38 protein-coding genes and 1 rRNA gene (2 of these 39 running past the window's edge) are annotated in these 57671 nt (G+C 28.2%); 15 read left to right on the forward strand and 24 right to left on the reverse strand.

Translation table 4 applies throughout. The features are described 5' to 3' along the window. Window positions 1-286 carry the final stretch of a hypothetical protein gene (locus ACPYPZ_RS00550; protein WP_426461389.1) on the forward strand. The gene continues 575 nt to the left of window position 1, outside the view, so the window shows 286 of its 861 coding nt (coding positions 576-861); the start codon falls outside the window, past its left edge; the stop codon is at window positions 284-286. Further along, window positions 273-695, forward strand: coding sequence for a hypothetical protein (locus tag ACPYPZ_RS00555; protein ID WP_426461390.1), 423 nt, complete (start codon window positions 273-275; stop codon window positions 693-695). The genes ACPYPZ_RS00550 and ACPYPZ_RS00555 overlap by 14 nt, the downstream gene beginning before the upstream one ends. A gap of 93 nt (window positions 696-788) precedes the next feature. Here ACPYPZ_RS00555 and proS read toward each other — a convergent pair whose 3' ends face one another. Continuing rightward, a complete protein-coding gene (gene proS / locus ACPYPZ_RS00560; RefSeq protein WP_426461391.1) occupies window positions 789-2231 on the reverse strand; it encodes a proline--tRNA ligase in 1443 nt (480 codons plus the stop codon). A 131-nt stretch (window positions 2232-2362) separates the two neighbouring features. Here proS and ACPYPZ_RS00565 point away from each other — a divergent pair, with 131 nt between their 5' ends. The 4 genes from ACPYPZ_RS00565 (at window position 2363) to pfkA (ending at window position 7919) form a co-directional block, all read left to right on the forward strand. After that, a complete protein-coding gene (locus tag ACPYPZ_RS00565; RefSeq protein WP_426461392.1) occupies window positions 2363-3484 on the forward strand; it encodes a hypothetical protein in 1122 nt (373 codons plus the stop codon). 115 nt (window positions 3485-3599) lie between these two features. After that, window positions 3600-6089 (forward strand): valine--tRNA ligase, encoded by a 2490-nt coding sequence (locus ACPYPZ_RS00570; RefSeq protein ID WP_426461393.1) that lies wholly within the window; start codon window positions 3600-3602, stop codon window positions 6087-6089. Beyond that, window positions 6077-6907, forward strand: a complete 831-nt coding sequence (locus tag ACPYPZ_RS00575) for a bifunctional 5,10-methylenetetrahydrofolate dehydrogenase/5,10-methenyltetrahydrofolate cyclohydrolase (protein ID WP_426461394.1) — start codon at window positions 6077-6079, stop codon at window positions 6905-6907. The genes ACPYPZ_RS00570 and ACPYPZ_RS00575 overlap by 13 nt, the downstream gene beginning before the upstream one ends. Before the next feature lie 34 nt (window positions 6908-6941). Beyond that, a complete protein-coding gene (gene pfkA, locus ACPYPZ_RS00580; protein ID WP_426461395.1) occupies window positions 6942-7919 on the forward strand; it encodes a 6-phosphofructokinase in 978 nt (325 codons plus the stop codon). 150 nt (window positions 7920-8069) lie between these two features. On the opposite strand, the gene rplS is transcribed toward pfkA, so the two are convergent. The 8 genes from rplS to mnmG form a co-directional block, all read right to left on the reverse strand. Continuing rightward, complete coding sequence (rplS, locus tag ACPYPZ_RS00585; RefSeq protein WP_036452329.1) at window positions 8070-8426, reverse strand: 50S ribosomal protein L19; 357 nt, start codon at window positions 8424-8426, stop codon at window positions 8070-8072. Further along, entirely contained in the window at window positions 8416-9207 is a 792-nt protein-coding gene (gene trmD / locus ACPYPZ_RS00590; RefSeq protein WP_426461396.1) for a tRNA (guanosine(37)-N1)-methyltransferase TrmD, read from the reverse strand. The genes rplS and trmD overlap by 11 nt, the downstream gene beginning before the upstream one ends. Continuing rightward, entirely contained in the window at window positions 9207-9455 is a 249-nt protein-coding gene (rpsP, locus tag ACPYPZ_RS00595) for a 30S ribosomal protein S16 (RefSeq protein WP_036452327.1), read from the reverse strand. The genes trmD and rpsP overlap by 1 nt, the downstream gene beginning before the upstream one ends. Before the next feature lie 179 nt (window positions 9456-9634). Then, window positions 9635-10345 carry a hypothetical protein gene (locus ACPYPZ_RS00600; protein ID WP_426461397.1) on the reverse strand — a complete coding sequence of 237 codons (711 nt, stop codon included), beginning with the start codon at window positions 10343-10345 and terminating at the stop codon, window positions 9635-9637. A 15-nt stretch (window positions 10346-10360) separates the two neighbouring features. Then, window positions 10361-11179 carry a hypothetical protein gene (locus ACPYPZ_RS00605; protein WP_426461398.1) on the reverse strand — a complete coding sequence of 273 codons (819 nt, stop codon included), beginning with the start codon at window positions 11177-11179 and terminating at the stop codon, window positions 10361-10363. 122 nt (window positions 11180-11301) lie between these two features. Then, window positions 11302-11814, reverse strand: coding sequence for a PTS sugar transporter subunit IIA (locus ACPYPZ_RS00610; protein ID WP_426461399.1), 513 nt, complete (start codon window positions 11812-11814; stop codon window positions 11302-11304). A 95-nt stretch (window positions 11815-11909) separates the two neighbouring features. After that, the gene (locus tag ACPYPZ_RS00615; protein ID WP_426461400.1) at window positions 11910-12344 is read right to left on the reverse strand and encodes a 23S rRNA (pseudouridine(1915)-N(3))-methyltransferase RlmH; all 435 of its coding nucleotides are present in this window, start codon (window positions 12342-12344) and stop codon (window positions 11910-11912) included. Continuing rightward, entirely contained in the window at window positions 12344-14224 is a 1881-nt protein-coding gene (gene mnmG, locus ACPYPZ_RS00620; protein ID WP_426461401.1) for a tRNA uridine-5-carboxymethylaminomethyl(34) synthesis enzyme MnmG, read from the reverse strand. The genes ACPYPZ_RS00615 and mnmG overlap by 1 nt, the downstream gene beginning before the upstream one ends. Window positions 14225-14415: 191 nt before the next feature. Here mnmG and ACPYPZ_RS00625 point away from each other — a divergent pair, with 191 nt between their 5' ends. Continuing rightward, window positions 14416-14991 (forward strand): hypothetical protein, encoded by a 576-nt coding sequence (locus tag ACPYPZ_RS00625; protein ID WP_426461402.1) that lies wholly within the window; start codon window positions 14416-14418, stop codon window positions 14989-14991. Between the two features lie 146 nt (window positions 14992-15137). Then, window positions 15138-15428, forward strand: a complete 291-nt coding sequence (locus tag ACPYPZ_RS00630; protein ID WP_426461403.1) for a hypothetical protein — start codon at window positions 15138-15140, stop codon at window positions 15426-15428. Between the two features lie 27 nt (window positions 15429-15455). Here the strand turns inward: ACPYPZ_RS00630 and ACPYPZ_RS00635 are convergent, their stop codons facing one another. The 14 genes from ACPYPZ_RS00635 to asnA all read right to left on the reverse strand — a co-directional run bounded on the left by ACPYPZ_RS00635 (window position 15456) and on the right by asnA (window position 42632). Then, a complete protein-coding gene (locus tag ACPYPZ_RS00635) occupies window positions 15456-17462 on the reverse strand; it encodes a hypothetical protein (RefSeq protein WP_426461404.1) in 2007 nt (668 codons plus the stop codon). A gap of 2 nt (window positions 17463-17464) precedes the next feature. Beyond that, window positions 17465-18259, reverse strand: coding sequence for an ABC transporter permease (locus tag ACPYPZ_RS00640; protein WP_426461405.1), 795 nt, complete (start codon window positions 18257-18259; stop codon window positions 17465-17467). Further along, entirely contained in the window at window positions 18252-19091 is an 840-nt protein-coding gene (locus ACPYPZ_RS00645; RefSeq protein WP_426461406.1) for an ABC transporter permease, read from the reverse strand. Before ACPYPZ_RS00645 ends, ACPYPZ_RS00640 begins: the two co-directional genes overlap by 8 nt. Next, window positions 19075-20457 carry an ABC transporter ATP-binding protein gene (locus ACPYPZ_RS00650; protein ID WP_426461407.1) on the reverse strand — a complete coding sequence of 461 codons (1383 nt, stop codon included), beginning with the start codon at window positions 20455-20457 and terminating at the stop codon, window positions 19075-19077. Before ACPYPZ_RS00650 ends, ACPYPZ_RS00645 begins: the two co-directional genes overlap by 17 nt. A gap of 21 nt (window positions 20458-20478) precedes the next feature. Continuing rightward, a complete protein-coding gene (locus tag ACPYPZ_RS00655; RefSeq protein WP_426461408.1) occupies window positions 20479-20625 on the reverse strand; it encodes a hypothetical protein in 147 nt (48 codons plus the stop codon). A gap of 186 nt (window positions 20626-20811) precedes the next feature. Next, a complete protein-coding gene (locus tag ACPYPZ_RS00660; protein ID WP_426461409.1) occupies window positions 20812-29070 on the reverse strand; it encodes a hypothetical protein in 8259 nt (2752 codons plus the stop codon). 95 nt (window positions 29071-29165) lie between these two features. Beyond that, window positions 29166-32171, reverse strand: a complete 3006-nt coding sequence (locus ACPYPZ_RS00665) for a hypothetical protein (RefSeq protein WP_426461410.1) — start codon at window positions 32169-32171, stop codon at window positions 29166-29168. Between the two features lie 11 nt (window positions 32172-32182). Continuing rightward, window positions 32183-35488, reverse strand: a complete 3306-nt coding sequence (locus ACPYPZ_RS00670; RefSeq protein WP_426461411.1) for a hypothetical protein — start codon at window positions 35486-35488, stop codon at window positions 32183-32185. A 341-nt stretch (window positions 35489-35829) separates the two neighbouring features. Beyond that, window positions 35830-36144, reverse strand: a complete 315-nt coding sequence (gene hinT, locus ACPYPZ_RS00675) for a histidine triad protein HinT (RefSeq protein WP_426461412.1) — start codon at window positions 36142-36144, stop codon at window positions 35830-35832. Window positions 36145-36146: 2 nt separating this feature from the next. After that, window positions 36147-37442 carry a HinT-interacting membrane complex lipoprotein P60 gene (locus ACPYPZ_RS00680; RefSeq protein WP_426461413.1) on the reverse strand — a complete coding sequence of 432 codons (1296 nt, stop codon included), beginning with the start codon at window positions 37440-37442 and terminating at the stop codon, window positions 36147-36149. Further along, a complete protein-coding gene (locus tag ACPYPZ_RS00685) occupies window positions 37442-39592 on the reverse strand; it encodes a HinT-interacting membrane complex protein P80 (protein WP_426461414.1) in 2151 nt (716 codons plus the stop codon). The genes ACPYPZ_RS00680 and ACPYPZ_RS00685 overlap by 1 nt, the downstream gene beginning before the upstream one ends. Window positions 39593-39720: 128 nt before the next feature. Further along, window positions 39721-39826 (reverse strand): 5S ribosomal RNA (gene rrf, locus ACPYPZ_RS00690). Between the two features lie 127 nt (window positions 39827-39953). Next, complete coding sequence (locus ACPYPZ_RS00695; RefSeq protein ID WP_426461415.1) at window positions 39954-41498, reverse strand: hypothetical protein; 1545 nt, start codon at window positions 41496-41498, stop codon at window positions 39954-39956. Between the two features lie 153 nt (window positions 41499-41651). After that, complete coding sequence (asnA, locus tag ACPYPZ_RS00700) at window positions 41652-42632, reverse strand: aspartate--ammonia ligase (RefSeq protein ID WP_426461416.1); 981 nt, start codon at window positions 42630-42632, stop codon at window positions 41652-41654. A gap of 81 nt (window positions 42633-42713) precedes the next feature. Here asnA and ACPYPZ_RS00705 point away from each other — a divergent pair, with 81 nt between their 5' ends. From ACPYPZ_RS00705 to ACPYPZ_RS00715, 3 genes are all read left to right on the forward strand, one after another. Beyond that, a complete protein-coding gene (locus ACPYPZ_RS00705) occupies window positions 42714-43859 on the forward strand; it encodes a YitT family protein (RefSeq protein ID WP_426461417.1) in 1146 nt (381 codons plus the stop codon). A gap of 334 nt (window positions 43860-44193) precedes the next feature. Continuing rightward, window positions 44194-45999, forward strand: coding sequence for a translation elongation factor 4 (gene lepA, locus ACPYPZ_RS00710; protein ID WP_426461418.1), 1806 nt, complete (start codon window positions 44194-44196; stop codon window positions 45997-45999). A 1-nt stretch (window position 46000) separates the two neighbouring features. Beyond that, a complete protein-coding gene (locus ACPYPZ_RS00715) occupies window positions 46001-46726 on the forward strand; it encodes a class I SAM-dependent methyltransferase (RefSeq protein ID WP_426461419.1) in 726 nt (241 codons plus the stop codon). Between the two features lie 94 nt (window positions 46727-46820). Here ACPYPZ_RS00715 and ACPYPZ_RS00720 read toward each other — a convergent pair whose 3' ends face one another. Beyond that, window positions 46821-47849: an IS30 family transposase gene (locus ACPYPZ_RS00720; RefSeq protein WP_426461420.1), complete on the reverse strand. Its 1029-nt coding sequence runs from the start codon at window positions 47847-47849 to the stop codon at window positions 46821-46823. A 353-nt stretch (window positions 47850-48202) separates the two neighbouring features. On the opposite strand from ACPYPZ_RS00720, the gene ACPYPZ_RS00725 reads away from it, so the two are divergent. From ACPYPZ_RS00725 to ACPYPZ_RS00740, 4 genes are all read left to right on the forward strand, one after another. Continuing rightward, the gene (locus ACPYPZ_RS00725) at window positions 48203-53599 is read left to right on the forward strand and encodes a hypothetical protein (RefSeq protein ID WP_426461421.1); all 5397 of its coding nucleotides are present in this window, start codon (window positions 48203-48205) and stop codon (window positions 53597-53599) included. A gap of 236 nt (window positions 53600-53835) precedes the next feature. Next, window positions 53836-54843, forward strand: a complete 1008-nt coding sequence (locus ACPYPZ_RS00730; RefSeq protein ID WP_426461422.1) for a hypothetical protein — start codon at window positions 53836-53838, stop codon at window positions 54841-54843. A 351-nt stretch (window positions 54844-55194) separates the two neighbouring features. Then, on the forward strand, window positions 55195-57450 hold the full coding sequence (locus tag ACPYPZ_RS00735; protein ID WP_426461423.1) for a hypothetical protein: 2256 nt from the start codon (window positions 55195-55197) through the stop codon (window positions 57448-57450). 121 nt (window positions 57451-57571) lie between these two features. Then, window positions 57572-57671 carry the 5' portion of a hypothetical protein gene (locus tag ACPYPZ_RS00740; protein ID WP_426461424.1) on the forward strand. The gene runs 617 nt beyond the window's last position, so the window shows 100 of its 717 coding nt (coding positions 1-100); it begins with the start codon at window positions 57572-57574; its stop codon lies beyond the right edge, outside the window.

The raw sequence follows: 57671 nt of genomic DNA on the forward strand, positions 1-57671 counted from the left end.
TGAGTCTAATTTCATTTTGAGCAAGCTATTTACACTTATGACACGTAATACAAAAAATGATTTAATGTATGAAAATAAGTTGTTATTACAGCTATTAAGTAAACTTGACGAGTTTATATTGATAACAAAAAGAAACGGTTTAAATTCCTATAAAAATGTATTATCAGCAATCAAGACTGTTATCACTAATCAAATACGTGTAAATAAAAACAAGCTAAACAATTTCGATGACAATTCAAATAGCAACTATAATACAAGGTTAGAAAAACACTATGGTGGATACTAAAGAAATAAAGCCAAGAATCATTGACGTAGCACAAAGTTATTTTGTAAGAAAAAATTCTTTTGTGTGAGGTTGAACTATGTTGATGATGCTAATCGAAATGCCGAGTTTAGCGTTTAGTTTTATATACAAATACAATATTTTAGGTATTGTATTAGCAGTAATATTATCTTTGATTTTTATAGTAGGATTAATTTATATCTTTATAGTTAACCGAAAAAAATATAAAAAACTAACAGATGTATATACTGAAGAAGAATGGGTTGATTCTTTTATATATGTAAAAGGAATGTATCCACAAAATTTATATTTAACTCATTTAACTACGGAAGTTAGAGGGATTTCAAAGCATAGAGAGTGAAAAGCAAAAGCGCTAGTTAAGATACTTTCTTGCGAAGCTAAAAAGGATTAAATAACTTACATTAAAAAAAGTGAATGCAATTAATGCATTCACTTTTTTTCTTTACAATAAAAAATAATTTTTATTGACAATTTTTTGTTGATTTTAGTAAGCTTTCGCAAAAATAACGTAACGATTTGTTGTTTTTTTACATTGGTCAAAGATACATTTAACATCTTTAGCTGGTTTATCTAATGTTTTAGGAATACATCTTGTTGTAGCGCCTGTTTCTGCTTTAATTTGTTCTTCAGCAGAATCTAAACAACAAAATGGAGCTATAACAAATTTGTTTTCAGAAATGTATTTTTTGAATTCATCGTAGTTTGTAGCAAACACTGTGTTAGCTTTTAAACGTTCTTCAGCTTTTTCATATAAATTATTATGAATATCATCTAATAATTTACCTACTGTCTTTTTAACATCAGCAACTGGTACAGTAATTTTATTTTCAATATCATCTCTACGTACGATTGTAACTAATCCGTTTTCTAAATCCCTTGGCCCAACTTCAATTCTAAGTGGAACACCTTGAATTTCACTATTTGCAGCCTTATACCCAGGGTTTTTATCACTAGCATCTAAACGTACACGATATTTACGTCCTAATTCTGTGTAAAGTTTTTTAGCAGTTTTTGAAACGCTTGGATTTTTCTTAGCAAACAATTCTAAAATGTCTACTTGTACAGGAGCTACTCTAGGTGGAATGATAATTCCACGGTTATCACCGTGAGTCATAATTAATGCACCAATTAATCTAGTAGTAACACCTCAAGATGTTTGGTAAACATATTCTTCTTGGTTATCTTTATTTCTAAATGTAATGTTGTAAGGTTTTGAGAAGTTTTGAGCAAGATAGTGACTTGTTCCAGCTTGTAAAGCTTTACCATCTTTCATCATAGCTTCAATTGTGTAAGTTGAACATGCTCCAGCGAATTTTTCGTGTGGAGTTTTTTTACCAACGATTGTAGGAATTGCTAAATAGTTTTTTAAGAATTTAGCATATACACTAATCATAGTACGAGTTAATTTTCTAGCTTCAATAGGGTCAGCATGTGATGTGTGACCTTCTTGTCATAAAAATTCTCTAGTTCTTAAAAATGGGTTTGTTGTTTTTTCTCAACGTACAACGTTTGCTCATTGGTTGTAAATTAATGGTAAATCATTGTATGATGTGATTGAATTTTTAAAGAAGTCAGCAAAAAGAACTTCTGATGTTGGTCTAATAACTAATTTTTCATTAAGTGCACGATTTCCAACGTGTGTCACTGTAGCTAATTCAGGATTAAACCCTTCTACGTGTTCTTTTTCAACTTCAAATAATGATTGTGGGATAAGTAAAGGTAAATATACGTTTTGTACACCCTTTTCTTTAAAAATCGCATTAAGATTTTTTTGAATTAATTCTCAAATTCCATATGCGTTTGGTTTAAAAATTAATGTACCTTTTGCAGGTCCATAAGCAATTAAATCTCCGTTCTTGACAACGTCTGTATATCACTTGGCAAAATCTACTTCAAGTGGAGTAATTTTCTCTAATTCTTTCTTCATACCTTACATTTTACATATTTATAATAAAAAACAAGCAAAAACGCACTTTTTACATTTTTTTATTATTTTGCTGAAAAAATTAATTTTTATTTTGAGATAAATAAATTTATAGTATTAAAATTTTTTGTACTATGAATTTGAATAAAGAAAAATGAAATGATGTTCCGTTAGGGATTAATTCAGTTGCTTTAGGGACTATGGGGATTGCAACAGCTGGTACTTTTTTAAGCACTGAGCTTTACCATAGAATTACTGATAATCCGATGGTTTTAACTAGATTAAATTACTTTTTATGTGCACTAGAAATTTTCTGTATTGTCGTATGTTGCTTTTATTTATTTTTTGTTTTAACAAAATATTTTATCCTTAAATTTAAGCATCTTCCTTCAGAATTTCAGCGTCCATCAATGGTAGGTTCGGTTGGTGTTACAATGCTTTGTTTCTGTGTTATTAGCAACTCATTAGGATGAGTTATGACTAATATGATTTCAGATCAACAAACTAGATATTATGCTTTAATTTTTCCAAATATTTTAGCCTTTTGTGCTGTGTCGATGCAGCTATTTTATATGTTTTTCTTTTTTAAAAAATACATTTTTAAAAAAGGTGTAATTTACCAAAAAGCATACGCTTCTTGATTTGTTCCATTAGTAGGGGTTGGGATTTCAGCAGCTTATGCAGATAACCTTGGTGATTTATTACCAATTTGATATTGACAAGCAATTTGATTTTTAGCATTTGGCGTTTTTGTTATTACTTATCCAGTCTTTTTATACCGCTTTTTATTTAAACCACACACCGATGAAAAACATATTCCATCAATGGCAATTTATGCTTCACCTGCAAATATGTTAGGATTAGGTTTTTTAGTAGCTTTTAATCCAGATAGAAATCTTGCTGGTTTTACAGTTAATGCGTTAAATAATGTTTACTTTTATGAAGTTGTCTCAATTATCTTATTTAGTTGAGGAGTTGTTAGTGTAGTTATTTATGGAGCTGTATATATTAAGTCATTAAAATTGAAAGAACACTGATTAGCATATGGAGCTTTAACATTCCCTGCAGCGGTTTCTGCTAGTGGTACTGCTTTCTATGCACGTTATTTCTTCTTGCAAGATTTTGTTGCTGCCTACTGAACTTTATTTGTGGTTGCTGTTTTATTATTTTTAATGAGTTTTTATATTGTTGCATTATTAAATGTAAAATATTCGAAATTATTGTTTGAAATTTTCAAAAAAAGAGGAATGAACTAGTAAATAGTTCATTTTTTTCGCAATATTATACCCTAATTTCCTTATTTGCTATTTAAAAAAAGATAATAATTTATAATATAGAAAATATATAGTTGTTGTAATTAAGAGGAGTTTTATGAATAAAAGCTACAATCACAAAGAAGTTGAAGCTAATTTAGAACAAAAGTGACGTGATAAGAAATATTTTATGACCCACGATGTTTCTAAAAAACCATTTTCAATTTTATTACCACCACCAAATGTTACAGGTAAATTACACCTAGGACATGCCTTAGATGTTTATATTCCTGATACAATCATTCGTTATAAAAAACTACAAGGGTACGATGTACTTTGATTACCAGGAATGGATCATGCTGGAATAGCAACTCAAAGTAAGGTTGAGGATGTTTTATTTCAAACTACTGGTTTAAACCGTCATGATTTAGGTCGTGAAAAGTTCCTTGACAAAATTTGAGAGTGAAAAGATGAATATGCTGCCATGTTTAGAAAACAATGAGCAACATTAGGACTTGCACTTGATTATAATTTTGAACGTTTTACCTTAGATGAAAAAGCAAATGAAGCGGTTTTAAAGGTCTTTGTTGATTTATACAATAAAGGATTTATTTACCGTGGAGTTAGAGCGATTAATTGAGATATTAAATTACAAACTGCATTATCAAACATCGAAGTAAATAATGAACCTACTGAACAAAAAATGTATTACATTAAATATCCACTTAAGGATTCAAATGAATATTTAGTAATTGCTACAGTTCGTACAGAAACATTACTTAGTGACGTTGCGGTAGTATTTTCTCCAGGTGATGAACGTTATACAAAATATTTAAACAAAACAGTTATTCACCCAGTAACTAAGAAAGAATTACCAATTATTGCCGATTCATATGTTGAACCAGAATTTGGAACAGGTTTAATGAAACTTAGTGCTCACGCTGAAGCTGATATTAACATTATGCAAAAGTTAGGTTTTGAAATCATCGAAACCATTGATAAAAACGGATGCATTAATGCTCCAGGCAGTGAATTTGACAAAATGGAGCGTTTTGAAGCTCGTGAAGCAATTGGAAAATATCTTGAAGCAAATGGATACTTAGAAAAAGTCGAAATGACTACATCAAATGTAGGAATTAGTGATCGTTCAAAAACAGTTGTTGAGACATTAGTTTTACCACAATGATTTGTTAAAATGGATCATTTCAGAGATTTAATCCTAAATAACTTAAACTCAGATAAAAGTGTTGAATTTTATCCAAAACGTTTCCGTGCTACTCTTGAAAGATGAATGGAAAATGTTTATGACTGAACAATTTCTCGTCAACTTTGATGAGGACACAGAATTCCAGCTTGATACGATGCTCAAGGAAACATTAAAGTGCAAATTGATTCACCAGGTGAAGGATGAGTACAAGATCCTGATGTGCTTGATACTTGATTTAGTTCAGGGATCGCACCATTTACTTTCTTAAATTGACCTGAAGAAAATGCTGAATTAAAAAGATATTACCCATATTCATTACTTGTTACTGGTTATGATTTAATCTTCTTCTGAGTTGCTCGTATGTATTTCTTTGGTTTAGAATTTATGGACGAAATTCCATTTAATGATTTATTATTACACGGATTAATTCGTGATGCACAAGGACGTAAAATGTCTAAATCATTAAATAATGGAGTTGATCCAATGGATATGGTAGAACAATATGGTTCTGACTCACTTAGATGATTTTTACTAACAAATACATCTCCAGGAATGGATATTCGTTTTTCAACTGAAAAAGTTGAAGCGGCTTGAAGAGTAAATAATAAGTTATGAAATATTGCTAAATATATTTCAGATATGCCTAGTGATAATACAACTGAAACTACAGTAGCAGATCACTGAATTTTAAATAAATTAGAAAAATTAGCAGCACAAATTGATGCGAATATGAAAAACTATGAATTTGCGGTTATTGGTAGTGAAATTTACAAATATATTTTTAATGATTTAAGTGGGTGATACATTGAATTATTAAAAACAAACCCATCAAAAAATGGAGCATTAGATGTACTTAAAAAGTCATTAATTGTTTTACATCCATTTTTACCATTTATTACAGATCGAATTTACAATGAAATTTTTAATGCTGAATTACTTGAACAAGAATGACCAAAATTTGACAATAAAGTAAATACTGAGTATATTGATGATGTGATTGAAATCGTTACAGCAATTAGAAAATATCGTGAAGATAATCAAATTTCGAAAAAAGAAATTATTGAGTACGCAACAACAACCGAGCTTGATGAAAGAACTATTCAAACAATTAATAAATTAGGTTTTGCTGAATATCTTGATAACCAAGACTATTTAGTTAGATTAGAAAACAATGATTTATATATCAAACTTTCTGCTGAATTAAAAGAACAAAATAAAGCTATGTTACTTGAAAAAATTGCTTTTGTTAAAGCAGAAATCGAACGTGCTTCAAAAATGTTAAGCAACCAAAACTTCGTTGCTAAAGCACCAAAAGATAAGGTAGAAGCAGAACAAAATAAATTAAATAAATATCAAGCTGACCTCGAACAATATGAGGAGGAGTTAAAATGCAAATACTAAGTGGAAAAGAACTTGCTAAAGAAGAATTAGCAAAATTAAAACAAGATTTAATTGATTTAGATTTAATTAGACAGCCTCGTTTGGCTATCGTGCAAGTAGGTGATAATCCAGCTTCAACAAAATACGTTGAACAAAAACGTAAAAAATGTGAAGAAGTAGGAATTGAAGCTAAAGTTTATCATTTTAGAGAAAACATTTCTCAAGATAGATTACTTAAAAAATTAGATGATATTAATGAATACTCAGATGGTGTTATTATTCAACTTCCATTACCAAGACATATTCCAAAACAAGTTATTTTAGACGCTGTACCATACGATAAAGATGTTGATGGTTTAAGTACTAAAAACGAATTTAAGTTATATAACGATAATGATGAAAAACACTTTGTTCCAGCAACGGCTAGAGCTGTTTTAGAATTAATGGAACACTATAATATTGATGTAAAAGATAAAAAAGTATGCGTTGTAGGTCGTAGTCACCTTGTTGGAAAACCTTTAGCTCACATTATTAAAAGAATGGGTGCTAACGTTGCTACATACGACGAAAACACAGGAATTAAGGGTATTGAAAACGCTGATATTGTTATCGTTGCTATTGGTGTAGCAAAATACATTAAAGCTGAAAACGTAAAAGAAGGTGCAATTATTATTGATGTTGGAACTAACCTTGATGATAAAGTAACACAAGAACTTTGCGGTGATGTAGACTTTGAAGGTGTTAAAGATAAAGTTGCTGCTATCACACCAGTTCCTGGTGGAGTTGGTCCAATGACAGTAGTTTGTTTATTAAAAAACTTAATTGATATTTTTAGATAGAAAATAGTACAATTACACATTATAAGGAGAACAAATGAGAAAAATTGCTATTTTAACTTCTGGTGGTGATGCTCCAGGAATGAACAATGCTGTGCGTGCTGTTGTAAAAGAAGCACAAGCAAACAGATTAGAAGCTTTTGTTGTTTATGAAGGATACAAAGGTTTATACAACGATAACCTTGTTAATGCTAAAGATTTAGATGTTGATGCATATTTAAATCAAGGTGGTACTTTTATTTATTCAGCTCGTTTCCCAGAATTCAAACAAGCTGAAGTACGTGAAAAAGCAGCTCAAAACTTAAAAAATAGAGATATCGATGCTTTAGTAGTTATTGGTGGAGACGGTAGCTATCAAGGTGCACAATTATTACACGAATTAGGTGTTAAAACAATTGGATTACCTGGAACAATTGATAATGATATTGCTTCAAGTGATTACACAATTGGATACGATACAGCTTTAAACACAATTACAGATGCAATCGACAAAATTCGTGATACAGCAAAAAGTCACCAAAGAATTATGATTGTTGAAGTTATGGGAAACATGTGTGGTGATTTAGCACTTTACTCAGGACTTGCAACAGGTGCTGAAATTATTGCAACAAGTCAATATCGTTTAGATGAAGCTGAAATCGTTGCTAAAGCAGTAGAATTAACAAAACAACCAGGACGTAGAAGTGTGATTGTTGTTGTATCAGAAAAATGCTACAACGTGGTTGAACTTGCTAAACAAATTCAAGATGCTACAAAATGAGATACACGTAGTAACTCATTAAACCACATTCAACGTGGTGGAGTTCCAACAGCTCAAGAAAGAATTCTTGCTACATTAATGGGTATGAAAGCTGTTCAATACTTATTAGCAGGAAAAAGTGGACTTGCAATTGGAATTATTAACAACGATATTGTTGGAGTTCCAATCTTAGAAGCTTTAAGCATGGAAAACAAAGCAAAAGAAAAAGCTGTTGCTCGTGCAATTAAATTCAATAAATTAAACCAAGCTAAATAATTAATTCAATACATCAATGTTTAAGTACATTGATGTTTTTTATTGCCACTTTATTAAAGCAAGTGCAAGGCAAAATAAAAAGCAAGTTTTCACTTGCTTTAAATTCATAAACAATTATCTTGTTTATTAAGAAAAATGGGATAAATGGAATTATTTATTTCTTTTGATTTCTTTAAGACGAGCACTTTTACCTTTACGGTCTCTCATGTAGAATAATCTTTTTCTACGAACTTTGTTTGAACGAACAACATCGATGTGTGCGATTAATGGTGAGTGAAGTGCGAATGTTCTTTCAACACCAATACCGTATGAAATTTTTCTAACTGTAAATGATTCTCTTGTTCCTGATTCTTTTTTAGAAATTACTAAACCTTCGAAAATTTGGATACGTTCTTTTTCACCTTCACGAATACGTACGTGAACTCTAACGTTATCACCTGTTTGGAATTCAGGTAAATCTGAACGTAATTGTGATTTTTCAACTAACTCTAATAAATTATTTCTCATATTTAACTCCTTTTAATAATGTTAAGCTTGCTTTATCAAAACCTAACTTGTCAAGTTCTGCATCATCAATTAATTTTAAGTATGACTTTAATGAATTTAAATCATTCTTAATAATGTCTTCAATGATATCAGGACGTTTGTTTCAAGTTGTAATAAATTTAGCTTTATCCTTTCAATTTTGAATATCCTTATGATTACCACCAAAAAGAACTTCAGGAACTTGCATTCCTTGATAATCTCTTGGACGTGTATATTGTGGATAATCTAATAAACCTATTCCTTGGAATGAATCAAATTGATGTGATTCTTCTTTGATTACACCTGGGATTAATCTGATAATACTATCGGCCATTACCATAGAAGGTAATTCGCCACCAGTTAATACGTAATCTCCAATAGAAAGTTCTAAATCAACTAATTGACTTACTCTTTCATCAAATCCTTCGTAACGACCAGCGATAAAAGTTATTTCCTTTTCAGTAGATAACTTATTAGCTATGTCTTGTGTAAAAGGTTTTCCTTGTGGAGATACTAGAATTTTTAAACCACCTTTATTTGCAAGAGAATTAATTGCTTTATCAATTGGTTCAACTTGTAATAAAAGTCCATGTCCACCACCATAGATTTCATCATCTACTTTGTGATGTTTATCAGTACTAAATTTACGAAAATCTACTACTTCAAAACTGATTAAACCTTTGCTTTTAGCTTTATCGACAATACTTTCGTTAATAAAAGCATCGTAATAATTAGGGAATAAGGTTAGAAAGTTAATTTTCATTATTTTTTAAGTTCTTCTGTTAATTTGTTAGCTCTGAAAAGGTTAGCAACAGTAACTGTAGGTTGTGCACCTTCTTTTAATCATTTAGCTGTTTGTTCTTTGTTTAATACAAGTTCTTTTGTAGCAGGATTGTAGTGTCCTAATGCTTCGATGAATTTTCCGTCACGAGGTGCTCTAGCGTCAGCAGCAACAATTTTGTATACTGGTCTGAACTTGCTACCCATTCTTTTAAGTCTAATTTTAACCATTTGTCCTCCTTCTGCTGTCAAGCTAAAGTGCTTGACACCTTTTAGTGATAACATTATACATTAAATAAATTTTTTTGACAAAAAAATGTAGCTTAAGCTACAAATTTTTTTATGAATTATTATTTATTTTGTCCACCTGTTTTATTAAAAAAATAATATCATATTAATGCTAGATATTTCTAGCATAATTTAATTTGGTTTTCTATGTTATCAAGAGAACTAGAGAACCTTTCAAGAACACTTTGAATTTTAAAGAGAATTTCGTCAGGGAGTTCTCTTTTCTTTTGCAACAGTTCTTTAACTTTATGTAAAAATTTATGGAACTCTCTCGTTTTCTTAATTTCATTTGAAAGAACATGAACTAAAGGAATATTAATATCTAAATTTTTAGCTAGTGATCATAATTCTTGTTCACTTAATTGTTTTCCGTTTGGTATTCTTGCATCAAACTTTTGACCTTTTATTAAAAATCAAATTTTTTTATTTATATCAGTAACCAATGTTGCTTCGACACTACTTCTGATATAAATTCTTTTCCCTTCTTTATCAAAAGGTGCGTAATAATTACCGTTCATTTTAAAAACACCAGATGTAATTTTTCTTTTAATTTCTATTAAAAAATCAGGATTATCATCAAATAACTTTCCTTTTTCAAAAACATTTGATTTTGATATGTTGTTTTTATTGAATTTATTATTGTAAAAATCTACAATAAATTCTCAATTATCATTTAATGACTTAATAGAATTTATTTGATTTTCGTAAAAAAATAAAGGATAGTTCATTTGTGCTGTTAAAAAAGAACGCTCAACATTAGGTTTGAACGTTGGATTGCTTGAAGTTAATAACTTAATACCTCTTTTATTTAAAGCTTTTTCAAAATTTGTCATTGTTTCACCATTGATTTAAAAATTTCTTCTTCTATCTGTTGAAATATTTTGTGGAAAACCATATTTTTTAAAAACTTTATCTAGTAGTCTTTGATATCCTATTGCAGTTTCGGTTTTTTCACAATGAATAGCTAATAATTTACCAGTTGCAGAATCTACTGCGTGAAATAAAGACACAGTTTCGTTATTTCAAAACACTTCGATACAAGCATCTAATTCAATAAATTCTCCAAATTTTCTATTTTCCTTAATATTTAAATATTGTCTCTTTTCTATTTTTTCATCTGTTTGATTTATGTGCTCGATAATTTTGGTTAATCTGTTGATTTCTGTTTTTGTTAGTTTTGACACTTCTTGTTTTAATTTGTTTTGAAGTAATTTCTTTGCATATCTTTTAGTTTTCTTATGAGAAAAAGAATTAGCAAACCCATTTTTACGTAAAAGCTTTTTAAAATGAGATTTTGAATAGAACTGTCTTTCGCTTAAATTTAATCTGTCTACGAAATCACTTACTGTAATATCTGAAAAAGTAGAATTTTGATGCGGAAAAATAGCAGTCTTGATTTGGTTATATTTGTCGACTGCGTTGTTATAAATTTCTTGGGTTATTCCGCAATTTTCTTTTGTCTTAAATCTATTTCCGTGAACAAAAGAATAAAAGATTTCTTTAGTTTCTTTCTTGATTAAAATATCCTTTTTAATTCTTTGTATTGTTTTAGTTGAAACATTAAGCATTGTTGCAAGTTTTTGATTTGATAATTCAAAGTATCTACCTATCATTTCGTATTTATGCATTCTTTGTACTTCATACGCTGTTCTAGTTTCTATTTTCATAAGAAAACCACCTTTCAAGACACTAATACAATTATAATTTTAGTATCTATCCAGGTGGACAAATTAATTAATAATTAACATTTTTGACAAAAAAATGTAGCTTAAGCTACAAATTTTTTAAATTAATTTAATTCGATTTCAAATACTGGATTTTCTAATTCTAATTTATCGCCAGTTTTAATTTCATTTAAGTTTTTAAGTTTGTAATTTCCTGTTTCAGGTAATACTAATGTAATACATTCTGTACGGTAACCAGCGTTTTTTACTTTTTCTAAATCGATACGACCGATTTTATCTCCGTGTAGAACTTTTTGCCCTTCTTTTACAAAGATTTCAAATCCGTCACCTTGTAAATTAACTGTATCAATTCCAACGTGAAGTAAAATATTTGCACCTTTTTTAGTTGTGATACCTACAGCGTGTTTTGTAGGGAAAATTAAATTAATTTCACCATCAACTGGAGAATAGAATGTTCCGTCGTCAGCAACATCAAATTTAACTGCTAATCCGTCTCCAAGTGCTAAGTTTGAAAAAACTCCATCGTTTAAATCACTAAGTAAGATGTATTCACCTTTAGCAGCTGGATAAATAACATCGTTAGCTGATTTTTTAAATAATTTACTAAAAAAACCCATTTCACCACCTTTTTGATATTTAATATTATTTTTTAATATATAAATTGTATTCTTTTTTCTGGAGTTTAACAATAATTCGAAAAAATATGTGGAAATTATTTATGGTATGTTATGTTATTTTTAATTGTGAAGCCACGATAAATTTGTTCAACAAGCATTACTCTAAAAAGTTGGTGTGGAAAAGTCATTTTTGAGAAGTTAATTTTATTATTAAAATAGCTTTCATCAACTCCATTTGAACCACCAATTATAAAAGTAACATTGTCTGTATCAACAAATAAATCTTTAAAACTTTCAGAGTCATATTGTTTACCACGGAGTGATAAGTAATAAACAGCAGAGTTTTTTGGAATTTTTTCTAATATAAGTTCTGTTTCTTTTTTGATTTTTTGTTCAATATTGCTGATTTTTTGTTCTTTAATTTCGATTAAGTTTACTTTTGAAAAATAGTTTATTTTCTTAACATAATCATCATAAATGACTTGGTATTCTTTTGAAAGACTACCTACTGCAATAATATTTAATTTCATTATTTATTGTGTTTTGTTTCAATGTGAAACATTAGCATTTGGATGTCAGCTGGGTTAATACCGCTAATTCTTGATGCTTGCCCGATAGTTTTTGGATTTACAGCAATAAATTTTTGTTTAGCTTCTGTAGCAATGTTTGCAACTTGGTTGTAATCAATATCTTCAGGAATTTTAAAGTGGTCTAGACGAGACATTTTGTTTGCTTGTGTTTCTTGTTTTTTAATATATCCATCAAGTCTTACAGCTGTTACTAATTCGTTTTTGTATGGGAAATCACCAACAACATCAACAGCTTTTACTTCTGGACGTGCGATTACTTTAAGTAAAGAAACACCGTTTTCAATACCGTATTTTTTAGCTAAATCACTTTTACTTGATAAGTATTGCTCACTTAATTCTTTGATTTTATCTTCAATCATTTTATATTTTGTGACAACTTTTTGGTATTGTTCTTCACTTAGAAGTCCAACTTCATATCCAAAACGACTAAGACGTAAATCTGGATTATCATTTCTTAATAATAAACGATACTCTGCACGTGAAGTAAGCATACGATATGGTTCTTTTGTTCCTTTAGTAACTAAATCATCAACTAATACTCCAATGTAAGCATCTGAACGGTTTAGAATTAATGGCTCTTTATTTTCTAATTTTTGACCTGCGTTAATTCCTGCGATCAATCCTTGAGCAGCAGCTTCTTCGTAACCACTAGTTCCGTTAATTTGACCTGCTGTAAAGACATTCTTAATTACTTTTGATTCTAAACTTGGTGAAATTTGTAATGGATTTAGTGCATCGTATTCAATTGCATATCCTCATTTTTGAACTACACAGTTTTCTAAACCAGGAATTGTTCTAAGCATTTTATCTTGAACTTCAACAGGCATTGATGTAGACATTCCATTAACATAAATAATTGTTCCATCAGCTGTTTCAGGTTCGAAAAATACTTGATGACGTTTTTTGTCTCTAAAACGCATTACTTTATCCTCAACACTAGGACAGTATCTTGGTCCAACGCCTTCGATTAACCCTGAATACATTGCACTTTTATGAATGTTTTCCTCAATAATTCTGTGTGTTTCTTCGTTAGTGTATGTTAAATAACAAGAAATTTGCTCATTCAATTTAATTCCTGAACGTTCTGAGAAAGTTAAAGCACAATCTTCAAGATTTTCTTTTTCAACTTTTGAAAAATCAATCGAATCAGCAAAAACTCTAGCTGGTGTACCAGTTTTCAGTCTTTGCAATTCAAAACCTAATTCTTTTAGTGATAATGATAATTTTGGTGTAGTTTTTTGATTGTCTGGTCCACTGATTGTAATTTCATCACCACGTAAAATACGAGAGTTCATATATGTACCAGTTGTAATTACAAGCATTTCAGCGTTTAACACTAAGTTATCTTCTAGCTTTACAGCTCTAAAAGTTTTATTATCATCGACTAAAATGTCAGTTACAACACCTTGAATTAATGTAATGTTAGGATGCTTTTTGATTGATTCAAGAATTAATTTTGAATATTTTTCTTTATCAATTTGAGCACGTAAAGCTCTAACTGCTGGTCCTTTAGATTCGTTTAGCATTTTGATTTGAATCATAGCTAAATCACTAAAATATCCCTGTACACCACCGAGTGCATCAATTTCACGTGTAATAATTCCTTTTGCAGGTCCACCGATTGAAGGGTTACATGGCATCATAGCTACTTTTGTAGAATCAAAAGTAATTAATGCAACTTTGTGACCTTTGTTTGCTAAAGCAAAAGTTGCTTCAACTCCAGCGTGTCCACCACCAATTACAATTGCCTCTCATTGTTCTAATTTATTTCCACTAATAAATAGTGTTTCATTGGTTGTTTTTTCGTTATTATTGTTCATAGTATTTATATTTTAACCGATTAGAAAAATAATAAAAATAAATAAATTTGTATGTTTTTACCTAAAAAATCGATAAAAAAGAAGTTTTTATTTTTCTTGTTGTTATTAGCATTTAATTGCTTTTCTAAATATTTTGGTGTAATAAGAATATAATTTTTATATTAATTTTTAAAACAAAATAAGGATAAAAAATGACTAAGAATATTCTGAAACAATGGTTTTTAAAACATAATCCAAATTTAAGTGTTGATAAAAAAGATGATGTAACTAAACTCAACTTAATGATTTATATTGCTAATTTAATGTATTATTCAATTTATCATCAAGATTTAATGTCTGAAGCTTTATATAAAGATTTAAAAGACAGCAAACTAAATAATGAAAGCAAAAGTCTTGCTTTGAAGTTAAATGATCAACAATACGTAATTTTAAATATTGTTAATTGATTCTACGGAAATTTAAGTGCAAGTGAATTAAGTTCTTTAGTAGAAAAACACAGTGTATGAAACGAAACAAAAATAAATGGAGAACTAAAGTTTAATAATATCGATCAATATTTAAACACTATATTTAAAACGTTATTTGAGCTCTATAAAGATGCACCTTTTGAATATTGAAAAAGAATTATAGTCAACGATAATATTTTCTTATACGATCAAAGAAATCTTAAAATTAGTGATGAAGTTTTAAATGAATTAAAAACAATACCCAAACAAAAACATAGTGTATGAGTCGAATTAATTAATGGTGATTTGGTATATTCATAATGTTAAATAATATTTGAACTTGTATTATTCAATACCCTAATGATCCGACTCATAAGCGTATTCCACACCAGCATTATGTTGCGATTTATGACCACTATAGTTTGTATTTATTTTCGATTTCATCTTTATCAGGTAAGGTTCACATAATGCACGAACTAAATAAGCCAGATACTGAGATTTATCTTTTTTCAGATGAAGAAAATAAAGAATGTGAATTTTCGAAGCCATCTTTTATTAATTGTTCTGAGTGCTATAAAATCACAATTCCAGAAGATGTGGATGTTTTGGAAATTCAGAAATTACTTGATACCAGAAAAATGGATGACAAAGTAGTTAAATCGGTAAATTCAAAAATAAAAGCAATGGATGAACAAAATAGACTAGAAATATTTGAAGTTTCATTTTTAGACTTTATTAAATGAAATGATAAATTATAAAAAGAGAGCCATAATAGCTCTCTATTTTTATGATTTGGTTTTGTTAAAATAGTAAGTTGTTATTAAACTTTGTAATTGATCATCAATTGGTGCAATTCCTTTATGAATCACATCTTTTGAGTTTTCGATCCGATAGATTTTAACTGCTGTTTCATCAATTCCATAACCAGCAGTTGCAAAATAATTACGTAATACTAATTCATAATCAACATTTTGAGTTGGAACATAATTAATGTAATTAAAGTTATCTAGATCTAAGAATTTACTTAATGTATCTTCGTTTTCTAAATCTAAATATCCAACTAATTGAGAAACTAAATTAGCTCAACTTTCAAGATTATCTTCATTTTCTTCAAAATATTCAGGGTTTTCTTCAAGAAAATTATCAACTAAGGTTTTTAAAATAAGATATTCACTAGATGAGTCTAAATCATTAGTTTTGTTTCTAATGTGTTCGATTAGTTCTTTTCCTTGATTATTAAAATATTCAAATAATAATTCTTGGTTTGGGTTAATTATTTTAATTCTATTTTGATAATAATAATTTTTAAATTCTTGGTTTTGTGGATTATTTAAATTAAGAATATTTGCATATTTATTGATGAAATTTGTAATTTCGTTTTTAAAACTAGGTTCTTTTTGAATTTTGGTATCAAAAGCGCTAACCAGTTCGTTTTCTTTAAATTCTTTTCAATGATTTGTGATTTGTTCTTCGATTAAATTTTGTGAAACTTGAGTTAAAAATTCATCAGTTGTTTCACTAAATAAACTATCTTTAATAATTTGATATTCATTTTTGATGTTTGAATAAATAGATTCAGCAATGACCTGTAAATATTTATTATTTTTTTCATCTGTATTATTCGCACTAAAAACTAATCCATCAACTAATAGAACGTTGTGTTTTGGTTTAATAGAAGCAATTGAACCATCGATAGCTCAACCTGGTAAATTATCAGCACCATAGTATCCATCGATTGCATCACCGTTATACATAATTGCAGCAGTGACATCTGGACGAGTAAGGTTTACTAAATTGTTTAATAATTCTAGTCCATCACCTTTAAAAGAAATGTGGTTGCTATTTGTGACTGCGTAACCTGTTCCATCTTTAACTAAATCAACAAATGCATCGATTAATTCTTTATAAGTTTTAACTTCTACCTCACCAGTAAAATCGCTTGCAGTTCTAGTTCCGTCTGCTTTTTTTCAATAGCTTGAACCAAATAGCATATTATCACGGATTGCATCAGTGATAGTTCAATTTTGATAGTTGTGCTCTCTTAGTTTTAAAAGAATATTAACTAAATCTGTAGGTCCTTCAGTACCTGGATATAAGTCATTTTCAGTGCTAAAAAAGTCGATATTTTTAAGTGTTGCTACTTTATTTGCAATTTCAGGAAAATCTTCCAGTGAGTAATCTTCAAGAGTTTTTGAAGGTTTAGATAATGCTTTTAACACAGCGTTAGCGTTATTCATATCTTGTTTTAAAAGGTTAAATGACACAACAGAATCTTGTGAATAATAAGGAAGGAAGTATTGTCAAAATTCTACAGGTGTACCATCTTCATCTAAAATTCTTTCGTTGTTTGCATCAACAAGATATTTATTATAAGAATCTAAGTGTTCTCAAATTTCTTTTCTGATTAAAATCTGTAAGGCTTTTTTAGTGATTTGTTTTTGTTTCGAATAAGACAATTTATGTAAACTTGGATCGTTAAATAAAACTGAGTAATCGATTTTCTTAAGTAATCCCTTGCTAATTAAACTAGCTCCTAAAAAGTCTGAACCAATTCCACCAGCAGCTTTACGATTAATTAAAGCGTTGGTAAATTGATTGATTTCATCAAATGATTTATAGTTAAATTCTTTACGAAGAACTTGTTGGTTTAAATCTGACATATATGACTTATAGTTGTAAAAACTAGGTTTAAAAGGTTTTGATAATTTGACAGCAGTAATAGTAGCTGTAAGAGAAATAGATGCTGTAAGTCCTAATGCAACGTATAAAGCTGATTTAGAAATTTTTTTCAATTCTATTCACCTCTTTTACGAGCTTTAAAAATTGTGTAAATAATATTTCCAATGATTGTTGCAAATAGGACAATAGAACCAAGAACTAAACCTCAAGGCTCAAACGCACCTTCATAAAGTTTAGTTCCTAAGGTTGAAGCATTTGACACTGTACGAGCAATAATAAAGTCATCAAAACTAAGCACTGATGAAACAACTATAACCATCACAATACTTGGCAGCATGTAAACTAAATATGTTTTAAATCAAGAACGAATTTTTGAGTATCCTAGATCTTGAGATGCTTCATATAAGTTGTTATTAAACTTCTCACTACGAGGAAGCATTAACATAATTCCGTATGGTAAAGCCATAATTGTATGACCAGCAATTAATCTGAAGAATCCTTCAGTTTCGGTTGAAATTACTCCAATAAAAATACCAAAAACAAGAACTAAACCAATTGCTGTGATGTTGTCTGGGTTAATTAAAGGAATGTTTGAACTACCTTGAATAAATCTTTTAATTAATTTATTTTTTTGACGGTAAAGTGAATAAACAGTTAATAGACTAAGCACAACTACGATAGAACTTACAATAATTGCAAGTAAGATTGTGTTGACAAGTGCAAGTGAACGACCATTATCAAGTAGTGTTTGTCAGTTTTCTAAAGTTCCGTGTGTAAAGTATGGATTAAACTCACCTTTTGGAGATTTTTCATTGAAACTAAAAATAACTCCAAAAAACAAAGGAATGTACACTAAAAGTAAAATGATGTAAATATAAGATTTACGTAAGAAACCAGCGAACTTACTCATAGTGTGCTCCTTTCTTAAATTTAAAAATTATTTTAGGGATTAGAATAAATAAAGAATAAATTCCAATAAAGATAGCAGAAACTACAATAACAAGTGCACTACCAGCTTCAAGATCATATTTATTTCCAGGGTTAATTTTTGAGTTAATAATATCTCCAATTAATTGGAATTGAGATCCATCTGGTAATAATTTAGCACTAATAACAAAAGTTGTAGCACTAGCTAAGAAAATCATAGCAAGGCCACTTAAGATTGCTTTGGTTCCGTATGGAAGAATAACTTTAAAGATTGTTTGAAAGTTATTGTATCCAAGGTCATTAGAAGCTTCGACAATATTTTTAGGCATATCTTTAAAGACTGTGTAAAGTGGCATAACCATTAATGGTAAATTTAAGTATGTGAGCCCAAAGATAATGAATAATTCAGAGTTTAATGCGTTTGGATTAGTTGCAAAAATAGCTAAAAATAAACCTTTAATTGAATAAATTCTAGCAATAGTAAAAATTGCCATTGGTGAAATTATTAAACTAAGTGCATAAATTCTAAAAATCTTACTTTTAGATGTTGAAATAATATACGCATATGGAAATGCGATAATTAAGCACATTAAAGCAGAAATTAACCCTACATAAACACTTCTTCAAATAATTTTTCACGTATTTAAACTAGTTACTAATTGTCAACTTCCGAATTCCTTATCTGAAAAGCTAAAAGCACTAACGATAATTAAAATAATAGGAAGCAAAATAAGGAAAATTGCAACTAAAATGTATGGAATTGCTAAAGCAACTTTTTGATTTAGATTTAAAGCTTTTTTAATTTTGGAATGCATCGTTTGAATAATCTCACTTACTATCTTTTTTCATTAAGTGAATTGAATCGATTGTTCAAGATAAATAAACTTTTTCATCTAAATCAAATTTCTTAGCAGTTTCTACATAAATAATGTCTTCATCATCTGTTTCGACAGTTAAATAGTAGTAGCTTCCACGGTATTGAATTTCTTTAATTCAACCCTTAAGCTTACCTTTAACTGATTTTGGATCACTTAAAATATCAATATCTTCAGGTCTAATTAAGGCATCAACTTCATTTTCACCATTAAATTCTTCAAAATCGTGCACAGTTTTGAATTCTTTTCCAAGAAGTCTAACATTACCGTTTTTAAGTATTTTAGCGTTAAAAACGTTTGAATTTCCAATAAATTTAGCTACTCAAATATTAACAGGATAGTCATAAATATTTTTTGGTGTGTCATATTGTTCGATGATTCCGCCACGCATAATTGCGATACGATCTGAAAGTTCAAGTGCTTCATCTTGGTCGTGAGTAACAAAAATAAATGTAAGTCCAAGTTCTTGTTGAATTTGTCTAAGTAACACTTGCATTTTTTCACGAATTTTAGCATCAAGAGCACTTAGTGGTTCATCTAATAATAAAATTTCTGGTTCGATAACTAAACTACGTGCAAGTGCTACACGTTGTTTCATTCCGCCACTAAGTTGTGAAATGGCTTTCTTTTCATTTCCGGTAAGTCCTACTAATTCGATGATTTTAGCAATTTTTTCGTCCATTTCTTTTGCAGTCATCTTACGTTTAAAGTAATGATTTTCAAAAGCTTCGACTTTTTGATTTACGTAGTTTTCTCAATATGAGTATTGGAAGTCTGAATCATCAAGTCAGTCTTGACGCTTACGATATTGGTATGTACCTGGTTTTAATTTTTCAAGTTCAGCAGTATATTGTTCTTGAATTTTGTCAAGTTCGTCCATTTTAGCATCTGCTTTTTTAGTTCAGATTGCTTTTTTCTTTTCTAAGAGTTTAATGTGTTTTTCGTTAATCTCTTCTTTTTTAATTCTTTTTAATTTAAGTCCATAAGCAATATTTCCTTCAACATTTAAATGTGGAAATAATGCGTAGTCTTGGAAAATTGTTGAAACATTTCTTTTGTGAGGTGAAAGATCTTTAATATCAATTCCGTTAAACATAATTTCACCACGTGTAGCTCATTCGAAACCACCTAATAAACGTAAAATTGTGGTTTTACCACTTCCTGACGGTCCTAAAAGAGTCACAAACTCTCCGCGTTGAATTTTTAAATCAACGCTGTGAAGCACAACTTTGTCTTCAAATTCTTTAACAACTTCTTTAAGTTCTATGATTGGTTGATTAGTTTTTTTCTTTTTAGCAATAGCCATATTTCTCCTTTCTGTAATTTGTTAATTAAATTGCAGGGAGACCATGTCTGATTCTTTAATGACATAATTAACAAATTCAAATTCAAAAACTGGGTATTTACTTTCGTTAAATACCGCAAAAATATTTCTAACATTAATTTTTTGAATTAGAATCGCTTTATTTTTCATAATTAAATTAATTATAAGAAAAAAAGACTTTTTTAAAGAAAATTTTTACTTTTTTTCAATGTTCTTCATATCTTGAAACAATCTCGTTTATCTCTATGGTGTAGGTGTAGATTTAATTGATGCGTATTTTTTTATAAGCAAAAAATTTGCAAAGAAAAACGTGGAGGTTTTCCACGTTTCTAAATGTTATTTTTTGTCTTTTTTACGTCTAATAATCAATCCAGCAATAGCTCCATATAAAGCAGCGACAGCAGTACCAAGAGAAGGTCAAATTCATCATGGGAATTGGTCGTTAGCTTTTGGTTTGCTATTAATAAATTGATCTAAATCGACTGCAGATTTAACAACATTTGTTTCTTTAGATACATCGATATTTTGAACTTTTTGTTTATCTTCATCTGTAAGAGTATCTTTGTTTGCGATTGCAAAGAAGTCATTATTTGTTAATTCATTGTTTAAATTATCAAATTTATCAATTCCTTTTGTATGGGCATCATTAATTACTTTGTTAAATGATTCAGGATCTTTATTAATTAACGAATCAATAAGATCAACTGTTGTTCGAGCTTCATCTTTTACTTTTTGAGTATCTTTCTTAACTTTGTCATTTAATTCTTTGTGTTTTGAATTTTCTGGAAGTTCAGTAGGTTGATGTTTAATTAATTCATTAAGTTTATCTTTTTTATTATTAAAGTCATCATCTTTTACACTTGAATTATTAAAGTCTTCTAATGCTTTATCTAATTCATTTTGTTTAATGATGTTATCAATAATAGTTTGGATTTCAGATGTATCTACACCTACTTTATTAAGATCATCAATAATTTTCTTGATATCATCAAGTAATTTTTCATCTTTAGGATTATTTACTAATTCTTTAACTTTTTCTACTAAATCAGCAAGATCTTTATCTGCCTTCTTAGCTTTATCCACAATTTGTTTAACGATATCTTTATCTTTAACTGAATCGTATTTATTGATTTCATCAATGAATTTTTGTTTGTCTTTATCGCTTAAGTTAGGTAACTTGTTGATTTCATCGATAGCATCTTTTTTAGCTTTGTCTTTAGCTTTAGCATCTTTAACAATTTCGTCTACTTTTGATGGATTATCAATTGAGTTAGTGTCTTTAATTTGTTTTGTTAATTCATCTTTTTCATCTTGATTTGAGTTTGGTAATTTTTCAATTTCTTTAATTGCATCATCTTTTTTCTTATCAAGATCTTTTGCTTTTTCGACTACTTTAGCTTTATCTTCTGGTTTAGCTTGATCGTATTCATCTTTAAGCTTATCTTTTTCTTCTTGAGATAAGTTAGGTAATTGATCAATAACGTTCTTATCGTTATCGTGTTTGTTTTGTACTTCTTTTTCTAATTTATCAATTGCATCTTTTAAATCGTTAGTTGCTTTATTAATTTCTTCTGGTGTTAATTGTTCTTTTGGTTTATTAACAACAGTGTTTGCGTTATTAAGTTTGTCATCAAGATTATCTTTTGTTTCTTTAGATGCTTCTTGATATTTATCGCTATCTTTTGTTTCGTTAGCTTTCTTGATTTGTTCCTTAAGTTTGTTTAATACATCATCAACTGCTTTATTTGGATCAACGACTGGTTTTTTATCACCATCAAGGTTGCTGTATGCATCTTTAATGTCTTTAAGAAGTTTATCGACAGCATCTTTATCTTGGTTTGTTCCATTTGTTTTATCAACTAAGTCAATGCCTTCTTTAACTTTCTTATCAAATGCTGTTTGTTTATCAGAATCAGCATCATCATATTTTTGATCTGCTGTTTCGTGATTTACATTGTTTTTAATTTTATCTTTTGGAGTATCTTTACCTACTTGATATTTATCAACGTAATCTTTAACTTCTTTCATTGATTTATCAAGGTCATCGGCTTTTTTAGTAATTTCTTTTAAAGTATCTTCAAGAGATTTAGTTGGAGTTTTAGCAGCATTATCAACTTCAGTTTTTAACGCATCTTTTTGAGCGTTGTTAAGGTTTTGTTTACCTGCAATTTCATTTTTAGCTTTAGCTTTATCAACTAAATCTTTTGCTTTATTTGCAAGATCTTCTTTTGAGTCTGTGTTTGGAAGGTTGTCAATTTCTGTTTTAATCTTATCTTTTTCATCTTGAGATAAGTCTGTAAGTTTATCAACTTCTTTTTTAGCTTTTTCTTTAGTATTTTCTTTTGCGGCTGCATCTAAAATACTTGGAAGTTCATTGTCGTAAGGAACTTTCTTATTGTTTTCAACTTTAGCAAAGATTTTGTTATCTGTTCTAGATGCTTTAGTTAAGTTAGCATTATCAATTTGTGTTTCGTAAGCTGTAATTGATGTTGCTGGTAAGTCTGTAAGTTTAGCAATTTCAGCTTTAGCATTTACTTTTGTTTCGTTAAATGCAGCATTAATATCGCTATCTAAAGCTGATTTTGTTGTATCTTTAGTAACTTTAGCTTTGTGAGCTTGTTTTTGAGCTGGAGTTAAGTTATTAAAGTTATCAAATTCAGCTTGAGCATCAGCAACAGTTCCGTTTAAGTTTGTTTTAGCTGTACTTGCTTCTGTGTTAAGTTTATTAACTTTTGTAATTTCACTAGCTAAATCAGTAACTGGAGCAGTGTCAGCTTTAAAGGTTTCTAATGCTTCAATTTTGCTGTCGTATGTATTTTGGTTTGTAATAGTTGCGTAGTTATATGCAAGAGAATCTTGAATAGTTGCTTTATCTGTAATAGCTTGGTTTAAAGTACCCATTTTGCTATCAAGATCATTTCCAGTAGTTTCAAGAGTTGTAAGTTGTTCTAAGGTTGTCGCTGCAGCAATATCTGCAAGTAATTTAGCTTTTTGGTTTTCTTTAAGATTATTTCATGCGTGTTTTGCATTTTTATCTTTGTTTGCATTCTTAGTTAATTCATCTTTTTTATCATCTAATTTTGAAACACCATCAAGTTTGCTATATGCATCTTTAATGTCTTTAAGAAGTTTATCGACAGCATCTTTATCTTGGTTTGTTCCATTTGTTTTATCAACTAAGTCAATGCCTTCTTTAACTTTCTTATCAAATGCTGTTTGTTTATCAGAATCAGCATCATCATATTTTTGATTTGCTGTTTCGTGATTTACATTGTTTTTAATTTTATCTTTTGGAGTATCTTTACCTACTTGATATTTATCAACGTAATCTTTAACTTCTTTCATTGATTTATCAAGGTCATCAGCTTTTTTAGTAATTTCTTTTAAAGCATCTTCAAGAGATTTAGTTAAAGTTTTAGCAGCATTATCTATTTCAGTTTTAAGTGCATCTTTTTGAGCGTTGTTAAGGTTTTGTTTACCTGCAATTTCGTTTTTAGCTTTAGCTTTATCAACTAAATCTTTTGCTTTATTTGCAAGTTCTTCTTTTGAGTCTGTGTTTGGAAGGTTGTCAATTTCTTTTTTAATCTTAACTTTTTCATCTTTAGATAAGTCTGTAAGTTTATCAACTTCTTTTTTAGCTTTTTCTTTAGTATTTTCTTTTGCAGCTGCATCTAAAATACTTGGAAGTTCATTGTCGTAAGGAACTTTCTTACCGTTTTGAACTTTAGCAAAGATTTTGTTATCTGTTCTAGTAGTTTTAGTTAAGTTAGCGTTATCAATTTTTGTTTCGTAAGCTGTAATTGATGCTGCTGGTAAGTCTGTAAGTTTAGCAATTTCAGCTTTAGCATTTACTTTTGTTTCGTTAAATGCAGCATTAATATCATTATCTAAAGCTGATTTTGTTGTATCTTTAGTAACTTTAGCTTTGTGAGCTTGTTTTTGAGATGGAGTTAAGTTATTAAAGTTATCAAATTCATCTTGAGCATCAGCGATAGTTCCGTTTAAGTTTGCTTTAGCTGTACTTGCTTCTGTGTTAAGTTTATTAACTTTTGTAATTTCACTAGCTAAATCAGTAACTGGAGCAGTGTCAGCTTTAAAGTTTTCTAATGCTTCAACTTTGCCATTGTATGTATTTTGGTTTGTAATAGTTGCGTAGTTATATGCAAGAGAATCTTGAATAGTTGGTTTATCTGTGATAGCTTGGTTTAAAGTACCCATTTTGCTATCAAGATCATTTCCAGTAGTTTCAAGAGTTGTAAGTTGTTCTAAGGTTGTAGCTGCAGCAATATCTGCAAGTAATTTAGCTTTTTGGTTTTCTTTAAGATTATTTCATGCGTGTTTTGCATTTTTATCTTTGTTTGCATTCTTAGTTAATTCATCTTTTTTATCATCTAATTTTGAAACACCATCAAGTTTGTCGTATGCATCTTTAATGTCTTTAAGAAGTTTATCGACAGCATCTTTATCTCGGTTTGTTCCATTTGTTTTATCAACTAAGTCAATGCCTTCTTTAACTTTCTTATCAAATGCTGTTTGTTTATCAGAATCAGCATCATCATATTTTTGATCTGCTGTTTCGTGATTTACATTGTTTTTAATTTTATCTTTTGGAGTATCTTTACCTACTTGATATTTATCAACGTAATCTTTAACTTCTTTCATTGATTTATCAAGGTCATCGGCTTTTTTAGTAATTTCTTTTAAAGCATCTTCAAGAGATTTAGTTGGAGTTTTAGCAGCATTATCTACTTCAGTTTTAAGTGCATCTTTTTGAGCGTTGTTAAGGTTTTCTTTACCTGCAATTTCGTTTTTAGCTTTAGCTTTATCAACTAAATCTTTTGCTTTATTTGCAAGATCTTCTTGTGAGTCTGTATTTGGAAGGTTGTCAATTTCTGTTTTAATCTTATCTTTTTCATCTTGAGATAAGTCTGTAAGCTTGTCAACTTCTTTTTTAGCTTTTTCTTTAGTATTTTCTTTAGCGGCTGCATCTAAAATACTTGGAAGTTCATTGTCGTAAGGAACTTTCTTACCGTCTTCAACTTTAGCAAAGATTTTGTTATCTGTTCTAGAAGCTTTAGTTAAGTTAGCATTATCAATTTTTGTTTCATAAGCTGTAATTGATGTTGCTGGTAAGTCTGTGAGTTTAGCAATTTCAGCTTTAGCATTTACTTTTGTTTCGTTAAATGCAGCATTAATATCATTATCTAAAGCTGATTTTGTTGTATCTTTAGTAACTTTAGCTTTGTGAGCTTGTTTTTGAGTTGGAGTTAAGTTATTAAAGTTATCAAATTCATCTTGAGCATCAGCAATAGTTCCGTTTAAGTTTATTTTAGCTGTTGTTAATTCAACACCTAATTTATTAACTGCAGTAAGTTCGTTATTTAAATCAGTAATTACTGTTGTAGTATCTGCTTTAAATGTGTTTCCTTCTGATGTTTTATCATCATAAGCTTTTTGAGCTGTACTATCAGCGTAATTGTATTTAATACTATCTGACACAGTTGAAACTTCATTTAATGCAGTATTAATTGAACCCATTTTATCATCGAGGTTATTTCCTAATGTTTCAAGTTCATTTAATTTTTCAACTGTTTTAGCATTATTAATTTCAGTAACTAATTTAGCTTTTTGGTTAGCTTTAAGATTATTTCATGAGTGTTTTGCATCAGAATCTTTATTTACATTCTTAGTTAATTCGTCTTTTTTATCTTGAAGTTTTGAATTACCATTAAGTGCATCATAAGCGTCTTGAATTTCTTTAAGAAGTTTATCAACAGCAGCTTTATCTTTGTTTTCTCCTGCTATTTTATCTACTAAAGTAATTCCTTCTTTAGATTTATTATCAAATGCGGTTTGCTTATCAGTATCAGCTTCATCATATTTTTGATCTGCAACTGAGTGATTTACACCGTTTTTAACTTTTTCTTGTGGTGTGTTTTGTGCAACTTTATATTTATTAATATAGTTGTCAAGATTTTCCATTGATTGATCAAGATTATCAGCTTCAGCAACGATTTCATCTAATTTTTGTTGTAATGTTTTAGTTTGATCTTTTTCTGCTGAATCAACTTTTGATTTTAATGCATCTTTTTGTGAATTATTTAAATGTTGTTTTCCGCTAATTAAATCTTTAGCTTCAGCTTTTGCAACTAAATCATTAATTTTTTCTTCAATAACATCATTATTATCATCAAGGATGTTGATTTTATCTTTGAGGTCTTTTTTTTCTTTATCTGTTAAGTTAGTTAATGAATCGATAATTTTCTTAGCATTATCTTTAATTGCATTTTTAAGAATAATTGATAATTCTTTATCGTATGAAGCTACAATATTATTATTAACAAGTGCAAAGATTTTATCATCTGTACGAACTTGTTTTTGAATTTTTGCACTGGTAATTTGTTCTTTGTATTTAGTTTGTTCAGTAGCGTCTAACTTAGTAAGTGAAGCAAGTTTGTTATTTGCTCGAGTTCTTACTTGTTCAAAAGCATTAGTGATTTCTCTGTCTAATTCACTCTTGGTTGTGTTTTCTGCTATTTTATCTTTGTATGCTTTCTTATCAGCATTTGAAAGTTCATTAAAGTTATCAAATTCTGCTTGAGCTTTTGCAAGTGTTCCACTAAGTGCAGTTGCTTTTGTTTTAATATCGTTAACTTTAGTTGTTACTGTTTGTAATTCGATATTTAAATCAGTAACTGGTGTTGTTACATCATTTAAGAATGTATTAGCATTTGAAAATGCTGTATCTGCATTACTTTGCTCAGTAGAAGTTGCGTAGTTATATTTAAGTGAGTCTAATGTAGTAGCTTTAGAATTGTTTTGTTTTTTCAATTCTTTCATAGCTGCATTTAATTTATCACCTAATTCATTAAGCGTATTTAATTCTGCAACTGTATTTGCTTTTGTAATTTCTGATTTTAATTTTGCAATTTGGTTGGCTTTTAAATCAGATCAAGCATGCTCTTTAGCATCATTGTTAGGGAATTTATTATTTAGTTCATCTTTTTTGTTTTGAACTTTTGTATCACCATTTAATGCTTTATAAGCATCTTGAATGTCTTTAGTTAATTTATTTACATCTTCTGAAGATTTGTTTTCTCCAGTAAGTGTGGTTGTTAAATCAAGTCCTTCTTTAACTTTAGCATCAAAGTTATTTTTAAGTGCTGGGTCAGCTTCGTTATATTTAATATCTGTACCATCGTGTTTTACACCGTTAGTGATTTGACTAGCTGGTGTTTTTTCATCTGGACGATATTTATTAACTTCGTTTTCAAGTTGTTCCATTGCTTGATCGAGTGTATCAGCTGTTTGTTTAATTTTATTTAATTGAGCAGCAAGAGTTTCTTGATCGGTTGTATCAGCATTATTTACTTGTGTTTTTAACGCATCTTTTTGTGCTTTATTTAAGTGTGCTTTATTGTTGATATAAGCTAATGTTTCAGCTTTATTAATTAAGTCAGCGATTTTATCTGCAACAGCATCATTATCGTTGTTGTTTAAATCAGTTTTATCAATTTCTTTTTTAAGATTATCTTTTTCTTCATCTGTTAATCCAGGAATTGAATCGATTTTATTTTTAGCATCTTGTTTTGCGGCTTGATTGATAAGTTCCACAAGTTTTGAATCATATGGTGTTTTTACTGAATCAACTATTTTTGCAAAAATTCTATTTTTATCATTTTCGGCTTTTGTAATTTCAGCAGTAGTGATTTTGTTTAAGAATTCAGTTTTTTCGTTTGGTTTTAAGTTGTTTAATGATTCAACTTTTGTTTTTGCATTTTCTTTGATTTTGTTAAATGCACTTACAATATTTTGATCTAATACTGTTTTGGTTGTTTGATCTGTAACTTTTGCTTTAAATGTAGTTTGATCATTTGCTGGTAATAATTTGAAGTTAGCAAATTCATCTTTAGCTTGTTCGACAGTTCCGTTAAGTTGTGTTACAGCAGTTGTAATACCTTCGTTTAAATCAGTAACTGCTTTTGTTTCCGCATCTACATCAGAAATCACTGAAGTTTCATCATCTAAGAATGTATTAGCATTTTTAAATGCAGTATCGGCAGCTTTTGCTTTAGCTTGTTCTGAGTAATTGTATTTTAATGAGTCTTCAACAGTTGCTTTAGTTTTAGCCGCTGTTTTTAAGTTACCCATTGCTGTATTTAAAGCGTCACCTTTAGTATTTAAAGTTTCTAATGCTGAAAGGGTTGTAGCTTTAGTGATTAAATCTGTAAGTAATTTTGTTTGATTTTTCTTAAGGTTATTTCAAGTATGAGCTTTACCGTCGTTGTTAGGTAATTTATTAGTTAATTCATCTTTTTTATCTTGAAGTTTTGAATTACCATTTAAAGCATCATATGCATCTTTAATTTCTTTAAGAAGTTTATCAACAGCTTCTTTATCTTTGTTTTCTCCCGCCGTTTTATCCACTAAAGTAATTCCCTCTTTAGCTTTATTATCAAAAGCAGTTTGTTTATCAGCATCAGCATCATCGTATTTTTGATCTGCAACTGAGTGATTTACACCATTTTTAACTTTTTCTTGTGGAGTTGTTGGTGTAACTTTATATTTATTAATGTAGTCATTTAAATCTTTCATTGAATTATTAAGATCATCTGCTTCATTAATGATTTTTGTTAATTTTTGTTCTAAAGTTTCTTTTTCATCTTTAGCTGCTTGATCAACTTTAACTTTTAATGCATCTTTTGATTGTTATTTAAGTATGGTTTTCCTGCTATTTTGTCTTTTGCTTTAGCTTTAGCTAAAATATCGTTGACTTTATCTTGGACTGTTTGGTTATCTTCACCAGGTTTAATGCTATCAATTTCTTTTTTGATATTATTCTTTTCATCTTCAGTTAAGTTTGTTAAGTTGTCGATTTCAGTTTTAGCTGAATCTTTAGTTTTTTCGTTTTGAGCATCATTTAAGATTGAAGCTAATTGTGAATCGTATGGAATTTTATTATTTGATTCATCAAGTTTAGTGAAGATTTTTTGGTCTTGACGTTGTTGCTTAATGATTTCAGCAGTATTAAGTTGTTGTTTGTAACTTTCAAGAGAGTTTAGTTTTAATCCAAGACTTTCAATTTTTTCTGTTATAGCTTCTTTAACTTTATTAAATGCGTCAATAATTTTTGCATCTAAATCTGATTTAGAAGTTTGATGTGTAATTTCGTTTTGATATTTAGTTTTATCTGCATTTGCGAATTTAATAAAGTTATCAAATTCTGCTTTAGCTTGTTCAACAGTTCCGTTTAATTCAGTATTAGCTTTGCTAAATGAATTTTCTAATTTTGTAACTTTGGTTAACTCATCTGCAAGAACTGCAATTGGGTCATTATTTTCTTTAAATGTATGTGCTGATGAACTTTCTTGATCATAAGTAGTTTGTTTAGTTGTATCAGCATAGTTATATTTAAGTGATTTTTTAGTTGATGCATCATTTGTTAATAAATTGTTAATTACTAACATCTTATCATCTAGAGTTTGTCCAGTAGTTTCTAATTTATCAAGTTCAGCTAAGGTTTTTGCTTGATTAATATCAGCAATTAATTTATTTTTTTGATTTGTTTTTAAGTTATGTCATGCATGTGGTGCGTCATTTGTTGCATTTGCGTTTTTAATTAATTCAGCTTTTTTATTAGCAAGTTTTGTATCACCGTTAAGTTCGCTGTATTTAGTCTTGATTTGTTCAAGAAGTTTATCTACTTCTGTTTCGTTTTTGTTTTCACCATTTTCAAAATTGATTAAATCAAGACCTTCTTTAGCTTTATTATCAAATGCAGTTTGCTTATCAGAATCAGCATCATCATATTTTTGATCTGCAACAGAGTGATTTACACCGTTTTTAATTTTGTCTGCTGGGGTATTTTGATCAGATTTATATTTGTTTAAATATGTATTTAAACTACCCATTGAACTATTAAGTGAAATTGCATTATTTAGAATTTTATCTAAAGCTGCGTGCAATTCAATTTGTGTATCCTCATTAGTATCTTTAATTTGTTTAATAAAGTGATTTTGTTGTTTTTTGTTTAATGAAGATAATCCTTTAATTTGGTTGATGAAGTATGCTTTATCATACAATTTGTCAGCTTCATCAGATACATTAGGTACACTAGGATTGTTTTTGTCTAAATCATTAACTTTATCAGTAATTTCTTTTTTCTCATCTTTAGTTAAATTATTTAAATCATCAATTTGTTTAATTGCATTATCTTTAATAGCTTCAATAAGAAGGATCTTAACATTTTGATCGTAAGGAATTAAAGTTTTATCTGCATTTGCAAGAGCAAAGATTTGATCATCATTTCTGGTTTGTTTAATGATTTGAGTATCTTTAATTTTGTTTTTAAATTGTGTTTTTACATCATCAGTAAGAGCTGAGAGATTATCAACTTTTGCTTGAGCATCATTTTTAGTTTGTTCAAATGCTTCAGTAATAATAGGATCAAGGAATGATTTTTTGTGCTCTTCAGCTTTACTATTTATAACTTTATTAAGTAATTCTGTCTTCTTTGGATCTGATAATGTATCAAAATTATTAAATTCTGCTTTAGCATTTTCAATTGAACCATTTAAAGCATTAAAGTGAGTATCATAATCGCTTACGTATTTATTAACTTTTGCGTTTTCTTTTGCTAAGTCAGTAACTTCAGTAGTAGTATCATCTTTAAATTTAGTAATATCATTTAACACTGTGTCAAAAGTAGTTTGTTTATCAGCATCACTGTATGCATATTTATATAAATCGTGAATTGCCTTGCTATTTGTGTCTTTTGCTGATAATTTACTCATTGATTCATTGAGTGTATCACCAGTTGATACTAATGAAGTAATATTACTTATTTTAGTTGCTGAATCAATATCATTTAATAATTTAGCTTTTTGATTTGCTTTTAAATATTGTCATTCTTTATTGAATTTATCTTTAACGTCTTTTTTAGCTTTTTCGAGTTTAGCATCTCCGTTTAAGTCGTTATAAGCTTTCTTAATCTCGTTTAGTCTTTGTTCAACTTGTTCTTTATTTTCGTTAGTACTTAAGTTGATTGCTTGATCAACTAAATTATCAAATATTTTTTGGAGTTCTGAGTCGGCTTCATCATATTTACTATCAGCTTGACTGTGATTTACTTTATTTTTAATATCTTCTGGTTTAGTTTCTTTAGTTACTTTATATTTAGAAATATAGTCATCTAAATTTTTCATTGCTGTATCTAAATCGGTAGCTTTTTGTAAAATTTCAGCAACCTTATCAGCTTCAGCATTAATTAATTCATCTTTTAAAGCACCTTTTTGAGCTTTATTTAAATATTTCTTATCATAGATAGTTTTAATATTATCTACTTTAGAAATAAGTTTATTAATTTTATCTTCACGTAAATCTCTATCACCATCAATAATTTCATCAATTTGTGCATTTAAGACAGTTTTTTCTGGTTGAGTTAAATCTTTTGAGTTATTAACTTTATTTTTAGCATCTACCTTAACAGCTTTTTTTCAATAAACTTCATCTGCAAGACTGTCGTATTTAATATATTTATCAGGAGATGATTTATCAGGGTTTACAAGAGGGAAATTGTAATTTTGTTGCTTTTCATAATCCTTTTTAAGTGACATATTTTTAAGTATAGCAAGAGCTTCTGTTCTATCTTCTTCTGTTAAATTAGTTAATTGATTAATTTTTTCAGCAAGAATCACCCTTGATTGATTTAAAAAACATCTAGAACTATATCTGCAAGTGTTGGAACATCATCTTTAAAGTATGGTTCTTGTCCATCTTCCATTCCGTAATTAGAAATTTCTTTAAATTTTTCTGTTAAATCATTATGTCAGTAGAAATTTGAAATAACTTCACGTGAATCTAAATAACTACCTGTTAATGAATTTCTAGTTTGTTTGAATTTATCGGTAGTTTGTTTAACTAATGTTTTTTCAGCATTTACATCAGTAATTTCTTCTGTAGTGTTTGCTAAGAATTTTTCACTATTTTTATAAGCTTCAACATAATCTTTTTGTTGAGCATCTGTTGAGTATAAAACAGTAATTGACTTGTTGTAAAAATCATCTTTTTTAGCTTCTGCATTTAAGTCTCTTAAAAGATGCATTAAATCATTGGTTTCGTTACCTTTAATTTCTAAATCATTAAGTTCTTCCACTGTCACAGCAGCATCAATTTTGTCGCTTAAAGCATTTTTTTGATTTTCTTTTAAGTAAATTCATGCTGGAATTACATTTTCTCTTAATTCGTTTTTCTTAAGATTTTCAAGAGTAAATGGTTGCATTTTCTTAAGTAATTCATCTGCATCTGTATTTGTGACCTTAGTTTGCTCAACTGAATTAGTTTCAAAACTCATTAATGCTTTTACATCTTGAGAATCTTTTGAGTGTCAGATTTGGTAATCTCTTAAACCGTTTTTAAGTGCTTCAACAAAATCTTTTCGATCTGATTTACCACCACGATTGTATTGCTCTGAATATGTTTTGATTGCTTCATCGCTATAGTTGTCATCTAAACTTTCGTAATTATATGTTGATGAGTTTTTGTTTGTTAATTTTTCTGAGGTATCAAGTGCATATTTCATTTTTGAAATAGCATCAACATCTAATTGAATTTTTTTGATTTTAAATTCAACATGCTCACGTGGAGTCATATTTTCAAAAATTCTTATTTTTACAGGTTTAGTAACTTCGATAACTTTGTGTTCAGGGTCTTCTGGATCTGGTTCATAGAATGTCATATCTTCTATGTTATAATCACCATTTCAGACTTTACCACCTCTACTTTTTTCTAATCATTTTTCAAAAGCAGTTTCATTTTCTGATTTACTGTTACCTTTGTTTAAAGGCATAATAACTGTATCAATTTCAGCTTTTTTCTCAGCGATTCATTTATCACCATCAAGTTTGATTTCTTTATCTAATGATTTAATAAAGTTATTAACAGTTTCTAAATCATTATATGGTGAACGTCTGTTAGGGAATTGATCAAGATATAGTTGAGTTGTATCGATTCTATCGTTAAATTCATTTTTAGGTTCTTCACTAGCGAAAACAAAGTTATTAGTTTCTCTACTATAATCAGGATCTTTTTTAAGTTCTTCGTGTTTATTGTATAAAACTTCTTGTGCTTTATCTAATTTAGTAATGTCATCTCTTACTATGTTTTCTCATTGACTAACATTAAATCCTTCAGCAGTTACAATATCAGCAAAATGTTGTTTTTGAGCTAAAGTTAAGTATTTAGCATTATAAATAAATTCTAATGCAGCTTTTGGTAATAAACGTTTTTCATCGTATTTATATTCAACTTCGAATGTTAATTTTTGTGCAGCTTGATCGTATTTTTGGTTAACGATTTGAATATCTCAAAGGTAATCATGAACTCCAGAACGTGTAATTTTTAATTTAGCGTTTTGAAGTTTATTAGTTAAATCAATATCTCATGTTCCTGGTTTTGCATACATTACATTACGTGAGTAGAATGCATCTTTTTGGTCTAAATTATTAACTTGAATATTGTAATCATTAATAGGTTGATTATTTTCATCTAAAATGTCATAATGAATTGTTGGTAATAGTTCATCTGTATCGTCAGATCTTTTTCCTTTTAAATCAATTTCATAGTTAAGAATATGTGAAACGTCAGCTTGCATAATTTGACCATAGTTATATAAAGTACTAAAGTCATATGAAGAATATGAGGCTAATACGAATGCTGTGTCACCATAGTTAACTAATGTATCTGTTACGTATTTATCAACTTCATATTGATCAGGATTACGTCTGTTGTATTGAGATCCAAAAATTAAAGTGTTATTTCTTCTTGTTTTAAATTTAACTTTAAAATGGTGTTGGTTATTAATTAAGTCATCATTTGCAGAAGAACCTAATTGCTTTGTACGTTCAGATGTAAAGTATTGGAATGAAATAAAATTACCTACGTTTTTATAAATTTCTGGGTTTTCTTCAAGTTGTTTTAATCTAATTGGGTTATCAAACGAGTTGTTTCTACCTGAAATATTACTTCAATCTCAATCATAAACTTTTCACATATCTTTAAGTTTAGGATTGAAAACTGGTCCAGTCTTATATCCATCTGCTGGTACGTAAAGTCATTGTGGCATTGGCTTTGAAAAATCACCTTTTTCTCTTCAATCTGTATATTTTTTATATCATTGAGTATACGCTTTATCATATGCTTCTTGAACTCTAGTAGCTGATAGACCATATGATGAAGAATATGAAACTCCTAGGTTATAATCAGGATAGTTATATCCGAATTCATCATTACTTTCAGGTAAGTTCTTTCAGTGATTTTCAATTCACTTAGCATCTAAGTCATATCCACCACTTCACATTGGACGTTGACTTTTTGTATTGTCTGGATTGAAAATTGTTTCTCAATAAATAGACATTAATTTTTGATTGTAATCAGCTGATGTAAATAAATCTTTATAAACCGCAATTGGTTTATTATTATGGGTCTTTTGAGCTTGTAATCTACGATCATAAACTTCCAATGAGAAGCTATCTGGAACAATTTCTAATGATTTAGATAACGCGATACTAAATCTAGGGTTTCTAGTTCATTTTCCGAGTTGGTTATCGGTAGTTGTTTTTCAGTAATCAAAACCTTCTTCTTTGTTTTTCTTAATTTGATCTTCAGATAATTCACCATCAGAGAAAACGTAATCATTATTAAATGTTATTTCTCATTCTTGTTCAGCTTGTTGTCATTGTCCTTCGTCAACCATACGAAGTTGTACCGGACTACCTGTAGTTTTTCTTCTGGTGTCTCAAAACTTAGGATTGCTGAATGTGTATTGGTCTTCTTTAACCATTGAAGTGTGAATTTCTTGTGGTTCTACATAAAAACCGTTTTCTTTTCTGAATGGGTCGTTTGTGTTGTTAGTTGAATTGGAATCCCCCCCTGTTTCAACAGAAACAACCGCAGTTGCACTAAATAAAATAGTTGTGGTACTTCCTAAAATAAGTAGTGGCTTTTTGACTTTCATAACATCCTCCAAAAAAATTAATATATGTAATATATTAATTTAAATTTTATATCAATATTTTGCTTTATTTGCATTCCAAAAATACTTAAATTACAAAATATGATTAGAAATAATTTACATAAAATAAGCAAACATAGAGTTTTTAATGTAAATAAATACTAAAAACTAACTTTTTAATATATATTACTAAATAGGAATATATATTTATGTATTATCATCTTGACTATGCAAGAATTTTATTTTTTTCATTTTTTTATGTCTAAAGTTGAAAAAATTTTCGCTTCTAGAAATAAAAAATCTCACATTTTAATGTGAGATCTTATAGGTTAAATTAGTTGATATTATTTGTATGGAATAATGTGAATGTGTGTATGAAACACTACTTGTCCAGCTTCTTTTCCTGTGTTAACAACCATTTTAAAAGCAGGTGCATCTTGACGTTTCATTTCTTCAATTGCTAATTTTCTAGCAATATTAAAAGCATATGAAATTTCTTCTTCTGTATTTTCTAAAAGTGAACTTGCTTCACGTTTTGGAACAACTAAAAAGTGTCCTGGTTGTACTGGTTTAATATCATAAAAAGCAATAACTTTATCATCTTCATAAAGAATATTTGCTGGTAATTCACGATTAATTATTTGTGTAAAAATGCTCATAATTATTTTTTAATAAATCCTAAATTTTTAATTACTTCGTTTAAAACTTTAACATCTTTTAAACTTAATGTGTATCCTAATTTAACAAATGCATTTTGTGCATTTTGGTAAAGAGTTGAATCGTTAGCAAATAATAAAGTGGTTAATTCTAATAACTTACTTTCTGATGCATATGGTGTGTTATCAAATGATAAGACATTTATTGTCTCTACTTTGTCTGTTCCATCTTCATTTTTACCAGTTGTGGTTGAAATTTCTTTAGCAATAGGTGCTAATACATTAATGTAAGAAATTCCGATTGCTGTAGAATTTTTCGCTACGCTTATTGGTTCTGCTAAAACATAGTTATTATTTTGTTTTTCAACAGGAACAATTTTATTTGTAGCATAGTTATAGAAACCAACTAATGATTGATAATCTTTAATTGTACTTAAATTATCATATGTAAAAGCAAAATTAATACCTGAAGCAGCAGAATTGAATCCAAGATATCCACCCATATTTAATTGGTATGGAGCATCTTCATTAATTCAAAGAGCTTTATCGATTTTTACTGTTCCTACACTTTTATTTTGAATGAATTGATTGTATGAGTCGATTGAATCGATTGTTTTAAAAATTTCAGTAAAAATAGCATTTGAATCAGTTGCTGAATATCCTCAAGTTTGCATTAATTTCTTATTAAGTGTGTATGAAATTAAGTTGTAGTATTTTGAGTCATACTTGTTTTTTAATTTGCTGTATGTATTAACATCGATTTTTTGCAATGATGCTTCATCATTAATTAAGAAAAATTTATAGGTTAATAAAATTTTGTTTGTTTCATTAGCAACTTGAGATGCTTCATTATTATATAAAGCAATAAATTGTTCTAATGTTAATGAGTCTGTAACTGGAGAATTAATGAAACTTTCAAATAAAATAGGGCTATCTAATTTTCCTTCTGAAAGTAATTTGTTAATTCTTTGAGCTAAAAATCCAGGTTCTGTTAAGTTTTTATTACTTACATATGTTTTGTATACAGTGTAAGCATCTGCTGAAAATTGTGTACCACTCATTAATTTTTGATAGTTTTGAGCTAATGTTTGATTGTTTTCAAAAGTAATATTGTATAAAGTTGCTAAAGTATTACTTAATCAGATGTTTTCAACTAAAACATTAACTACTTCTTTATTAGAAAGTTCTTTATCTTGTTCAACTTTTTCAACTGAATTTTCTGTTCTACCACAAGAAACAGCAGCAATAGAAACCGGAGCTATTGATGAAACAGAAAGTAATGGTTTAAATCATTTTTTCATTATTTAGCTCCTTTTGAATAGTGTGTTAATTCGTTTTTAAAAATATTTGAAATTGCTTCAACAGCTTGATTATTTGATTCTAATAACTGATTATTTGAACTATATTCTGCTAAATAAACAGTTCCGTTTTTAATGTAAACATTGTATGAATTTTGTGACTGAACAGCTTGTTTAACTCATTTATCAATTGCTACAAGTGAGTTGATTGTTTCAGCGTTTTTATTTCCTGCAACAACTGAAATATTTGCATTTTTTAAATCATTAATATTAACATCTTTAAAATCATTGTTATTTGTTAATGATTCAATGAATTTAGCATTGTCTAAAGCAACCTCTAAAATTTTATTGTTTGATTGTGCTTTGTTTACAGCATCAATAATTGCATTATTTTGCTCTTGAGTATATGTTTGAAGGAAAGCTAGTAAATTAGCGTAGATTGTATTTGAATCAAGTGAATTTCTTCTAGCTCAAACAAATTTATTATCTTTTAATACTAAGAAGCCATCGTGATTTGATAATTTATAAGCAAATGATGTTTTTTGATTTGTTTGTCCGTAGTTCATTACAAATGCTGGGTAGAAGTTACTTTGTAAGTAAGAATTAAATTCAATATCACTCATATTTGTGATGTATTCTTCGATGAAAGCATTTAAGTTATTAATTTCATTTCCAAGTTCATTTGGATCGGTGACTGATGCAAGTTTTGAAACTTTTGTATTTACAGTGTTTGCTAAACCTTGAGGCATTCCAAATACTGATGCTAAATCAACGCTTGGTAATGAATTAGGGTTTTGAGTTAAATTAAATAGATTGTTTGATAAACTTGCTAAACCTAAATTAATATTTTTATTAAAGAAAGCACCAAATGAATTTACTTCAGCTGTATTTGTTTCTTTGTTTCCTAAAAATTCATTAAATAAATTAAATCTAGCTTGATTAATTGTAAGTCCGTTTTTAATAGCAAGAAAATCAGCTTGATTTTGGTTTAAAATACCATTTTGTTTGTTGAATGCTAAGTTAAAAATAGAATCAAATGTATATTGTTTATCTTTTTCGATTACTGAATATTTAAATCAATTTGCTAATTTTTGTTTATCTTCTTTAGAAAATTCAAATTGTGGATTAAGTGAATTTTTAAAAGTTCCAGGTAATTCAATTTCGGTTGAAATTCCTAAGTTATTATTAGCAAGGTATTGATTAAATAAAGGTACAAAAGACATTTGTTCAGGAATGAATGATTCAGTACTGATTGTTACAATTTGATTGCTAAATGGTAATTTGTAATAAAATACACCTTTAAAATCTGAATTTTGTAGATTATCAACTGTTGCTAAATCTTTAAAATAAGGGAAAATTGCTTCACCTTTTTTGATTGATACAGCTACATTACCATTTTGATCAGTAACTGCAGTTCCACCTTCGTTAATTTGTTTGTAATCTTTTGTTGCGACTTTTAATAAGTTTTCACTTTGTAATTGAACCTTAATTCTAAATCTACGTGTTGCTTCACGCTCAACAACTTTAAATGTTAAAAATTCAATTGCTTCTTCTTCAGTTTTGCTTTTTCCGTATGCATCGCTTAAAAGAAGTTCATTAAATTTTTGATGTCAGTTATCGTAACCATAAGTTTTTTGTAAGTTTAATTTTTGATCTGCAATTTTATTTTTTTGTTGAGTACGAATTTCGTCAAGACTTCTAAGAGCAATATTTGTTACCCGTGAGTCACCTTCGTTTAAAGTTGCGTTGTATCTAAATTGGTACGCAACAGATGCTGTTTGTTCTTCTTTATATCAGTAAAAAACAGCTTCACGGTAAAGTTTTTGTAAGTTTTCTGATGTTTGGTTTTTTGCAGAATTAATACCTTCCATTAATGAACCTAAGTTCTCAACAATTGGTTTATCACTTTTTGGATCGTTAAAAGAAAATACTGGTTCATTATCACCTACTGGTTGAACGTAATTTACTTTTGCTACGTTAAGTGCTAAAGGAACAGCAATAGTTGTAATTACTCCAACAGTTAATCCAGCAGCTACAGCGATAGTTACTGTATTTCTTTTTTTCTTGTTAGTAGTTTTTTTGTTAGTTTTATTATCGTATTGATCGTTTACTTCAGCAAGACGCTCAAAAAATGATTTCTTGTTTTTCGCCATAAAACTCCATTCTGTAATTAGGATTTATTTAAAATATTATTTTAAATAATTATAACAAAATAAAAAAATATACCTTAATTAACGAAAAAAGACTTTTATAAGTATATTTTCGCTTAAAAGGTATAAAAAAACAGCGGCTCCCTATTTTCACCTTTCGGCTATCGTCGGCACTAAAGAGCTTAACTACTGAGTTCGGAATGGTATCAGGTGAACCTCTTTGCTATAACCACTGATAAAATCATAACTCATTTTTTTAAAATACCAAGAAAAAAATGTTTTTTTCTGAATATTTTATGAATTATTATTTATTTTGTCCACCTGTTTTATTAAAAAAATAATATCATATTAATGCTAGATATTTCTAGCATAATTTAATTTGGTTTTCTATGTTATCAAGAGAACTAGAGAACCTTTCAAGAACACTTTGAATTTTAAAGAGAATTTCGTCAGGGAGTTCTCTTTTCTTTTGCAACAGTTCTTTAACTTTATGTAAAAATTTATGGAACTCTCTCGTTTTCTTAATTTCATTTGAAAGAACATGAACTAAAGGAATATTAATATCTAAATTTTTAGCTAGTGATCATAATTCTTGTTCACTTAATTGTTTTCCGTTTGGTATTCTTGCATCAAACTTTTGACCTTTTATTAAAAATCAAATTTTTTGATTTATATCAGTAACCAATGTTGCTTCGACACTACTTCTGATATAAATTCTTTTCCCTTCTTTATCAAAAGGTGCGTAATAATTACCGTTCATTTTAAAAACACCAGATGTAATTTTTCTTTTAATTTCTATTAAAAAATCAGGATTATCATCAAATAACTTTCCTTTTTCAAAAACATTTGATTTTGATATGTTGTTTTTATTGAATTTATTATTGTAAAAATCTACAATAAATTCTCAATTATCATTTAATGACTTAATAGAATTTATTTGATTTTCGTAAAAAAATAAAGGATAGTTCATTTGTGCTGTTAGAAAAGAACGCTCAACATTAGGTTTGAACGTTGGATTGCTTCAAGTTAATAACTTAATACCTCTTTTATTTAAAGCTTTTTCAAAATTTGTCATTGTTTCACCATTGATTCAAAAATTTCTTCTTCTATCTGTTGAAATATTTTGTGGAAAACCATATTTTTTAAAAACTTTATCTAGTAGTCTTTGATATCCTATTGCAGTTTCGGTTTTTTCACAATGAATAGCTAATAATTTACCAGTTGCAGAATCTACTGCGTGAAATAAAGACACAGTTTCGTTATTTCAAAACACTTCGATACAAGCATCTAATTCAATAAATTCTCCAAATTTTCTATTTTCCTTAATATTTAAATATTGTCTCTTTTCTATTTTTTCATCTGTTTGATTTATGTGCTCGATAATTTTGGTTAATCTGTTGATTTCTGTTTTTGTTAGTTTTGACACTTCTTGTTTTAATTTTTTTTGAAGTAATTTCTTTGCATATCTTTTAGTTTTCTTATGAGAAAAAGAATTAGCAAACCCATTTTTACGTAAAAGCTTTTTAAAATGAGATTTTGAATAGAACTGTCTTTCGCTTAAATTTAATCTGTCTACGAAATCACTTACTGTAATATCTGAAAAAGTAGAATTTTGATGTGGAAAAATAGCAGTCTTGATTTGGTTATATTTGTCGACTGCGTTGTTATAAATTTCTTGGGTTATTCCGCAATTTTCTTTTGTCTTAAATCTATTTCCGTGAACAAAAGAATAAAAGATTTCTTTAGTTTCTTTCTTGATTAAAATATCCTTTTTAATTCTTTGTATTGTTTTAGTTGAAACATTAAGCATTGTTGCAAGTTTTTGATTTGATAATTCAAAGTATCTACCTATCATTTCGTATTTATGCATTCTTTGTACTTCATACGCTGTTCTAGTTTCTATTTTCATAAGAAAACCACCTTTCAAGACACTAATACAATTATAGTTTTAGTATCTATCCAGGTGGACAAATTAATTAATAATTAACAAAATACCAAGAAAAAAATGTTTTTTTCTGAATATTTTTTATTAGAGTGATTGTAAATAATTTTATACTAATTATTATAACAACTCAATTCCATCTTTTGCAACTTGTTTACGATATTTTTCAGGTCAGTGACTTGCTTGCACTTCACCGATGTGTGCTTTTTCTAATAAATACATACTTACACGTGATTGACCGATACCACCACCAATTGTAAGTGGTAATTTTTTATTAACTACAGCTGCATGGTATGGTGAAAGTTTTTTTACTTCTTCTTTTGATAATCCACTTTGTTTAACGATTGATTTTTCATTTACTCTAATACCCATTGATGAAAGTTCGATTGCTTTATCAATTACTGGAGAATAAACAAGTAAATCACCATTTAAATCTCAATCATCATAGTCGAACGCTCTTTTTGAGTGAACTATTTGTGATTTTAATGGATATCCAATTTTATAAACAAATACTGCATCTTTTTCTTTAACGATTGCTCTTTCACGAGCTTCAACGCTTAAATCTGGATATAGGTTTTCTAAATCTTGACTTGAGATAAAGTAAACACTATCTGGTAGACGATCTGTTAAAGTTGGAAATAGTTTTCTTAACTTAATTTTTGTTTCTTTTAATGATTCATAAATTAAGTTAACTGTTTCTTTTAAGAAATCTAAATTACGATCTTTTTCTAAGATTACTTTTTCTCAATCTCATTGGTCAACATAATATGAGTGTAATTCATCTAATTCTTCTTCACGACGAATAGCGTTCATATCTGTATAAAGTCCTTCGTATGGAGCAAAGTGATATTGTTGTAATGCATATCTTTTTCATTTAGCAAGTGAGTGAACTACTTCTAAACGAGTTTTTGAGCTACGTGGATAGAATCAAACTGGTTCTTCTCCAGAAAGCCCATCGTTTAATCCTGTTTCTTGAGCAACAAATAAAGGAGCTGTTGCTCTAGTTAAATTAAGGTTCTTTTTAAGCTCTTCTTGGAAGATTTTCTTTAAATCTTGAATTGCTGATTGTGTTTGACGAATACTTAATTTTGGTATGTACATTTTTCATCCTTTCAATAAAATATGTATAAATTATATTTATTCTTTTGGAAATACATAAAAATATATATATTTATTAATGTTATGGAACAAGAAAAAACTTATACGAGAAGAAGAATTAAAAGTAGTATTTTAATTTTCGGATTTTTATATCGCATGCAAAAACCTTGACAAAGATTATTAGCAATTACTATAATTGGAATTTTTATGTCTTTTGCTGGGGTTTTATTACTGCAAAATACTGGACTATATGCTTTAGGGCTAGAGTCTGTTGGTCAAGGGCTTGGTAATTTAGCTTATTATTTAATAAAAAATAAAACAGTTGGTTATGCAGTTTTTAACATTTTATTCTGATTAACATATTTTATTTTAAATATACCTTTATTAGTCTTATCATACAAGAAGATATCTAAAAGATTTACTTGGTATACTTGCTACTATATTTTAATATTTACAATTTTTGGGATTTGCTTTGGATTTATTCCTGGAATTGAAAAAATTTATTTATTTAGTGATTTAGCATCTGAAACTCCAAAATTCTTTTCACAAGATGAAGTAAGAATTATTCTATGAGATTACACATCAGATGCAAGTAAGCATTTAGCTGTTTTCTTATATTCATTATGTTGAGGTATTTTACAAGGACTTGCTGCGGTATCAGTTATTATTTTAGCAGGAAGCACTGGTGGATTCGATATTTGAGGAATGTACATTGCTAAAGTTAAATTAAAAGAAATAGGCTCAGTATTTTTCATTCTTAATTTATTAACGCTAACATTTTCAAATTTAATCGGTACATATATACCAGCATCACTAGCATTACAAGAAAATTTAAGCACTGCACAAGAATTAAAAATAATTGCTCAACCTTGAAGCTTAAATATGTTCTTTAGTCCTAATTATATTTCTGGTTTATTTATGTTACTTGCAAATGCTTTTATTGTTAACTTCTTGTATCCAAAATATAAATTAGTTCAAACTCAAATTTATTGTTCTGAACCTTTTGATTTAATTAATAAAATTAATTTAGTATCTAACCGTCCATTTACTTTTTCAGTTCATAAAGTAATTGGTGGATATTCTAAAAAAGAACTCTATATGATTACTACAAACACTCAATATTTAGATGCAGCTTACCTATTTGATATTACTAAGAAAATTAATAACAATCTTTTAATTTCCTTAATTGATATTAAAAAAGGTGATGGATATATGTTTATTGAAGAATAGAACTGAGCTAAACTAGGACAAACATGGTGGACACAATTAATGTGTTCGCTATGTTTGTCCTAGTTTAATGAGGTTTAATTAGGTTTTTTATATTAATTTACTAAAAAAGATGAAGATTTTTGATATATTTTGCACTATTTTTCAGCTTATGGTCTTTTATATATGGATTTTTACTTCAAATATATTGACTTTTTAAGAGAAAAGTTATGTGATGATTTTAAACCGCTACCACAGCAAGACGCCAATAAAAACTAAAAATATAAAATAAGCTTCTATTTAAAAAATAAAATAGGAGTTTTTTTAATATCAAATTCTTTTTAATATAATTAAAAACATGAATAAAGATAAGATAAAAAACTTTTCAATTATAGCCCATATTGATCATGGAAAAAGTACTTTAGCAGACCGTATTTTAGAATATACAGGTACTGTTGCTAATCGTGATTTAAAAGATCAATTTTTAGATTCAATGGATTTAGAACAAGAACGTGGAATTACTATCAAATTAAATGCTGTGCAATTAAAATATAAAGATTATGTCTTTCATTTAATAGATACACCAGGACACGTCGACTTTACTTATGAAGTTTCTCGATCACTTGCAGCCAGCGAAGGTGCTTTATTATTAGTTGATGCAACACAAGGAATAGAAGCTCAAACACTTGCAAATGTATACTTAGCAATCGAAAATAATTTAGAGATTATTCCTGTTATTAATAAAATAGATCTTCCTAGTGCAAATGTTGAAGAAGTAAAAAGAGAAATCGAAGAAGTAATAGGTATTTCCGCTGAAAATGCTGTATTAGTTAGTGCTAAAACAGGTCAAGGAGTGCATGAACTATTTGATGCAATAGTTAAATACGTACCTAGTCCGAAAGATGCAGATGATAATAAACCACTTAAAGCTTTAATTTTTGACAGTTACTTCGATCCTTACCGTGGTGTAGTTATGTTGGTAAGAATTGTTGAAGGAACATTAAAACCAGGTGATAGATTTATTTTTATGTCTCGTAAAGCTGAAGAACAAGATTATCACGTTATTGATTTAGGGGTTAGAAATCCTTATGAAACTAAGAAAGAACAACTCGAAGCTGGTGAAGTTGGTTGAGTTTCTGCTGCGATTCGTGATGCAAAAGAAGTTCATGTTGGAGATACAATTACTCTTGCTGAAAACCCAACTAAAGAACCTCTTGCTGGTTATAAAAAAATGAAACCAGTTGTCTTTACAGGTTTTTATCCAATTGACACTAGAGATTACTCTTTACTTAAAGAAAGTTTAGAAAAAATTTCTTTAAGTGATTCATCAATTACCTGAGAGCAAGAAACTTCAAAAGCTTTAGGATTTGGTTTCCGTGTTGGATTTTTAGGTTTATTACATATGGAAATTCTTCAAGAGCGTTTAGATCGTGAGTATAAAGTTGGTATTATTGCGACTGCTCCTTCAGTTGAATATCTTGTACATATGACAAATGGAACAACTGAAAAAATATCTAACCCAACCTTGCTTCCTGATCGAACCTTTATTGATTTTATTGAAGAACCTTATGTTGAAGCAAGTATTTTCATACCAAATGAATATATTGGTAATGTGATGGAACTTTGTCAAAATAAACGTGGAATTTATAAAAATTTAGAAATGATTGATGAAAGACGTTCAAAAGTTGTTTATGAATTACCACTTGCTGAAACTATTTTTGATTTCTTCGATCGTTTAAAATCTACTACTAAAGGATACGCTTCATTTGAATATGAATGAATTGGATACCGCGAAAGCGATTTAGTTAAAGTTGATATTTTATTAAACGGTGATAAAGTAGATGCCTTTTCAGTGATTACACACCGTGATAAAGCTTATGAAAGCTCAAGAGAATTATGTAAAAAATTAAAAGATGCAATTCCTCGTCAAAACTTTGAAGTACCAGTCCAAGCTACAATTGGTGGTAAAGTTATTGCTCGTGAAACGATTAAAGCTTACCGTAAAGATGTTACTGCAAAACTTTATGGTGGAGACGTTACACGTAGACAAAAACTTCTTAAGAAACAAAAAGAAGGTAAGAAAAGAATGAAAAAATTAGGTACTATTGAAGTACCACAAGAAGCATTTTTATCAATTCTTAAAACAAATATCGATAATAAATAATATGAAACAAAATTTAATTTCAAGTCATTATGATACAAAAGAGGTTGTTGCGGATTATATTGAATATGCAAAATATGGCTTATGAAATTCAGAAAAAGTCATTTTAGAATCATTGCTTCAACAACTACCACAAAATCTTACAATTTTAGATATAGGTTGTGGTGCTGGTCGAACATCATTTGCACTTGCAAAATGATTACCGAATGCTAAAATTGATGCAATTGATATTTCTCCAGCAATGATTAATCAATGTGTTGCTCAGAATAAGTTTCAAAACCTTCATTTTGAAGTCGCTGATATAAGTAAATATCCATTAAAAAGTAAATATGATTTAATTTTCTTTAGTTTTAATGGGATTACAAATAATACCTATCAAGCAGAGCTTGAAGCGATTTTTACAAATGTTCACTGAATGTTAAAGGATCGAAATTCTATTTTTCTTTTTACTGTTCATGATATGTTTTCTAATCCAGAATTTGAACATTTTTGAAAGGAAATTAAGCAAGTAGATAAGTTGGAGCTTTTTAGTGATGAGAAAATATTAACCAATCAAAACCATTCAATTATTAAAAATCGTTTCTTTACTAAAAACGACATTTATCAAATAGCTAAATTATTTAATTTTAAAGTAATTCTAGAACGAAAAAGAGATGAAAATAGTGAGTTTGAATGAGTTAAAACTTTATCTACACCTGTAATATTTTATGCATTTAGTAAATTAGAATAAATTCACTTTATATAGTGAATCCTTAATTAACCTTTACAGTGCAACACTTAGGTTAAAAATAGAGCCGACATTAATTTGTCGGCTTTTTCACAACTTATTCAAGTTCTGCTAACTTTTCTAGCTCCTTATTTAATTTGTCTATTTCGTCTTTTAAAACTTGATTTGAGCATTTTCATCCAAGTGTTTTTCTTGGTAAATTGTTTATTTCTCAGACTGTTTTTTCTATTGCCTTATCACTAACTTTAGTAAAGTCAGTACCTTTTCTATACCTTCTACGAAATAAACCATTCGAGTTTTCGTTGCTACCACGTTGAAAAGAACAATATGGTTCTGCTTTGTAAATATTGAATTGAAATTTCTTAGCTACGAATTGTAGTTTATTAAATTCAAAACCGTTATCAGAAGTAATAGATAAAACCGGTATATGCAAATTTCACAAATCTGTAATTATTCTATTCAAAACCTTATTGATTTCTAAAGGGTTTTTAGAATGAACTCTTTTTGCTATAAAAAACCTTGATTTACGTTCGTTGAAAGTTAATATATTATCAGTGTTTGATCTTTTCAAACCGATAACTAAATCTATTTCTCAATGTCCAAATTCTATTCTACTTTCAATGTGTTTTGGACGTAAACCAATAGGAAAAACGTATTTATTTCGTGTTAATCTTTTAATTCCATAACTTCTTTTTGGAGTTAATGATTTATGTCTAATTTTTTTGTAATTTTTCCTTATTTCATTGTCTATCATTAACTCATTTATAAACAGTTTTAGTGCTAGGAATAGATATATTTGGTAATTGTGTTTGATGAATTCAATAGTAGGTTCAATTTTCATATATTGCTTTTTATAAAGTAAATTAAACAATTTTATGAATGTTTGATATTTAGGATCAGTAAACGGAAAAGACTTTTTTCAAGAATATCTTTTATATGCTTTTACATTAGCTTTTTGCGGTTCATATTCTCCGTTAATTTGATTTCTTTTAATCTCTCTAAAAATTGTCGATGGTGAACGTTGTAAAATTTTCGCAATGTTTCTAATGCTTTTATGTTCGATATTGTATAAAGTATCAATTATTTCTCTTTCCTTACGTTTTAAAGTTTTAAATTTTGGTTGCATAATTTATAATATTTAAGCATCCACTATTGTTTAAGCTGTGAAGTGGATGTTTTCTTATTCAAATTTTGCAGAATAAAAGCAACACCCTAATATTATTTTACTAATAAAAGGGTGTTGCACTGTAAAGTACAATTAGGAATTCACTATATATAGTGAATTTTTCTTTGTTTCTATAGCAAATTCATAATTAAATTTACAATAGAAACTTGAAATTTCTTTTCACATTAATTGAAATAAATTGAAAATTTTTTAATTTTTTAATTAATCAAAACTTTTTATTATTCTATTATCAAACAATATGGATATTTGATTTATAAAAGAGTAAAATAAAGAAAATCTTAAAAGGAGAAATTATGAGTAAAAAATTCAGAAACATTCTTTTAACTACTACTATAACATCTTCAGTGCTAACACCTTCAATTGTGATGGTTTCAGCCTCAAGTGATAATTCCAACGAATGAAACCCAACAACAATGGATGAAGCTCAAGATGATATTAAAAAAGTTCTTAATGAGTACGAAGAACAAGAGATTTTTAATTCTAGTACTATAATTAATTTAACTAATTATTTTAAAAAAATAACTGATTTAGATGAAATAAAAAGAGATTATCCACAATTGCTTAATTGAGCAAATAATTTAAAAAAATTAAAAGAAGCAAATAGAGAATTAACTACATTAGGAAATAATTGAAGTTTTGCACACGCTACTCTGGAGCAACGAAAACAATTGGAAGCATCATTGAATACAATGGGTGAAATTATTACTCACTATAAAAAAGATAACAATTGTTTTCCGGATCCATTAGAAGGTGAATCGTTTATAAGCTTTGTAAGCAAAGAGATTGAAAATATTACAAATGCAGTTGGTACGGCAAATGAAATTAGTGCATCTATGCCGAGACCTTATAGAGATTGAGCATTAGAGGCGTTAAAAACCAAATGAAAATTCCTTACCAATGAACAAAGAGAGAAATTTATATCTCTTTTAGAAAAATTACCTGAAAGTGCTTTAAGAGAACAAGTTGACGATATTATTCAACAAGCAATTAATGCTGCTGAAGAAAACTTAATCGAGCAAGTTAATAATTCTGAAACTATATTTGAAGTTAAAGATAAAAACCAAGATGGCAGCAGTGAACATATTACTAAGCACCTAAAAAATCCATTTTACGAACCGCAAAAAGAATTTCAAATAGAATGAATAAAAAAACAATTTGCAAATATCGCAATTAAAGAAGTATTTAATGCATATGATAGTAAAGATATAAAATTCATTTATGAAGAAACCGCTCTTAATGCTTCTGCATTTCAATTTAGAATCGATGTCATAATGAATGATAGTATAAATAATAAAGTTAATACATTAAATAATTATTTAACAAAAGAACAAAGAGAATATTATCTTGATCAAATAAAAAAAGTAGGTAATTTTGGTAACTATAGTTTAAATGATATGCTTGGTGTAAATAAAGAAATGAAAAAAGCTAAAAAGGCATATGAAAAGTACACCCAAGAATTAATTGATTCTGAAAAATACTTATATTCTACTAATAAAGCTGAGTTTGATAAAGCAGAACAAAAGCTAAACGAATTAATACACAAACCAGGTGTAACTCGGAAGGAAATTCAAGATGCAGTAAAAGAATTTGATAAACAATATCAAGAATTAAACGGAAAAAGCAAATTAGAATATCAAAAAGATAGTTCTAATTCAAAAATTGATAATTTAGAATATTTAAGCCTTACAGTTAAGAGTGATATTAAGAATCAAATTAATTCAGCAACAGATATAAACACTGTGACACGGATTGAATCACAAGCTACTAATTTAAACTATGCTGTTGGTGAATTAGTAGCACAATTACCTATTGCAAATAATGTAAAAAATACTGATGATTACAAATTTGCTACAACTGAAAATAAAAGAACATTTAATAATGCTCTGATTAGTGCAAATGGTATTTTAGCTCCTGAAAAAAACCAGTTATTAAATCTTGAAGATGATAATATAACAGGTACAACCGAAAAAGTTAAGAAAATTGTTAGTGATTTAAAAGTTTTAGATGGAATTGCTCAAAAACAAAAAATTCAGTCTTCAATTGAAAAATTAGATTTAACTAATGGACAAAAAGAATATTTTAAAACCGAACTTAATAATGCAGCTGATTTAACTGCAGCTGAGGGAGTTTTAAATAATGCTAAAACTTTAGTTGAACCAACAAAACAATTAAAATCAAAACTAAAAACATTAGAGGATGCTAAAAGCACACCTAATTATAAACTTGCAAATACAGAAAAACAAAAAGAATATGATCAAGCCTTAACTGATGCACAAGCAAAATTAGATAAAAGTCCAAGTGAGTTAGTATCAGTCACTATTATTAACCAATTAATTCAAGATTTAGATACAGCTAATACTAATTTAGATGGGCTTACTAATTTAAAAAATGCTCAAGATGAAATTAATAAACAAAGTAATTTAACTCAAAAAGGTAAAGATGCTTATCTTAAGAAACTTCAAAATAAAAATTCTAAGGCAGAATTAGATCAAGTTGTTGCAGAAGCACAACAAATAAATAAATGAATTCCAACTGCACAACAAAAATTAGACACAGCAAATGCTAATAAAAACAGCATTAACTATCAAAAAGCAACACCAGAAAATAAAACAGCATTAGATACTGCGCTAGATAATCAAACCAACTTTATTAATGAAATAAAAGATGGTGAAACATTTGCGCAAAAAGATGCTGCTCAAATATTAGAAAACACAGAAAATGCAATTAAAAATCTTGATGGATTTAAGAATGCATTAAATGATTTCATTAAGAATACTCTTTATTTATCAGATACAAGTAAGCTAAAACTTCTAAACAAGGTTTTAAAAGAAAAAGCGCTTAATCAAACTAAATATCAAAGTTTATTCGAAGAAATTTTTAACACAGCAAAAAGTGATTTTGAAGTTGCTTTAGATAAAAGAGAGTATTTAAACAATCAAAATAAAATAGACATTTTAAATTCAGTTAAAACTGCACAAGCAAACCAAACTAATCCTATCGATCAAGCTTTACAAACAATTCTTAATCAATATCAACCGCTTGAACAAGCAAGAAAAACTATTAAAACAGCATTAACACCAGTTGAGATGCCTACTGAAATTAAAGATAATATCTTTAAGACTGCAATGAATGATGATACTGTTACAGATGTACAAAAAATTAACGATATCATTCCAAAAATAGTAGATACTCTTAGTACATCAAAACAATTACAAGCACGTGCAGAAAAACTGCAAGCTAAAGATGAATATACTAAATATTTACCAGATGCTGATAAGCAAGCATTAGCTGATGCAATCAATGATGATAATACAGCTATAACTAGTTTAAAAAGCGATTCATTTAAAGAAAGTGCAGAATTAGAAAAAGCTAATACACCTTTAAGTGATAATAACACTACTTTAGAAACTAAATTAAATGAACTTGATCAAACAATTAAAAATATTACACAAGCTTTAAATCAAATAGATAACACAAAATATCTTACAAATGAACAAAAAGAAAATCTTAAGTCACAAATTAAAACAATTGATTTTAAAAAACCTAACTGATTAAAAAATTGACAAAATAAAATTCTAAGAGAATCATACAAAACTGTAGAATCAAAAATTAATGAAGCTAAATTAACAGATGAAATTAAAGCTGATTTAATTAAAGACGCACAAAAAGTTGTGGTTGTAAATGAAGAAGGTAAAGCAATTGACTCGGGATTTGATAATATTTTAAGTATTTTAAGCAAGTTAGAAGCAATTAGTAACTTAAAAAACCTTACTAATGCTCAAAAAATAGAATTTAAGAAACAAATTCAAGCTGAAACAAACCCAGCAAAACAAGATGCAATTATCGAACAAGCTAACACACTTGATTCAATAATGCAAAAATTAAATACAGAAATAAAAGATAAAGATAACGTTATTACTACAAGTGACTATAAACTAAGTGATACGGATAAACAAACAGCATATACTGATTCAGTTACAGCCGCACAAGCAAAAATTGATGATACACAAAAGGTATTATTAGAAACAGGTACAGCTCAAACTTTACTTGAAGAAATTATTAATGCTAAAAAGGCTTTAAATGGTAATGGATTAATTGAAGCAGCAAAAGCTGAAATTGATAAATTAACTAATATTTCAAATTCACAAAAAGATGCATTTAAAGGTGAATTAGACAAAGTTAAGTCAAAAGGCGAAATTAGTAGTATTGTTGATTCAGCTAAATCACTTGATGAAATTATTAAAAAAGCTAAAGACAAATTAGCTGAAGTTAATAAAGCAAAACAAGAAAATAATTACATTAATGCTGATTCAGATAAAAAAGATGCTTTAGATCAATCTGTTGCTCAATTACAAAATGCATTAAATGATTTACAAAACAAAAATGTTACTTCAAAACAAGTTGTTGGTATCATTAAAGATTTAACAGATAAGATTGATGACACTACAGAAAAACTCGCAGCACTTAATGGTGATTTAAAACTAATTAAAGATGCAATTGATGCTTCAAAATTATTATCAGATGCTCAAAAAGAAGCAGCAAAAGCTGATATTGATGCATTAAAACCATTTACATTAGAAGCTGCTATAGAGCTTTTAAATAATGATTTAGAAACTTCTAGAACAATCGCTACAGAAAAACTTAATAAATTACAAAACTTAACAAAAGAACAAAAAGATAAATTCTTACAACAAATTAAATCTGCTCTATTAACTTTAGAACACGGATCGGCTTTTGATAAAAAAATATCAGAAATTTTAGATAAAGCAATCGCACAAAATAAATCATCTGATGAATTAGTAAATGGTGTGGATAATCTTGGTAATTTAACTAACCCAGAAAAAGACCAAGTTAAAGATGATATTAAAGAATCGGAAACCAAAGATGAAGCAGTAAATAGCTTTAATAATGCTCAAAAGCTAAATGAATTAATTGATAAGTTAATTAAAGACATTCAAAACTATCTCGCAACAGAAAATAGAGTACAAGTTGAAAAAGATGTGGCTGAATTAACTCAATTAGCAATTAAATCAAAAGACAATGAAATCATTACACCAGTTCCAGAAGTCGACAATCTTGTTGATTTTGCTGATGTAATTTGAGCTATTAGACATAGTGGTAAATATTATTTAGGTTCAAATGTAAATAATGATGATTTTGAAACTAAACTTAATAATTTAAATAATTCACTAAGTAAAGGAACCAATTTATTAGCTACTCCAAAATCACCAAAATTAACACCTAAATTAAGTGATTTATATGATAAATTAAGTTCTGAATTACAAACAACTATTAATCTTCACCAAGAGTTTCCAAAATTAATTGATGCAATTAAAAACAAAAAATCATTAGAAACACAATTAACCTTAAAACAAATTAAATTTATTGATGATATCAACCAGTGAGCTCCAATATTAGAAGAATTTCTATATAGAAGTGATTACTTTAATAAAGTTTCAAGTTCAAGTACAACTTCTAGTGATTTTGCACAATTAAAAGAACAAATTAATCAAATGTCAGATTTACCTGAAGTTGTAAAAACTGCATTATTATACAATTGTGAACTAACTCATGACAAACTTAATGTATGATGATGAATTGTAATTGTACTAGCAACTCTAGGTACAGCTGGAATTATTTGAGGTTTCATCGCTGCAAAACGTAAAAAAGATAAAGAAAAAGATAAATAATCATTAATGGTTGCAAATAGATATTAGATGTCTATTTGTAACTATTTTTTTATGAAAATGTGAATAAAAAATATAGTTTTTTGCACACTAAAATACAAAATAAAATTTACAAAATTCAAAAACATTATTTTTGCACTATTTTTAAGCTAATATTTAAACACTAATCAGCTTGCTTAATTTACACACTAATAAAAATATATAATATTAAATATAACATATAGTGATAAGGGGAAGTTATGAAACGAAAATATAAATTCTTATTAACAAGTACATTAACAGTTGGGATTATGCCAGCTGTCGCTCTTGTTTCAGCAGAAAATACTAGTTCTGATGAATTTAATCCGCCAAGTGTAAAACAAGCTCTCAATGATATCCAACGTTTATTGCAAGCATATTACGAAACAAATATTTTTAATTTTGTCACAACAAATAACTTAAGTAACTACTTTGGTTCTTTAGACGACCTAGATGCAATTAAAAGAGATTGACCAATTTTACAACAATGAGCAAATTATCTAGTAGAGTTAAATACATACTCAAATAATGTAAACACATTAATTAGCTCGGTACGTTATCAAAAAGCTACTATCGCACAACAAAATAATGTTAAAGATGCAATTAAAAAAATTAATGAAATTATAGAAGGATATGCAGGTGAAACAGCTTATTTTCCAGTAACCTTATTTAATATTTCATTTAAAGAGTATGTAGATGCACAAATTGGAGAATTATTACCAGTTATTAATCAGTATCAAGCTGCAGTTAATGCATTGCCGAGAGTATATAAAGATGAGGGAATTGAAGCATTACAAAAATGGAAAGTATTAAATAATGCTGAAAAATCTAGTTATATTAATCAACTTGAACAATTACCTGATAATGCAACAAACGAACAGGTTTCTGCTATTTTACAAAATGCTTTAAATAGTGCAAAAGATGATTTTATAAGTAATTTAAATAATAATCAAGAATTTACTTTTAATAATCAAAAGATATTAAATAACTTAGGTGATAAAGCTAAAGCTTATTTTACAAATCAAATTAATAGTGCACAATATCAACTTGCTAGCAACTATTTAGATTCTAATTTAGCAAATGAATTATCATCAGTAATAAGTAAAGTAAATGTATTTAATAATTACGTATCTAAAATTAACAATTTAAGCAACCTTAATCAAGGACAAAAAGAATATCAAATTAATCTTTTAAAAAGCTTTGCTACTGAACCAGAATGAGAAAGCTAATATCAAACATCATCACAATTATCATCATATACAATACCAGAACAAAAAACAGTAGTTAAAAACGTTGAAACATCTTTAAAAGACAATATCAATTACACTGAAACAACTAATAAAAAAGAGCTAGATGAAGCACTTACAAATCTTAAAGAATGCATTAATGCTGCCGATACATCAGCCGACCTTTTAGCTGCGGCTGATAATGCATTAACTGCACAACTTAAGGCATTAGATGGTATTCAAAGAATTGAACAAGAAATCAATGATTTACAATTTTTAAGTTCGCAAATTAAAATTTTTGCAACTAATCAAATTGACGAAATTAATTCACCCAACAATTCAGATACAAGTGTATTGGAACAATCAGATCAAATTAGAGATATTTGAACCGAAAGTATTGAATTAAATAATAATGCTGAAAAATTAGCTCAAGCATTACAAAGCGGAATTGAAAAACAAAAATCAACAGAATATCAATTAGCAACACCAGAAACACAAAAAGCATTTGATGATTTAATTGAACAAGCTAAAAATCAGTTTGAAACAGCTAAATATCAAGTTTTAAAAGAATTAATAAATAACAATCTACAAAAAACTAATTTAGCACTTACAAAACTAATAAAAGAAATTCAAGATGCTGAATTAGATTGAACAAATGAAAAAGCAAAAATCATAGCAGAAATTAATAAATTAAAATTAACTAATGGACAAAAAGAACAATTATCAAATGATATTAATAGTGCTAAAACATACGAACAAGCTGAAAATATTTTAAACACAGCAAAAAGCATTGTTCCACTCACACAAAAATTAGAAGAGCAACTAGCAAATACTAAAAATTTCGAAAATGAAACCGCTTATCGTTTAGCGACACCACAAAATCAAATTGAATACAATGACACAGTTAGTGGTCTTAAAAAAGATTTAAATGCATCAACTAATAAACTAGTAACTGTTAAAGCCTTAGAAGGTGCAATCCAACAATTAAAAGATGCTGCTAACTCTTTAAATGGAAAAGATATATTAGATACAGCCAAAATAGTAATTAGTAAATTAAAATATTTATCAAATAAACAAAAGGATACTTTTAACAACGAATTAAATGATGCTCAATCAATTAAACAACTTAAAGATATTGTTGATTCAGCAACAAAATTAAATGACAAAATCGAAGAAGCAACTAAAGAGCTGGAACAACTTAAAAAAGATAAAGAAAGTACTAATTACAAACATTCTGATTCTGTACATCAAAATAATTTAAAAACAACAAGTGACACTTTAAATAATTCACTTGATGATATTAATAAAAATGCAGTTTCAACCAAACAAGCTAAGGAAAAAATCGAGCAATTAACAAATGAGCTAAATGATTTAAAAAATAAAAAATCCAGCTTAAATGGAAATAAAAAAATAACCACAGAAGCAATTGATAAATCTAAATTATTATCAAATGAGCAAAAAAATACTGCAAAAGAAAAACTTAATAAAATTAATCCATTAACAGAAGAAAAAGCAAGAGAATTATTAACAAATGAATTACCACTTTCAAAACAAATTGCACAAGATAAATTAAATAGTTTTAATAGTTTAACACCAGAAGAAAAAGAAAAGATAATTAAAGCTATCCAAAATGCAAACTTAACTTTTGAAGCAAATAAAGCATTTGATGAAAAAGTCTCAAATACTCTAGATACTAGTGGTGATTTAAAAACTACTATTAATAAATTATTAAATGAAGTTAATAACTTAACGAACCTTACCAAAAATGAGCAAAACCAAATAAAAGAAGAAATTACAAATTCTGTAACCACAACGCAGGCTCAAGATATTTTTGATAATGCAAATAAACTTAATAATTCAATTAATAAGTTTATTGATGATGTTAATAATTATTTAAATAGCAACGAACAAGCAACAGTAGAAAATGATTTAAAACAAATTAAAGAATTAGGAATTAAAACATTTGATAATTCTGAATTAACGCCAATTGATAGCATTAATAAAATTGTTACTCTAGCAAAAGAATTAAATAAATTAAATGCAGCTCTTAAAGAATATCTAAATTCTACTTATGGAACAGAAGCGTATCAATCAGGTTTAGAATCATTTAAAACAGTAATTATGAATGCAAGTAAAATGCTAAGCAACACAGATGCTATTAGTTTAACTCATAAATTATTTAATTTAGAACACGAAATTTATACTGACTTAAAAGATAAAGTAGCAAATAGCAATAAAATTATTCAATTAGTTAATTCGATTGCTAAGAAAAATAAATTAGAAACTCAAACGACGCTTGATAAGATAAACTTTATTAATCAATCTAATGAATGAACTAAGGAATTAAATAATTTCTTAAATAGTAGTAACTACTTTAATATTGTAAGTTCAAGCAGTAAATTAACTGAAGCAGAATTTAAGAAATTAATTGCAAAAATTCAAAAATTAACAAATTTACCAAATGTGATTAGTTCTACATTACAAAATAATTGCAAAATTGAAAGCCGAGCAAATAATCAACTTTGATGATTATTATTAATACCTTTAACACTTGGTGTAGGTGCAATAATTTGATGAAGCTTTTTTGCAAAACATAAGAAAAACAAATAAAATTAATGTGAAATTCCAGCTTTTAAAAAAGCTGGATTTTTTATTTTTTATGCTAAAATTTTTCAAGAATTTATTACGACATAGAAAATTCATTTAATAACCAAGGAGAGAAATGAAAAAAATGACATTCAAAAAGCCATTGCTTTCATTAACGCTTGCTAGTGGCTTAGGTACGTCTGCTCTATTTTTTGCGTCCGCAGTTGCACCAACAAACGACAATT

The organism is Mycoplasma hafezii, from assembly GCF_049942695.1.
GTDB classification, from domain to species: domain Bacteria; phylum Bacillota_I; class Bacilli_A; order Mycoplasmatales; family Metamycoplasmataceae; genus Mycoplasmopsis; species Mycoplasmopsis hafezii.